Annotated in this window: 51 protein-coding genes and 1 pseudogene (1 of these 52 running past the window's edge); 35 read left to right on the forward strand and 17 right to left on the reverse strand. The window is 73.3% G+C overall.

Translation table 11 applies throughout. The features are described 5' to 3' along the window. Positions 1-96: 96 nt before the first annotated feature. Entirely contained in the window at positions 97-948 is an 852-nt protein-coding gene (locus tag AB0E98_RS32290; protein ID WP_361709694.1) for an SDR family NAD(P)-dependent oxidoreductase, read from the reverse strand. 92 nt (positions 949-1040) lie between these two features. On the opposite strand from AB0E98_RS32290, the gene AB0E98_RS32295 reads away from it, so the two are divergent. The 5 genes from AB0E98_RS32295 (at position 1041) to AB0E98_RS32315 (ending at position 8515) form a co-directional block, all read left to right on the forward strand. Beyond that, positions 1041-1514, forward strand: coding sequence for a MarR family transcriptional regulator (locus AB0E98_RS32295; RefSeq protein ID WP_361709697.1), 474 nt, complete (start codon positions 1041-1043; stop codon positions 1512-1514). Between the two features lie 211 nt (positions 1515-1725). Then, complete coding sequence (locus AB0E98_RS32300) at positions 1726-4518, forward strand: M4 family metallopeptidase (RefSeq protein ID WP_361709816.1); 2793 nt, start codon at positions 1726-1728, stop codon at positions 4516-4518. A gap of 122 nt (positions 4519-4640) precedes the next feature. Then, positions 4641-5402: a DeoR/GlpR family DNA-binding transcription regulator gene (locus tag AB0E98_RS32305; protein ID WP_361709699.1), complete on the forward strand. Its 762-nt coding sequence runs from the start codon at positions 4641-4643 to the stop codon at positions 5400-5402. Then, positions 5399-6343 carry a 1-phosphofructokinase gene (pfkB, locus tag AB0E98_RS32310; protein WP_361709702.1) on the forward strand — a complete coding sequence of 315 codons (945 nt, stop codon included), beginning with the start codon at positions 5399-5401 and terminating at the stop codon, positions 6341-6343. The genes AB0E98_RS32305 and pfkB overlap by 4 nt, the downstream gene beginning before the upstream one ends. 69 nt (positions 6344-6412) lie before the next feature. Next, entirely contained in the window at positions 6413-8515 is a 2103-nt protein-coding gene (locus AB0E98_RS32315) for a fructose-specific PTS transporter subunit EIIC (protein ID WP_361709704.1), read from the forward strand. A 75-nt stretch (positions 8516-8590) separates the two neighbouring features. Here the strand turns inward: AB0E98_RS32315 and AB0E98_RS32320 are convergent, their stop codons facing one another. Together AB0E98_RS32320 and AB0E98_RS32325 are read right to left on the reverse strand one after the other, a co-directional pair. Further along, the gene (locus tag AB0E98_RS32320; RefSeq protein WP_361709706.1) at positions 8591-8941 is read right to left on the reverse strand and encodes a peptidase inhibitor family I36 protein; all 351 of its coding nucleotides are present in this window, start codon (positions 8939-8941) and stop codon (positions 8591-8593) included. A gap of 155 nt (positions 8942-9096) precedes the next feature. Beyond that, positions 9097-9537: a MarR family transcriptional regulator gene (locus AB0E98_RS32325; protein ID WP_361709709.1), complete on the reverse strand. Its 441-nt coding sequence runs from the start codon at positions 9535-9537 to the stop codon at positions 9097-9099. A 107-nt stretch (positions 9538-9644) separates the two neighbouring features. Here AB0E98_RS32325 and AB0E98_RS32330 point away from each other — a divergent pair, with 107 nt between their 5' ends. Both AB0E98_RS32330 and AB0E98_RS32335 read left to right on the forward strand, forming a co-directional pair. Next, entirely contained in the window at positions 9645-10676 is a 1032-nt protein-coding gene (locus AB0E98_RS32330) for a hypothetical protein (RefSeq protein ID WP_361709711.1), read from the forward strand. Between the two features lie 89 nt (positions 10677-10765). Further along, positions 10766-11602 (forward strand): SAM-dependent methyltransferase, encoded by an 837-nt coding sequence (locus AB0E98_RS32335; protein ID WP_361709714.1) that lies wholly within the window; start codon positions 10766-10768, stop codon positions 11600-11602. Between the two features lie 14 nt (positions 11603-11616). On the opposite strand, the gene AB0E98_RS32340 is transcribed toward AB0E98_RS32335, so the two are convergent. Then, positions 11617-13281 (reverse strand): APC family permease, encoded by a 1665-nt coding sequence (locus tag AB0E98_RS32340; RefSeq protein ID WP_361709818.1) that lies wholly within the window; start codon positions 13279-13281, stop codon positions 11617-11619. 685 nt (positions 13282-13966) lie between these two features. On the opposite strand from AB0E98_RS32340, the gene AB0E98_RS32345 reads away from it, so the two are divergent. From AB0E98_RS32345 to AB0E98_RS32395, 11 genes and pseudogenes are all read left to right on the forward strand, one after another. Beyond that, positions 13967-15271: a hydroxymethylcytosylglucuronate/cytosylglucuronate synthase gene (locus AB0E98_RS32345; RefSeq protein WP_361709717.1), complete on the forward strand. Its 1305-nt coding sequence runs from the start codon at positions 13967-13969 to the stop codon at positions 15269-15271. Between the two features lie 53 nt (positions 15272-15324). After that, positions 15325-16314 carry a cytosylglucuronate decarboxylase gene (gene blsE, locus AB0E98_RS32350; protein WP_361709720.1) on the forward strand — a complete coding sequence of 330 codons (990 nt, stop codon included), beginning with the start codon at positions 15325-15327 and terminating at the stop codon, positions 16312-16314. Beyond that, positions 16302-17228: a CGA synthase-related protein gene (blsF, locus tag AB0E98_RS32355; protein ID WP_361709723.1), complete on the forward strand. Its 927-nt coding sequence runs from the start codon at positions 16302-16304 to the stop codon at positions 17226-17228. Before blsE ends, blsF begins: the two co-directional genes overlap by 13 nt. 34 nt (positions 17229-17262) lie before the next feature. Continuing rightward, positions 17263-18408, forward strand: a complete 1146-nt coding sequence (gene blsG, locus AB0E98_RS32360) for an arginine 2,3-aminomutase (protein WP_361709726.1) — start codon at positions 17263-17265, stop codon at positions 18406-18408. Further along, complete coding sequence (locus AB0E98_RS32365; RefSeq protein ID WP_361709728.1) at positions 18405-19583, forward strand: DegT/DnrJ/EryC1/StrS family aminotransferase; 1179 nt, start codon at positions 18405-18407, stop codon at positions 19581-19583. The genes blsG and AB0E98_RS32365 overlap by 4 nt, the downstream gene beginning before the upstream one ends. Positions 19584-19612: 29 nt before the next feature. Continuing rightward, entirely contained in the window at positions 19613-20806 is a 1194-nt protein-coding gene (locus AB0E98_RS32370; protein WP_361709821.1) for an ATP-dependent carboxylate-amine ligase, read from the forward strand. After that, a complete protein-coding gene (locus AB0E98_RS32375; protein WP_361709731.1) occupies positions 20803-22035 on the forward strand; it encodes an MFS transporter in 1233 nt (410 codons plus the stop codon). The genes AB0E98_RS32370 and AB0E98_RS32375 overlap by 4 nt, the downstream gene beginning before the upstream one ends. Positions 22036-22135: 100 nt before the next feature. Next, on the forward strand, positions 22136-24028 hold the full coding sequence (locus tag AB0E98_RS32380; protein WP_361709734.1) for a hypothetical protein: 1893 nt from the start codon (positions 22136-22138) through the stop codon (positions 24026-24028). A 47-nt stretch (positions 24029-24075) separates the two neighbouring features. Next, on the forward strand, positions 24076-24708 hold the full coding sequence (locus AB0E98_RS32385) for a class I SAM-dependent methyltransferase (protein WP_361709737.1): 633 nt from the start codon (positions 24076-24078) through the stop codon (positions 24706-24708). A 95-nt stretch (positions 24709-24803) separates the two neighbouring features. Further along, a pseudogene (locus AB0E98_RS32390) lies at positions 24804-25568 on the forward strand (endonuclease/exonuclease/phosphatase family protein); the annotation flags it as partial. A gap of 102 nt (positions 25569-25670) precedes the next feature. Next, complete coding sequence (locus AB0E98_RS32395) at positions 25671-26948, forward strand: CAP domain-containing protein (protein WP_361709740.1); 1278 nt, start codon at positions 25671-25673, stop codon at positions 26946-26948. A 29-nt stretch (positions 26949-26977) separates the two neighbouring features. On the opposite strand, the gene AB0E98_RS32400 is transcribed toward AB0E98_RS32395, so the two are convergent. After that, the gene (locus AB0E98_RS32400; protein WP_361709743.1) at positions 26978-27616 is read right to left on the reverse strand and encodes a maleylpyruvate isomerase N-terminal domain-containing protein; all 639 of its coding nucleotides are present in this window, start codon (positions 27614-27616) and stop codon (positions 26978-26980) included. A gap of 141 nt (positions 27617-27757) precedes the next feature. Here AB0E98_RS32400 and AB0E98_RS32405 point away from each other — a divergent pair, with 141 nt between their 5' ends. Next, positions 27758-28630: a class II glutamine amidotransferase gene (locus tag AB0E98_RS32405; protein WP_361709745.1), complete on the forward strand. Its 873-nt coding sequence runs from the start codon at positions 27758-27760 to the stop codon at positions 28628-28630. Positions 28631-28650: 20 nt separating this feature from the next. On the opposite strand, the gene AB0E98_RS32410 is transcribed toward AB0E98_RS32405, so the two are convergent. Next, positions 28651-29520 (reverse strand): ATP-grasp domain-containing protein, encoded by an 870-nt coding sequence (locus AB0E98_RS32410; RefSeq protein WP_361709748.1) that lies wholly within the window; start codon positions 29518-29520, stop codon positions 28651-28653. Between the two features lie 121 nt (positions 29521-29641). Between AB0E98_RS32410 and AB0E98_RS32415 the strand changes: the two genes are divergently transcribed. Next, positions 29642-30037 (forward strand): hypothetical protein, encoded by a 396-nt coding sequence (locus AB0E98_RS32415; RefSeq protein ID WP_361709750.1) that lies wholly within the window; start codon positions 29642-29644, stop codon positions 30035-30037. A 145-nt stretch (positions 30038-30182) separates the two neighbouring features. Here the strand turns inward: AB0E98_RS32415 and AB0E98_RS32420 are convergent, their stop codons facing one another. Continuing rightward, positions 30183-31769 (reverse strand): NAD(P)/FAD-dependent oxidoreductase, encoded by a 1587-nt coding sequence (locus AB0E98_RS32420; RefSeq protein WP_361709753.1) that lies wholly within the window; start codon positions 31767-31769, stop codon positions 30183-30185. Positions 31770-31863: 94 nt separating this feature from the next. Beyond that, a complete protein-coding gene (locus tag AB0E98_RS32425) occupies positions 31864-32436 on the reverse strand; it encodes a TetR family transcriptional regulator (protein WP_361709756.1) in 573 nt (190 codons plus the stop codon). 148 nt (positions 32437-32584) lie between these two features. Here AB0E98_RS32425 and AB0E98_RS32430 point away from each other — a divergent pair, with 148 nt between their 5' ends. Continuing rightward, on the forward strand, positions 32585-33775 hold the full coding sequence (locus tag AB0E98_RS32430; RefSeq protein WP_361709758.1) for a cytochrome P450: 1191 nt from the start codon (positions 32585-32587) through the stop codon (positions 33773-33775). Positions 33776-33780: 5 nt separating this feature from the next. Beyond that, on the forward strand, positions 33781-33996 hold the full coding sequence (locus AB0E98_RS32435) for a ferredoxin (protein ID WP_361709761.1): 216 nt from the start codon (positions 33781-33783) through the stop codon (positions 33994-33996). 45 nt (positions 33997-34041) lie between these two features. On the opposite strand, the gene AB0E98_RS32440 is transcribed toward AB0E98_RS32435, so the two are convergent. The 8 genes from AB0E98_RS32440 to AB0E98_RS32475 all read right to left on the reverse strand — a co-directional run bounded on the left by AB0E98_RS32440 (position 34042) and on the right by AB0E98_RS32475 (position 43207). After that, positions 34042-35253 carry a cytochrome P450 gene (locus AB0E98_RS32440; protein WP_361709764.1) on the reverse strand — a complete coding sequence of 404 codons (1212 nt, stop codon included), beginning with the start codon at positions 35251-35253 and terminating at the stop codon, positions 34042-34044. Between the two features lie 9 nt (positions 35254-35262). Continuing rightward, a complete protein-coding gene (locus tag AB0E98_RS32445) occupies positions 35263-35850 on the reverse strand; it encodes a GNAT family protein (RefSeq protein ID WP_361709766.1) in 588 nt (195 codons plus the stop codon). Positions 35851-35896: 46 nt separating this feature from the next. After that, positions 35897-36643 carry a polyprenyl diphosphate synthase gene (uppS, locus tag AB0E98_RS32450; protein WP_311606933.1) on the reverse strand — a complete coding sequence of 249 codons (747 nt, stop codon included), beginning with the start codon at positions 36641-36643 and terminating at the stop codon, positions 35897-35899. A gap of 430 nt (positions 36644-37073) precedes the next feature. Then, positions 37074-38129, reverse strand: a complete 1056-nt coding sequence (locus AB0E98_RS32455) for a chitinase (RefSeq protein ID WP_361709769.1) — start codon at positions 38127-38129, stop codon at positions 37074-37076. Between the two features lie 101 nt (positions 38130-38230). Then, positions 38231-40264 (reverse strand): M6 family metalloprotease domain-containing protein, encoded by a 2034-nt coding sequence (locus AB0E98_RS32460; RefSeq protein ID WP_361709770.1) that lies wholly within the window; start codon positions 40262-40264, stop codon positions 38231-38233. Between the two features lie 134 nt (positions 40265-40398). Next, complete coding sequence (locus AB0E98_RS32465; protein WP_361709773.1) at positions 40399-41130, reverse strand: SDR family NAD(P)-dependent oxidoreductase; 732 nt, start codon at positions 41128-41130, stop codon at positions 40399-40401. A gap of 14 nt (positions 41131-41144) precedes the next feature. After that, a complete protein-coding gene (locus AB0E98_RS32470; protein ID WP_361709776.1) occupies positions 41145-42383 on the reverse strand; it encodes a ferritin-like protein in 1239 nt (412 codons plus the stop codon). Continuing rightward, entirely contained in the window at positions 42380-43207 is an 828-nt protein-coding gene (locus AB0E98_RS32475; RefSeq protein ID WP_361709779.1) for a DJ-1/PfpI family protein, read from the reverse strand. The genes AB0E98_RS32470 and AB0E98_RS32475 overlap by 4 nt, the downstream gene beginning before the upstream one ends. Before the next feature lie 291 nt (positions 43208-43498). Between AB0E98_RS32475 and AB0E98_RS32480 the strand changes: the two genes are divergently transcribed. The 5 genes from AB0E98_RS32480 to AB0E98_RS32500 all read left to right on the forward strand — a co-directional run bounded on the left by AB0E98_RS32480 (position 43499) and on the right by AB0E98_RS32500 (position 47524). Further along, the gene (locus tag AB0E98_RS32480) at positions 43499-44284 is read left to right on the forward strand and encodes a hypothetical protein (RefSeq protein WP_361709782.1); all 786 of its coding nucleotides are present in this window, start codon (positions 43499-43501) and stop codon (positions 44282-44284) included. A gap of 23 nt (positions 44285-44307) precedes the next feature. Further along, complete coding sequence (locus AB0E98_RS32485; RefSeq protein ID WP_361709785.1) at positions 44308-44868, forward strand: DJ-1/PfpI family protein; 561 nt, start codon at positions 44308-44310, stop codon at positions 44866-44868. A gap of 91 nt (positions 44869-44959) precedes the next feature. Then, positions 44960-45688: an HAD family hydrolase gene (locus AB0E98_RS32490; protein ID WP_361709787.1), complete on the forward strand. Its 729-nt coding sequence runs from the start codon at positions 44960-44962 to the stop codon at positions 45686-45688. A 47-nt stretch (positions 45689-45735) separates the two neighbouring features. Beyond that, on the forward strand, positions 45736-46410 hold the full coding sequence (locus AB0E98_RS32495) for a type 1 glutamine amidotransferase domain-containing protein (RefSeq protein ID WP_361709790.1): 675 nt from the start codon (positions 45736-45738) through the stop codon (positions 46408-46410). Positions 46411-46612: 202 nt separating this feature from the next. Beyond that, positions 46613-47524 (forward strand): LysR family transcriptional regulator, encoded by a 912-nt coding sequence (locus tag AB0E98_RS32500; RefSeq protein ID WP_361709792.1) that lies wholly within the window; start codon positions 46613-46615, stop codon positions 47522-47524. 25 nt (positions 47525-47549) lie between these two features. Here AB0E98_RS32500 and AB0E98_RS32505 read toward each other — a convergent pair whose 3' ends face one another. Then, on the reverse strand, positions 47550-48938 hold the full coding sequence (locus AB0E98_RS32505; RefSeq protein WP_361709795.1) for an MFS transporter: 1389 nt from the start codon (positions 48936-48938) through the stop codon (positions 47550-47552). 86 nt (positions 48939-49024) lie between these two features. Between AB0E98_RS32505 and AB0E98_RS32510 the strand changes: the two genes are divergently transcribed. The 8 genes from AB0E98_RS32510 to AB0E98_RS32545 form a co-directional block, all read left to right on the forward strand. Beyond that, positions 49025-49957, forward strand: a complete 933-nt coding sequence (locus tag AB0E98_RS32510; protein WP_361709798.1) for a LysR family transcriptional regulator — start codon at positions 49025-49027, stop codon at positions 49955-49957. 132 nt (positions 49958-50089) lie between these two features. Then, positions 50090-50857, forward strand: coding sequence for an antibiotic biosynthesis monooxygenase (locus AB0E98_RS32515; protein WP_361709799.1), 768 nt, complete (start codon positions 50090-50092; stop codon positions 50855-50857). Positions 50858-50997: 140 nt separating this feature from the next. Then, positions 50998-52377, forward strand: coding sequence for a condensation domain-containing protein (locus AB0E98_RS32520; RefSeq protein WP_361709802.1), 1380 nt, complete (start codon positions 50998-51000; stop codon positions 52375-52377). 115 nt (positions 52378-52492) lie between these two features. Continuing rightward, the gene (locus AB0E98_RS32525; protein ID WP_361709805.1) at positions 52493-53380 is read left to right on the forward strand and encodes a diiron oxygenase; all 888 of its coding nucleotides are present in this window, start codon (positions 52493-52495) and stop codon (positions 53378-53380) included. Continuing rightward, positions 53364-53621, forward strand: coding sequence for a phosphopantetheine-binding protein (locus tag AB0E98_RS32530; protein ID WP_361709807.1), 258 nt, complete (start codon positions 53364-53366; stop codon positions 53619-53621). The genes AB0E98_RS32525 and AB0E98_RS32530 overlap by 17 nt, the downstream gene beginning before the upstream one ends. Then, positions 53611-54477, forward strand: coding sequence for an aminoacyl--tRNA ligase-related protein (locus tag AB0E98_RS32535; RefSeq protein ID WP_361709809.1), 867 nt, complete (start codon positions 53611-53613; stop codon positions 54475-54477). Before AB0E98_RS32530 ends, AB0E98_RS32535 begins: the two co-directional genes overlap by 11 nt. A gap of 76 nt (positions 54478-54553) precedes the next feature. Further along, entirely contained in the window at positions 54554-55573 is a 1020-nt protein-coding gene (locus tag AB0E98_RS32540) for an agmatine deiminase family protein (protein WP_361709811.1), read from the forward strand. After that, positions 55570-56405, forward strand: partial view of an MFS transporter gene (locus AB0E98_RS32545; protein ID WP_361709813.1) — the 5' portion only. Its footprint extends 355 nt past the window's final position; only the first 836 of its 1191 coding nucleotides appear in the window; it begins with the start codon at positions 55570-55572; its stop codon lies beyond the right edge, outside the window. The genes AB0E98_RS32540 and AB0E98_RS32545 overlap by 4 nt, the downstream gene beginning before the upstream one ends.

Genomic DNA, 56405 nt, shown 5'->3' on the forward strand with positions numbered 1-56405 from the left:
GGCTCCATGGACAACGTCAACTCCGCGTACTAAACAAACCGGCAGACACGTCGCAAAGGGCGGCGGCACCCCACACCCCGGGGCGCCGCCGCCCTTTCACGACGAGGAGACCCACGACGCCGTGAGCGCCTGGACGGCGGAGCCGTCGGCGTCGGCGAGCTTGGTGCCGACGAAGTCGCGCGCCCAGGCGGAGGTCTGCACGCGGAAGGGCGGCCGCTCCGCCGTGAGCACGCCGACGACGGAGGCGGCGGCCTCGGCGGCGCTCTGCGCGTTGCCGAAGGACGCCAGGGTGCGGTCGATGTAGGCCTTCAGGGCCGGCGCGTAGGGCCCGGCGGCCTCCAGCAGCGCGGGGATGTCCAGGTTCTGGCTGGCGACGAACTCGCTGGCCACCGCGCCCGGCTCGACGACCGTGACGCCCACGCCCGCGGTCGCCGCGACCGGGGCCAGGGACTCCATGAAACCTTCGGCGGCGAACTTGGCCGCGCAGTACGCCTCATTGAAGGGCTGCCCGACGACGCCGCCGACGCTGGTGACCGTGACGACCTTGCCGCGCGAGGCACGGAGGTACGGCATGGCCGCGTGGGTCGTCTCCACGACGCCGAAGAAGTTCACCTCCATCGCCGAGCGGAACGGCGCGGAGCCGCTCTGCTCGACGGTGCCGACGACGCCGGCGCCGGCGTTGTTGACCAGGGCGTTCAGCCGCCCGTACGTGGCGATCACCCGGTCCAGGCACGCGGTGATGGAGGCGGGGTCGGTCACGTCCAGTCGTTCGACGCGGACGAGGCCGGTGACACCCGCCTGCTCGGCGGCCTCGCGCAGGGCGCCCGCCCTGGCCGGGTCGCGCATGGTGGCGATCACGTTCCAGCCCTCGCGGGCGGCGGCCACGGCGGTCGCCAGACCGATGCCGGAGGAGGTTCCGGTGATCAGGACGGTGTGGGGGGAGGTCACGGGCTCGTCTCTCTTCCGCTCGCGTGGGAGTTTTCGTGTGTGCGCACACACTATAACTGCGTGCGTGCGCACACAACCGGTAGACTGCGGAGATGGCGCGCACCGACCTCACCCTGGGAGACCTGTCCCCCCGCGACCACGCCTTCTACGGCCTGGTATGGGCGGGTACGACCCTCAGCGCCCACGTCGACCAGGCGCTCCAGCGGGCGCATGACCTTCCGCTCTCCTGGTTCGAGGTCATGCTCTGGCTGAACGGGCAGGCCGCGCCCGTCGCAGCGTCCGACCTGGGCGAGAAGACCCTGCTCAGCCGCAGCCAGGCCTCCCGCGTCGTCGACGCCCTCCAGGCGCGCGGCCTGGCGGCCCGCGTCCCGTCACCGACCGACGCTCGGTCCGTGCGGGTGGAGCTCACCGAGGCCGGGCGGCGCGCCTTCGCCGAGGCGGACGCGACCCGTCGCGCGGCCCTGGCGGAGGTCTTCGACGACCTCCTCGACGACACCGACATCCAGGCGCTCGAGACCGTGTGGAGCAAGCTCAAGCAGCGGCGGAAGAACCACCCGGCGTCCTGACGGCGGATCAAGGCCGGATTCCGCCCGCGAAATCACCTCGCCCATTGATGGGCCGACGCACCACCGCTTGCATGACCCTGCCCAGAGGCATCGCTGCCGCGTATGTACCGGAGGGGGAACCTTGCGCGAGCCCGGAGCACGGACGGCAGGACGGAAGGCAAGACGGGGAGCATCCAGAGCCCGGGGCGGCATCACCGGTGCGGCGGCGCTGATCGGCGCCGCCGCACTTGTCGTCCCGGCGGCTCCCGCCGGCGCGGCCGCCGGGCCGCCGGCCCCCGCGCCGGGAGAGGTGATCCCCGGTCGGCACACCGCGACGCCCGCCCTCGTCGAGGGCATCCGGGAGCCGGTGGCGGCCACGGGGAGCGCGGCGGACGCGGCGCTCGGTCATCTCGCCGCCGGGGAGAGCCGCTACCGGATCGCCGATCCCGCCCGCGACCTGGCGCCCCTGCGGACCACCGCCTCCGGCGCCTCGGAGACCGTACGGTTTCAGCAGAAGCACCACGGCGTCGACGTCCTCGGCGGGCAGTACCTCGTCCGCATGGAGAGGAAGAACGGCAAGCGCGTCGTCACCGGAGCCTCCGGCAAGTACTTCACAGCACTGACCACCGGCACCACGCCCGAGGTGAGTGAGGAACTCGCTGTCGAACGGGCCGTCGACGCCACGCTCACGCGGCTCGGCGCCCGCCGGTCCGACGCCCCGAACGGCCCGCGGGGAGACGACGACAGCCCCGCGCCCGAGCCGCTGACCGGCACGGCACGCGGCCTGGTCGTGCTGCCCAGGGGCACGGGTGTGCTCGCCCGGCACATCACCGTGCGCGGCACGGACCCTGCCTCCGGGGCGCCGGTGCTGGAGGAGGTCTACATCGACGCCGTCGACGGCTATCCGGTCCTCCAGTACAGCAGTATCAAGACGTTCGACGTGCCCTCGCGGGGCTTCCTCGACGGCGGCTACGACCCCAACGGCACACCCGACGCACCCGAGCCGCCCCCGCCGGGGCCCGGAGCACTGGGCTCCGGTGTCAGGGCCGACGGGAGCACCGTCGAACTGCGGCTGGACCGGGACGAGGCGCGCAAGGAATACGTCATGCGCGACTACTCGCGGGCGCGGGACGGCGGCAGCGGCAGCGGCAGCGGCAAGAAGCCCATCGCCACCTGGGACGCGCGCCGCAGGGGCCCCAGCGAGGTGGCCGGCATCTGGCCGTCCGGTCTCAGGGAGTTCGGCTCGGCGACGCCGGCCTTCGGCAAGGAGGCCACCGAGACCGGCGCGGTCGACGCCCACTGGGCGGCGGGCAAGGTCCACGACTACTACAAGTCCGTCCTCGGCAGGGACGGCGTCGACGGCCGGGGCATGGCGGTCAATTCCCTGGTGGGCGTCTGGGACTACGGGCACCCGCTCAAGAACGCCTTCTGGGACGGCACCAAGGCGGCGTACGGCGGGGGCGACGCGGAGTACCGCCCGTTCTCCGCGGCCCTGGACGTGGTCGGCCACGTGATGACGCACGGGGTCGTCGAGCGCACCGCCGGGCTCGTCCACGCGGGCCAGTCCGGAGCGCTCGCCGTGGCGGTCGCGGACTACTTCGGGGCCGGCGTCAAGACCGACGCACGGGGTACGTCCATGGACGACCCCGACTCGGGACTGCTGGGCGACGGGCTGTGCCGCACCAAGTCCCCGCGCGCGTGCGCCACCCGGGACATGAACGACGGCAGGACGACCTCCAAGTCCTTCCTCGGCGTGGGTTTCGCCACCGACAGCGGTGGCGTCCACCTCAACTCCACCATCTTCTCCGGCGCCCTGTGGGACATCCGCAAGGACCTGAACCGCACCCTCGCCGACAGAATCGTCCACCGGGCGCTCACCGACTACATGACCCCGCTGGACGGCTTCACCGAGGGCCGCGACGCCGTCATCGCCGCAGCCAAGGACCTCGGCGTCACCGGCAAGGATCTCAGGGCCGTGGAACGGGCCTTCACCGCCCACGGCATCGTCCCCGGCTGGGAGCTCGCCATCGGCGTGGACACCGACCGGCTCCTCGGCAGGGTCACCACCACCAGGACGAACGTGGGCGCGGGCGGCGGCTGGTGGGCCGCGTCCGCGTCGAACGAGAGCGGCACCGAGGCCAACTCGGTCTGGGCCGGGCGTACGGACGGCACCGGTGAGAAGAAGCTGATCAGCCCCAACGACGGCCGGAACCACGTCGAGCCGGCCACCGACGGCAGGACGGTGGTCTGGGTGGCGTACCGGGGCAACCGTGTGGAGGTCCTGGCGCGGCCGATCGCCGGCGGGCCCGTCAAAAAACTGTACGACGACCGGTACGGGATCCATTCGCCGCGCGTCGAGGGAAAGGACGTGGTCTTCGAGATCGGTCTGCGCAAGGGCGGCAACCGCGTGGTGTACCTGCGCATCGGTGAGATCGAGCCGACGGTGGTCTCCCCGGAGTCGGGCAAGCTCTGGGCCGAGACGGCACGGCCGTCCCTGCGCAATGGCCGGATCGCCTACACCGACTCGGGCCGCGTCTACGGCGTCTACCGTCAGGACACCAAAGTGCTGGACATCGCGACCGGCAAGGTGACGGTGCTGCCGCAGATCGGTACACCGCACGACCTGGGGCAGACCGCGATCACGGGCAAACATGTCTTCTGGCTGGTCAAGGACGTCAAGGACAGCGCCCGGACCGCCGTGCGCCGCGTCGGCCTCGACGGCGCGGGCGTCGTCGACATCAGCCCCGGACAGGGCGAGGACGCGCTGTACGGCGTCGGTCTGACGGCCTCCGAGGACGCGGTGACCGTCACGGCGAGGACGCCGGACACCGTCCTCCGCGATGCGACGCTGTCCAAGCTGTGGCAGTTCTCGACCGACGGCTCCCGCAAGGGCCGGGTCTCCTGTGGCCGCGGTGAGCAGCTGGGGGCCGCCGCCGCGGGTGGCGCCCAGGTGGTGTGGATCGACGCCACCACCGGGTACCCCGACCTCGTCACCCGGTCCCGCCCGGCCGGGAAGTGCGACTGACAACCCTCACTCCATGCCCGATCACGTCTGTTTGATTGCCCGATTCTGTTTACTTCTTCTCCATCCAGTCATTAGGGTGGCCGATAACAACAGATTCGGGCATCGAACGGAAGTAGTCCTTCATGTACGCACCGGAGCGTCAGCAGGAGATCCTGCGCCTCGCCCGTGAGCGCGGCCGGGTGGAGGTGCTCTCCCTCGCCGAGGACTTCCGGGTCACCGCCGAGACCGTGCGGCGCGACCTCAAGGCCCTCGACCGGGCCGGGCTCGTCCTGCGGGTCCACGGTGGCGCCATCCCCGCCGGACGACTCGACTTCGAGCCGGACCTCGCCGAGCGGGAGACCACGGCGGCGGACGAGAAGGACGCCATCGCGCGGGCCGCCCTCGCCGAGCTCCCCGCCGACGGCAGCGTCATCATCGACGCGGGCACGACGGCCGCCCGCCTCGCCGGGCTGCTCCCCCTGGACTCCACGCTCACCGTCGTCACCCACGCCCTGCCGGTCGCCGCCCGGCTGGCCGACCACCCGGGCATCGCGCTGCATCTCGTCGGCGGCCGGGTACGGCGCCGTACGCGCGCCGCCGTGGACGAATGGGCGCTGCGCGCCTACGCCGAGATCCACGCGGACGTCGCCTTCCTGGCGACCAACGGCTTCTCCCCCGACGGCGGTCTGACCACGCCCGATCTGGCGGAGGCCGCCGTCAAGCGGGCGGTGGCGGGCGCGGCGCGGCGCGTGGTGCTGCTCGCCGACTCCGCCAAATACGGTCAGCGGCACTTCGCGCGCTTCGGCGACCTCGCCGACGTGGACCTGGTCGTGACGGATACGGGCCTGTCGCCGGAGGACGCGCGGGCCGTCGAGCTGGCCGGGCCGACGGTGGTCCGCGCGTGATCCTCACCGTCACTCCCAATCCCAGCCTGGACCGCACCTTCGAGGTTCCCCGTCTGGAGCGCGGCGCGGTGCTGCGGGCCGGTGCCGACCGGGTCGACCCCGGCGGCAAGGGCGTCAACGTCTCGCGTGCCGTGGCCGCCGCCGGGCGGCGCACGGTCGCGGTGCTGCCGCTCGGCGGCGCGGAGGGCGCGCTGCTGGAGCGGCTGCTGGACGGGCACGGCATCGAGGTGGCGGGGGTGCCCGTCCATGGCTCGACGCGTGTGAACGTCGCCGTCGCCGAACCGGACGGCACCCTCACCAAGATCAACGCCGCGGGTCCCGAGCTGGACCCGGCCGAGGCGGACACCCTGCTCGCCGCCGTGGGGGCGCGGTCGGCCCGCGCGGACTGGGTCGCCTGCTGCGGCAGCCTGCCGCGCGGCCTGGCCCCCGAGTGGTACGGACGGCTGGTGGCCGCCGCGCACGCGGGCGGGTCCCGGATCGCCCTGGACACCTCGGGGCCCGCGCTCACGGCGGCCCTGCGGGAGCGCCCGGACGTCGTCAAGCCCAACGCGCACGAGCTCGCCCAGGCCGTGGGCCGGCCGCTGGCCACGATCGGCGACGTGGCCGACGCGGCCGAGGAACTGCGAGCCCTGGGGGCTCGGGCGGTCCTCGCCAGCCTCGGCGCGGACGGCCAGCTGCTGGTCGACGACAGCGGCACGCACTTCGGGACGGCGCCCGTCGCCGCCGTGCGCAGCGACGTCGGCGCGGGTGACGCGTCCTTGGCCGGTTTCCTCGTCGCCGGGGGGACCGGCCCCGCCGCCCTGGCCTCGGCCCTCGCGCACGGCGCGGCGGCCGTGGGGCTGCCCGGCAGCGTGATGCCGGTCCCGGCCGATCTCGTGCCGGAGGCGGTGACGGTCACGGCGACGGTGCCGTACGACCGCGCGCTGACCGAGCCCGCCTGACGTCTTTATCCTCCCCTTTTTCTGTCCCCCACCGCCCGCCGGGCGTCAGCGCGTGCAAGGGAGCCCGCGATGAGTGAACTGATCACGGCCGGACTGGTCGACCTGGACCTGTCCGCCAGTACCGCCGGTACGAAGGAAGCGGCGACGCGCTCGCTCGCCGAACGGATGCGGGCCCTGGGCCGGGTCACGGACCTGGAGGGCTTCCTGGCCGACGTCGCCGCGCGCGAGGCGCGGATGCCGACGGGGCTCGACGGTGGCATCGGCATCCCCCACTGCCGCAGCGCGCACGTCACCGAGCCCACGCTGGCCTTCGGCCGCGCCTCCGCCGGGATCGACTTCGGGGCGCCGGACGGCCCGGCGGACCTGATCTTCCTGATAGCCGCCCCGGCGGGCGCCGACAGCGACCACCTCACCATTTTGTCGGCGCTGGCGCGACAGCTGATGGACGCGGGGTTCACGGGCGCGCTCCGGGCGGCGGAGAGCGTGGAGGCCGTCGCGGCGCTGCTGCGCGGCGACGCGCCTCCGGCGCGGGAGCGGGTCCGGGCGGACGGGGACGCGGCGGCCGAGGGCGCGACGGCGGCCGGGGCCCCGAACCCGGTCAGGCTTCCGGACGGAGCCGGGACTCCGGCCGCCGTCGGCGCCGGCGAGCGGGCCCGGTCGTCCGCCGTGGCGGAGCCGACACCGTCGGCCGCGGCCGACGCCTCCCGGCGGCAGCCGCTCCGTATCGTCGCGGTCACGTCCTGCCCGACCGGTATCGCGCACACCTATATGGCGGCCGAGGCGCTGCGGCAGGCCGCCCTGGACGCGGGGGTGGAGCTCGTCGTGGAGACGCAGGGTTCCGCCGGGTTCACCCGGCTCGACCCGGCGGTCGTCGCGGCGGCCGACGGCGTGATCTTCGCCCATGACGTGGAGGTGCGCGAGCGGGCCCGTTTCGCGGGCAAGCCCACCGTGGACGTCGGGGTGAAGGCGGGGGTCAACCGGCCCGCCGAGCTGATCGCCGAGGTGTGCGAGCTGGCGGCGGCAGCCGGTGCACCGGTGGCACGACCGGCCGCGCCCATGGACGCGGGGGCCGGGGTGGGCGACGGGTTCGGCACCCGGTTGCGTACGTGGCTGATGACGGGCGTGAGCTACATGGTGCCGTTCGTCGCGGCGGGCGGTCTGCTGATCGCCCTGGCCTTCGCCGTCGGGGGCTACCAGGTGAACAAGGCGCCGTCCGTCGCCGACCACTTCCTGTGGACGGAGTCCGCGAGCTGGGCCGCGTTGTTCTTCCAGACCGGCGGGGCCGCCTTCGCGTTCCTGGTGCCGGTGCTGGCGGGCTATATCGCCTACGGGATGGCCGACCGGCCCGGGCTCGTGCCCGGTTTCGTCGGTGGCTCGATCGCCCTGACCGTGAACGCGGGCTTCCTGGGCGGGCTGATCGCCGGTCTCCTGGCGGGGGCGGCCGTCCTGGGCGTCCGGCGGGTGACCGTCCCGCCCGTGCTGCGCGGCATCATGCCCGTGGTCGTGATTCCGCTGCTCTCGTCGGCGGTGGTCGGATTCCTGATGTTCCTGGTGGTCGGCAAGCCGGTCGCCGCGCTCCAGAAGGCGCTCACCGACTGGCTGGGCGGACTGTCGGGGACGAACGCGGTCGTCCTGGGCGCCGTGCTGGGTCTGATGATGTGCTTCGACCTCGGCGGCCCGCTGAACAAGTGCGCGTACACCTTCGCGGTCGGCGGCCTGGCCGACCCCAACGCGGGCAGTCTGAAGGTGATGGCGGCGGTCATGGCTGCCGGGATGGTGCCGCCGCTGGCGATGGCCCTGGCCACGGCCGTGCGCGGACGGCTGTTCACCCGGGCCGAGCGGGAGAACGGCAAGGCCGCGTGGGTGCTGGGCGCCTCCTTCATCACCGAGGGCGCGATCCCCTTCGCCGCGGCGGACCCCCTGCGCGTGATCCCTTCCGCGATGGCGGGCGGTGCGGTGACGGGCGCCCTGTCCATGGCGTTCGGCTGCACCCTGCGGGCCCCGCACGGCGGTGCCTTCGTCGTCCCGCTGATCGGGCAGCCGCTGCTGTACCTCGTCGCGATCGCGGCGGGCACGGGGGTCGGCGCCGCGCTGGTCGTCCTCCTCAAGGGCCTGCGCCGCCCGGAGCCGGAAACGGAGACGGAGGCGCCGGCGTCGGTGGTCGCCGCCTGACACCGCTGTCGCGACGCCTGCGGGTCCCGGCCTCCCCGCGCCGGGACCCGCAGGCGTCTGCCGCTGGTCATGGGGTCAGCAGTTGCCCCCGTTGACCCCGTCGATCCGGCCGCCGAAGTCGCCCCCGTACGCCCGGCGCCAGTCGCCGTTGTGCACCTGGCGGGTCTCCTTCGGGTCCCAGTTGATGAAGCAGGCGTCGGTGCTCGCGACGAAGGAGCCGACGTTGTCGTGGAGGGCCGGGGGCATGTCGCGGTAGCCGCTGGAGGCCGTCCACTCCCAGCTGGAGCCGTGGTAGTCCGACCCGCTGAAGAAGCAGACCGAGCCGTTGGGACAGGCCGGTGGCCCGGCGGCCGGGGCGGCGAAGGCGCTTGTCGCGGGCATGAGGAGCGCGATCAGGGACATGGTGACGGCGGAGACGATTCTCATGGTTCGTCCTTTTCTACGGCTTCTACGACGGTCACGGAAGGCGGCGGCGATGTCCTGAAGCGGCTGCTTCACCGCCACCGACAGCGACATCATCCGCACCCTTGGTGAGCGCCGTCGAGCGCTTCGATCACCGTCGAAGGGCCGCACCCCGGCGGCTACGCGTCCCCGGAGGACGCGTGCGCCGCGTTGTAGCGCAGGAGGTGCGCGGCGAAGCCGGCGAGGTCGTCCTCGTTCCAGTCGGCGAGGCGTTCCTGGAAGGCCGTGTGGCGTCGGGCGGCGACCTGGGCGAGGGTCTCCCGGCCCGCCGCCGTGAGGTGGAGGACCTGAACGCGCTGGTCGTCGGGGTCGACGCGGCGTTCGACGAGGCCGAGGTGCTCCAGCGTGGCGATCTGCCGGCTGACGGTGGACTTGTCCAGCAGGTAGTGGGCCGCGAGGTCGGTGGCGCGGCAGCCCTGCCGGTCCTCGAGGTGGGACAGCAGGGTGAAGGAGACCAGGGAGAGCTCGGGGTGCATCCGGGCGGCGGAGGCGCGGGCGCGGCGGGCGAAGGCGGTCAGCTCCCGCTGGATGATCTCCACGGACTCGTCACGGTGGGGCACGGGGACTCCTTTCAGGCCATGTGGTTGTAGAGTACAACTTGAAGACAGAGTTGTATTTGCCAACTATCGCCACGGCTCCCGCACCGGGGAGCCCGAGGAAGGCACCGATGAGATCCACCAACGGCGGCGCGCTGCGTCATGTGCTGACCCATCTGCTCACTCCCCTGCTGATGTGCGTCGGCATGGGCCTCGCCTACCTGGGCGCGTTCGCCCACCCCGAGCCGCACCGGCTGCCCGTCGCCGTCGTGGGCTCCGGCACCGGCACCCAGGTGCTCGCGCAGACGATCAGCGACAAGGCGGGCGACCGCCTCGCCGTACGGACGGTCGCCGACCGCGAGGAGGCGGTCCGGCAGCTCAAGGACCGGAAGGTCTTCGGCGCCTACGTCCCCGGCAAGCGCTCCCCCGAGCTGCTGATCGCCTCGGCCGGCTCGGACACCACGGCCGTCGCCGTGCAGAAGGTCTTCCAGCCCGTCGCCGCGCACCAGGGCGCCCCGCTGAAGGTCACCGACGTGGTGCCGCCCGCCGAGGGCGACCCCACGGGCCAGGGCATCTTCTTCCTGCTGGTCGCGCTCAGCATCGGCTCGTACGCCGCCGTCGCCGTGATCGGCGGAGCGGGCGCGGTGCTGCCGATGCGGCTGCGGGTGGCGCTCGCCGGTGCCATGTCGCTCATCGTCAGCGTGATCGGCGCGGTCTTCGCCGGGCCCGTCTTCCACCTGGTCGACCAGGGCCTGCCGGGGCTGTGGGCCATGGCGTGGGTCTACTCGGCGGGCGTCCTGCTCGTCGGCACCGGACTGCACACCTTCCTGGGGCGCTGGACCACGCTGGGCGTGATGGTCCTCTTCGTCATGCTCAACTTCACCAGCGCCGGCGGTGTCTACCGCCCCGAGCTCCAGAACGGCTTCTTCGCCGCGCTGCACTCCTTCTGGAACGGCGCCGGGTTCGTCGAGGGCATCCGCAGCCTCGTCTACTTCGACCACGCCGGCCTGGGCCGGCACGTGTGGACGCTGGCGCTGTGGCTGGTCGCCGGCATCGCGGTCGTCTGCGCGGCCTGGGTCACCGAGGCACGGCGCGCCACGCCTGTAGCGGCCAAGGCCACCGACAACGCGGAGGAGGAGATGGAGGAGGCCGTGGGGGTCTGAGCGGCACCGCCCGAACGCGCCCGCCGGATCAGGCGGGCGCGCGGGCGCTCACCGTGGTCCCCGGCCGCGCCGGTGGGCATCCTGCCCCCATGACCACACCAGAACCCGCCGCCGGGCCCACCGAGGCCGCGTCGTTCAGCCCCGTCAGCAGGACGGCCCTGACCGTCGCCCGGGTCCGGGCACAGGAGAGCCGGCGCCCGGACGCCCTCTTCACGGACCCCCACGCCACGGCGTTCCTCACCGCCGCCGGGTACCCCGCCGAGCCGGCCGTACGGCCCGGGCCGTACGCCGCCGCCATCACCCATCACACGGTGATCCGCACCCGCTTCTACGACGACTTCCTGCTCGCCGCCTGCGCGGCCGGGTGCCGTCAGACGGTCCTGCTGGCCGCCGGGCTGGACACCCGCGCGTACCGGCTGGCCTGGCCGGACGGGGTACGGCTGTACGAGCTGGATCTTCCGCCGGTGCTGGCCTTCAAGGAGCACGTCCTGGCCGGGCGGGCGGCCCGGCCGCGCTGTGACCGGACGGCGGTGGCAGCCGACCTGCTGTCGCCCGAGTGGCCCGCCCTGCTGGCCGAGGCGGGCTTCGACCCGGCCGCGCGGACGGCCTGGCTGGCCGAGGGACTCCTGGTGTATCTCACGGAGGAGCAGGCCACCTGCCTGCTCCTCACTCTCGGCGGGCTGTCCCGCCCGGGCGACCGGTTCGCCATGGAGCGCGGCCGGGACCTCCCGTCGGCCGACGCCGAACCGGCCCTCGCGCACATCGCCCCGCTGTGGCTGGGCGGCCTGGGCCCGGGTCTGGGCGACTGGCTCGGCGCCAACGGCTGGGACGTGGCGACCCACCCCATCGAGGAACTGTCGCGGACATACGGCCGCCCCGGGACCGGTCCGGCCCGGGGCGGCTTCCATACCGCGACGCGACGCTGAGCGGCGCGCGCCCGTCAGACGGCCGTGACCACGGCGGGCTCGGGAGCCTCCTGCTCGTCCTCGGCCGCGCGCGCGGTCCGGGCCCCGGCGCCGAGCACGGGGTCGGGGTCCGGCAGCCCGGCGCGATGGGCCTGGACGCCCGCGCGGACCGCCCAGAAGTAGAAGCCCAGCGCGGACACACCCACCAGCGCGATGTCGAGGCCGCCCGGGATCACCCCGTGACCGCCGAACTCCTTGCTGCCCAGCGCCGACAGCGTCGAGAGCCACAGCAGGAACGCGACCATCCACCAGGCCGGCGCGAACTGGCGGCGCAGATCGCTCTCGCCCCGGCGGCTCAGCACGATCGCGGCGATGGGCACCGAGATCAGGGTGAGGACGGCGACCTTGCCGGTGTTGGGCCACTTCGACCAGTACAGGGCGCAGGCCGCGAAGGCGAAGGTGATGGGGCAGAGGACCTTGGCGGCCGGGAGCCGGAAGGGGCGGGGCAGCTCGGGCTTGGTCTCACGGAAGACACCGACGGCGATGGGGCCCATGAGGTAGGAGACGACCATCGCGGCGGAGACGACGCTGGCCAGGGCCTCCCAGCTGTGGCCGATGGTCAGCAGCAGGAGGACGGAGAAGCCCAGGTTGAGCCACATCGCGGGGCGGGCGGCGCCGTAGCGGGGGTGGACCTCGGCGATCTTCTTGGGGAAGAAGCCGGTCTCGGCGAGGTTCTGCGCCAGGTAGGCGGAGGAGGCGACGTTGCCGATGTTGGCGCCGTTGGGCGAGATGAAGGCGCCGAACTGGAGCATGGTGACGACCCAGTGCAGCATCAGCAGCTTGGCGAGGTCGGCGAAGGGGGAAGCGAAGTTGACGCCGCTCCAGCCACCGGCCTCGGCGAGCTTCTCGGGCGGGACGGCGCCGAGGAAGGCGACCTGGAGGGCCAGGTAGATCACCAGGCCGAGGGAGAGCGCGCCGACGAGCGCGAGCGGGATGGCGCGGCCGGGGTTCTTGGCGTTGCCGCCGAGGTTGACGACGGCCTGGAAGCCGTTGAAGGCGAAGACGACGCCCGAGGCGGTGACGGCGGTGAGGACCGCGGACCAGCCGTTGGGGGCGAAGCCGCCGTGAGAGGTGAGGTTCTCCGTGTGGAAGCCGGAGGCGATGAGCGCGCCGACCGCGAGGACGGGGATGGCGAACTTGACCAGGGTCAGGAGGTTGTTGGCGCGCGCCAGCAGCTCGACCGACCAGTAGCAGGCCAGCCACAGGGCGAAGGTCAGGATCAGGGCCGTCGCGATGCCGGTGGCGGTGAGGCTGCCGCCGGAGACCAGCCCCTTGGCCCAGCCGAAGCTCCAGGAGGACATGTACTGGGTGCCCGCGATGGCCTCGATGGGGATCAGCGAGGCGGTCGCGATCCACACGGCCCAGCCGGTGACGAAGCCCAGCACCGGGCCGTGGGATATGGAGCCGAAGCGGGCCATGGCGCCCGGCAGCGGATAGGCGGCGCCCACCTCGGCGTACGTCATGGCGATCATGCCGATGAAGATCGCGCCGATCACCCAGGCGACCAGGGCGGCGGGCCCGGCCACCTGGGCCGCCTGACCGGCTCCGAAGAGCCAGCCGGAGCCGAAGATCGACCCCAGGCCTATCATGATCAGGGCGAAAAGGCTGAGGCCTTTCCTGTTGGCCGCGCTCATGTCCACGAGCTGTTTTTCCGTTCTGCCGGGAGACAAGGACTGGAAGTCCCTATGCGCCTCTTCGGCGTACGGCTGCCGGGGCCGTCCCACCGGCTCGCGCCGATGGACGGCGACGCCTGTCGAACTGAGCGGGGATCAGTCGCCGACACCGCGTACCGGCCTGTTGGGCTTCGCCGGGATCGGCCCCGGGAACGGACACCGGGTACGACGCGACGAGCCCGGGGACTGCCCCCGAAGCGGTTCGGGAACGGTCCGGGCTCGTTGACGACGAGATGGCCGAGGACGCAATAGCGACGCCGGTCATACTACGCCAACCAGGAGTAACACCTCCAACCGCCCCATCAGCACCGGTGGTCCGGCCGCCCGGATCGTCCGTTCCGCCGCCTTTCGGCCACGCGGTTGTGTCCTGGCCGGGTGCGCGCCCCGGCGTACGACCTCCGCGAGAGTCGCGCCTCACTCGCACCGTCTCCCTCATGGAGCACAGCGAGCCCGCGATCAGCGCATATATTCCGACTCATCCCAGATGCATGCCTCTCGGGGTTCTTCATATGACCTGCCCCTTTCGGGTAAGGGGGTCCGGCCCCTGGCCGGAAGCCGATGCCACCGTCCTTGCGCCGTACCGGTCGCGGCCGCGAACGTGGTCCTCCCCTGCCCGGACGGGCCGGGCCGCCGAGGAAGCCGAGAGGAACCGATGCGCCCTGTTCCCGGTCCACGACCGCGGCACCTCCGCGCCGTCCCCGGTCCCCCGGCTCCGGCCCCGCGCGACGAGCCCGTCGACGAGCCCGTCACCGTGGCGATCGCCGGGGCGGAGTTCGGCTGGGGCAGCTCGGGGAAGCTGAGCGCCGTGCTCGGCGCGCTGCGGGAACGTTCGGGCGGGCGGCCGCCGAGGATCGTCGGACTGGGCACCGGCCTCGGCCGTCCCCTGCTCACCGGGCATCCCGTCGCGTCCTGGTACGACCTGCCGGGCACCGCGGCCGCCGCCCGCGACGCCGTCGCCGGCATCGTCCGGGCCCAGGGGGTGCGGGCGGCGCTCGTCGTCCTGGACGGGCCCGTCGCCATGGCCCTGGAGGCCGCCGGGGTGCCCACCGTGTTCGTCGACAGCCTGCCGTTCCTCTGGACCGACGGCGACCGGGACGCGCTGCCGCTGGAGGCGTCCGCCTACTGCGCCCAGCGCGCCGTCGAGTTGCCCGCCGAGTGCCGGGGCGTCCTGGCCGCCGTCCGTCACCCGCGCTGGGTCGAGGCGGTCGTCGCCGCCGCGCCCGGGGCGCCCACCGGCCCCGGCGCCCGCGCCGACGGGAGCCCGTACCGCACGGCCCTCGTCAGCCTCGGCGGGCTCCGGGCCCCTCGGCTCGCCGATCCGGCGTGCTACCCGCGCGCCGTCGTGCCCGCGGTCCTCGCCGCGCTCGCCGCCCACGGCGTCCAGGAGGCGCACATCGCGGGCAACCTCCCCGACGGCCTGGCCGCCCGGCTCACCGCCGGTCCCGCCGTCCCACCGCGCGTCACGGCGGGGCCGCTCCCCCACGACGTGTTCCTGCGCCGCCTGGGCGATTGCGACGTCCTTCTCGCCTCGCCCGGGCTCACCACCCTGCTGGAGGCCGGCCGGACGGCCGTGCCGACCGTGTGCCTGCCGCCGCAGAACCTCAGCCAGATCTTCAACGGCCGGTTCCACAGCCGGGCCGTCGGCGCGGACGTCCGCGTCACCTGGCCCGGGGACGTCCTCTCCGAGGAAGCCGCCCTCGCGCTCCGCTCGGGCGGCGAGGACAGCGCCCTGGAGCTGATCTACGGCGGGATCGCCCGGGCCGCCGCCGGCGACGTCCCCGCGCCTGGCGGCCGTACGACCCGCGACGCCCTGCGCGAGGGCGTCCTGGCCGCGCTGCGCCGGGCGGCCGGGGGCGCCGACTGGGGCGGGCTCACCGCCGCCGTCGGCACCGGCGGCGCCGCCCAGGTGGCCGACGCGCTGCTGGAGATAGCGCGGCGGGCACCCCTGCCCGCCTGACCCCGGCTGCGCCCCGCCCCCGTACGCACGCGAACGGTCCGGAAGGTCTCCCCATGCGCCAGCGCGACCGCTATCTGTTCATCAGGATCCTGGAAGCCTGCAACGCCGACTGCTTCATGTGCGAGTACGCCCTCTCCCGCGACACCTTCCGCTTCTCCCCCGCCGACTTCGCCGGTCTGCTGCCCGAGGCCCGGGAGGCCGGGGTGCGGTACGTGCGCTTCACCGGCGGCGAGCCCCTGATGCACCCCGACGTCGTCGAGCTGGTGCGCGCGGGCACGGCCGAGGGCATGCGGATGTCCCTCATCACCAACGGCGCGCTGCTGCCCAGGATGGCCGGTCGGCTCGCCGGGGCGGGACTGGCCCAGGTCGTCGTCAGCGTCGACGGCGCCTCCGCCGTCACCCACGACGTGTACCGCCGCTCCCCCGGCATGTTCGACAGCGCCCTGCGCGGTCTGGTGGCCGCCGCCGGGCTCGGCGTCCTGCCCCGGGTCAACACGGTCGTCGGGCCGCACAACTACACCGAGACGCCCCGGCTCCAGCGGGTCCTCACCGACGCCGGGGTGCGCCAGTGGGAGCTGTCCGCGCTCAAGCTCGACCGCCCCATCGCCTACCCCGACCCCGGCCACGTCCGCGCCGTCTGCGACCCGGTCTACGACGCCGACCCGGAAGCGCTGCTCGTCCCCCTGGGCAAACGGTTCTACGGCGACACGCCCGAGGAACAGGAGGACTACTTCCTCCGCTCCCGGACCCCGCGCGCCTCCGCGCCACTGTGCCACGTCGTGGACGACGTCATCTACGTCGACGGCAAGTACGGGCGGGCGTACGCGTGCAGCTGCCTCCCGCACCGCGACGACGGTCACGGGCCCGGCGGCGCGGCCCTGCGCGAGGGCGGCGCGCTCCGCCTCGACACCCCGGACTTCGCCGCCCACGCGGGCTTCTTCCGCGAGCGCGGCCCCGAGCTCTGCGGCGGCTGCTCCACGACGGCCGCCGGCTACAGCGACGACGTCGCCCGGCTGGGAACGGCGGCGCCGTGGAGCTACTGACCCCCGGCCGCCGGCCCGGCCCCCCGGGCCCCGCCGCGCCGTACCGCCGGGTGCTGCTGGTGTCCCGGGACGACGAGCTGGACTCGGTCCTGGCCCGCCGCCGCGTCGCCGCCCACCTCGGCGGCCTGCGCCCCGTGTCCCTCGCCCCCGGCGGCCCGCTCCCGGACGCCGCGCTGGTCTGCGACGACGAGCGGGCCACCGCCCGGCTGCTCGGCCTCGGCGTCCCCGTGGTGCACCTGCGGTCGGGGCACGACCCCGGCCCGGGCCCCGCCACCGGCGACGACGGCCGGGCGTTGCGCCGGCTGCACCGGCCCGGCTGGCTGCCCGGCCCCCGGCCGGCCGGGGCGCGGACCACGGGGGTGCTCGCGCCCGCCCGGCTCACCCGCGACCGTGCCCGCGCGGGCACCCTGCTCCTGCTGTCCCTGTGGGGCGTGCCGGACGAGGAGGCCGGCGCGTTCGCCGCCGGGCCGTTGCGCGCGCTGGTCCACGAGGCCGAGCGCCGTACCGGGCGGTGCGAGGTCGTCTGCGACGACCGGCTCGCGGCCGTCCGCGCGGGCCTCGGCGGGGCACGGCCGGTGCGCGCCGCCGCCGAGGTCGACGTGGACGCGCTGCACGCCGCCGCCGAGGTGTTCCTCGCCTCGCCGACGACGGGCGCGCTGGCCCTCGCCCACGCCCGGGGCGCGCCCCTGTACTTCCTGCCGCCGCTGGGCGCCGCCCAGCGGGACCTGGCCGAGCGCGTGGGCAGCGTCGTCCCGGTACCCCGGGTCTCCGATCCGGCGGACCCGTCCGTGTGGACACCGCCCGGGGCGGGCCCGCACGGGCTGTGGGACGCCGTCGATCCCGGCCTCGACGACCTGCGGGGCGCGCAGCGCGTCGCCCGGACCCTCCGTCAGCTCGCGCTCGCCCCGCTGTGAGCCCTGCTGCCGATCCCCTCACTTCGGAGGCGCCATGCCCGGCACGACCACAGACCCGCCGTTCCGCCCTCAAGTCCCCACCGAGCTGTGGGACGACTGGCGCTGGCACATGCGCAAACGCATCACCACCGTCGCCAGGGCCCGCCAGTGGCTCCGTCTCAGCGCCGACGAGGAGAAGGCGATCGCCGGGTCCGCCGGCCGGTACCGGTGGAGCATCACCCCGTACTACGCGTCCCTGATGGACCCCGATGACCCCTCCTGCCCCGTCCGTATGCAGGCCGTGCCCGCGCCGGCCGAGCTGGAGGAGTTCCCCGGCGCCGAGGTCGACCCGGTCGGGGACATGACCTACCGGAGGACCAACCGCGTGGTGCACAAGTACCCGGACCGGGTGATCCTGCTGGTCACCGAGGCCTGCCCGGTCTACTGCCGGCACTGCACCCGCAAGTTCCACACCACCGACGTCGACGGCACGTACTTCCGCGACGACGAGGGCGGCTCGTTCGACGAGGACCTGCGCTACATCGCCGCCCACCCGGAGATCCGGGACGTCCTGCTGACCGGCGGCGACCCGCTGTCCTACCCGGACGGCAGGCTGGAGGAGATCGTCGCCGGGCTCCGGGCGATCCCCAGCGTGGAGATCATCCGCATCGGCACCCGCTTCCCGGTGCTGCTGCCGCAGCGGATCACCGAGGACCTGTGCTCGATGCTGGCCCGCCACCACCCGGTGTGGCTGAACACCCACTTCAACCACCCCAAGGAGATCACCGCCGACGCGGCCCGCGCCGTGGACCGCCTGCTGCGCCACGGCATCCCCGTCGGCAACCAGACCGTGCTGCTGCGCGGCGTCAACGACGACGTCGCCACCATGCGCACCCTCATGACGGAGCTGCTGCGCGTCCGCGTCCGGCCCTACTACCTCTACCACTGCGACAACGTCACCGGCGTCTCGCACTTCATGACCTCCGTGGAGAAGGGCTGGGAGATCATGGAAGGCCTCCAGGGACACATCACCGGCTTCGGGGTCCCCCAGTACGTCCTCACCACGGAGATCGGCAAGATCCCCGTCGCTCGCCCGTACTTCACCCGCACCCCCGACGGCCTGCTGCTCCGCAACCACCACGGCCAGGAGCTGGCCGTCGGCGGCCCGGGGCACCCGATCACGGAGTCCGACGCGCGATGACCCTCGACAAGCGGCTCGGGCAGCGCTTCCTGCCCTACGGCGCCAACTACCTCGACTGGTCCGACATGACGGAGCTGCGGGAGGTGATCGACCAGCGGGTGCTGTTCCGCTACCAGACGGAGGGCGAGAGCATGGCCTCCCGGCTGGAGCGGCACGTGGCGCGGCGCCTGGGCGCGCGGCACGCGCTGGCCGTGCACAACGGCACCGAGGCGCTGCGCCTGGCCCTGGTCTCCACCCGTCCCCGCGTCGGCGACCTGGTGTTCGTCCCGGCCGTCACCTTCGTGGCGGTGGCCGGGGCGGTCCTGGCGAGCGGGCTGATCCCCGTCCTCGTCGACACCGACGAATCGCTCTCCCTCGACCCCGCCCTGCTGCCTCCGGACGCCCGGCGGGTCGTGGTGGCGCACATGGAGGGCACGGTGGGGCCCGTGCCCGAGGGCGTGCCGTTCGTGATCGAGGACTGCGCGCAGTCCCTGGGCGCCCGGCTGCCCGACGGCCGGCACGCCGGGACCGCGGGCTACGCCGGGACGTTCAGCTTCCACCACAACAAGGTGCTCACCTCGGGCGAGGGCGGTCTGGTCGTCACCGGCGACGACGAGGCCTGGGCGAGGATGCGCGGCTATCACGACCACGGCTCGGCGCGGGTCCCCGGGCGGTATCCGACATGGGACCAGGACGCGCACTTCGGGGAGAACTTCGTCACCAGCGAGGGCGTGGCCGCCATCCAGAGCCAGCAGTTCCGTCATCTCGACGCGCTCCTGGCCGGGCTGGAGCGCATGTACGCCATCGCCGTGGAGGCGCTGCCGGACCGTCCCGGTCTGGAGGCGCTGCCGCGGGCGGCGGGGGATGTGAAGGTCAGTCTGCGGTTCCGGTGGGAGAGCCGTGAGCTGCGCGACGCGGCCGTGGCCGGGCTCACCGACCGGGGGATCGCCAACTGGACCCTCGGCAAGTACTTCCTGCCCGAGCACCCGGTGCTCACCGGGCGGCGCTCCCTCTACGCCGACGGCTTCCCCTGGAGCCTCGCCCCGGACACGGCCCTCGTCCTCAGCCGCGACGGCTTCGCCCGCACCCGCGACCTGCTCGACCGGACCCTGTGCGTCCCGCTGTCGCCGGAGCTTTCCGAGCCGGATCAGGTCCTCGCCGTCAAGGCGATCCGGCAGGCCCTGGAAGCGGTGTGAGCGCGCCCGGAGGAGGGCCGGTGCTGCTGATGGTGGACGACCGCCCCTCCTCCTTCACCCGGTACGCGGTCCGTGCCCTCCCCGGCGGGCTGGTGCTGCTGCGTTTCGAAGGGCTCCGCCACGACCTCCCGGAGGGGTATCTGCGGCGGACCGCGCACCTCCCGGCGTTCTGGGTGCGCGAAGGGGTGCCGCTGGACGTGGAGGTGCGGCGGTACGAGCGGTGGGCCGGGCGGCTGCCGGCACGGCCGGCCCGCTTCTGCAATCCGTCCGAGCCCCGCCAGGGCGTCGCCCAGCGGTTCGCCGCGCTGGCCGGGCTGCCGCACCTGACGGAGCGACAGGTGGCGTGGGTGCGGGACAAGACTGCCATGAAGGACCGCTTCCGGCAGCTGGGGCTGCGTACGGCCCGGTACGCGCGGGTGCGGTCGGCCCGGGACGTGGAGCGGTTCGCCGGGCGGTACGGCTGGCCGGCCGTCCTCAAGCCGGTGGACTCCTTCGCCTGTGTGGACACCCACCGGCTGACCGGGCCCGCCGCCCCGGCCGGCCTCGACTTCGGGGCGCGGCGGTGGATGGTGGAGGAGCACCTCGGGGGCACCGAGTGGGAGGTGTGCGGGCTGATCCACGCCGGGGAGGTGCTGGACGCCTGGCCGAGCGCGATGCCCTGCCGTCCGCTGGACATCGTCGACGGCGCGATGAACGCCAACATCAGCGTGGGCAGCGGCGAGGGCCCGCCCGTGGACCTGCGGGCCCTGCTCCAGCGCGTCGTCACCGGGATGGGCATCGACCACGGGTACGCGCACATGGAGTTCTTCGTGGTCGGCGGGGAGGTGTACGCGGGCGAGATCGGGGTGCGGCTGGCCGGCTGCGAGATCCCCGCCAACCACGGGCACGCCTACGGCTTCGACGTCTTCGGCGCCACCCTGGACGTCTATCTGGGCCGCCGTCCCGTCCTCGACTACCGCGAGCGGCGCTGCGCGGGCGACCTGCTGCTGCCCCTGCCGGGCTCGGGCACCGTGCGCCGCATCACCCCGCGGGAGGAGCTGCTGCGCATCCCCGGGGTCATCGACGCCGTTCTCAAGGCGGGCGTCGGCGAGCCGGTGGCGGCCCGCCGGGCGTCGCACAACGCGTCCGGGTACGTGCATGTCGCGGGAACGTCGATCGGTGAGGTGGAGAGGCGTATGCGGAAGGTCCTGGACGTCTTCACGATCGAGGTGGCCCCCGCGTGACCGGCACCCTGCCCCGCCGTTTCCTCGCCCTGCTCACCCGGCGTCATGTCGCGGGCCCGGCCTGGTGGAGCGTCGTCGCCCGGATGCCGGTCTATCTGCTGTCCCTGGCCATGGTGCTCGTCGTCCGGGAGCAGGGCGGCGGCTACGCGCGGGCCGGTATGACTGCCGCGCTGTGCACCACGGGCATGGCCCTGGGCGGGCCGCTGATCGCCCGGCGGATGGACCGCGCCGGGCGCCGCGTGGTGCTGCTCGTCACCGGTGTGTGCCATCCGTCGGCGCTCTGCGCGCTGGTGTGGGCCACCCGTCCGGGCGGCTGGGCGCAGCCCGTCATGGCGTTCGCCGCCGGGCTGACGCTGCCGCCCGCCAACGCCTGCATGCGCTCGCTGTGGGCACGGCTGCCGCTGGAGGACGACGAACGGGAGCTCGCCTATCTGTGGGAGGCGCTGCTCACCGAGGTCCTGGTGATCGGGGCGCCGTTGATGCTGGCCGCGCTGATGCTCGTGGGGTCCGCGGGGCTCGCGCTCACCACGGTGGCCGTGATCGGCGGCGCCGGGGCTCTGGGGCTCGCCCTCACCCCGCTGCCCGCCGGTACGGACCGGCCCGATCCCCGGGCGCGGGAGGCCGGGCCGCGGCATCCGCTGGGGCCATTGCGGTCACCGGCGATGCTGGCCCTGACCGGCATCATGGCCGTGTGCGCCGTGCCCATCGGCCTGATGACGCTGGCCATTCCGGCATCGGTCGCCGCCCATGGCGGTACGGGCGGTACGGGCGTGGTGTACGCCTGCTGGGGCGTCGGCAGCGCGGTGGGGGCACTGTGGCTGGGGCGCGCCCAGTCGGAGGTCGCCGCGTACCGGCGCTTCCCGCGCCTGGTGTTCGCCTACGCCGTCGGCACGGGGCTGACCCTGCTCGCCACGTCCCAGCTCACCCTGGGCCTGGCCCTCGCGGTCGGTGGCGCGCCCATCGCCCTGGTGTCGGCGAGCGAGATGACGCTGGTCGGCACGGTCGCGGACCGGGATGCGCTGGCGGAGGCGTTCACGTGGGCGTCGCTGGCGACGGTCGTGGGGGACGCCGTGGGGCAGCAGGCCGGGGGGCTGCTGATGGATCCGCTGGGGCCGCGCGGGGTGTTCAGCGTCGCCTTCGCCACGGCCGTGGCGGGGGCGGGGCTGGCCTTCGGCTGCCAGGGGCTGCTGGGCCGGGGCTCCCGGCGGCGCGCGGAGTGCGCGGCGTGAGCCGCGCCCGTACGGCGAGGCCCCCGCCGGTCTCGCTCTTTCCCCCTCCGGCCCCAGGTCCCGCTTCCCAGGTCAGCGCGAGAACACGAGGTAACCCGTCATGAACACCGTCGCCACCGGTCCCGCGCACGACCGGGAACTCCCCCGGCCGGGCGCCGCCCTCTTCCGTACGGTCTCCTCCGGTCAGTTGCCCGACGCGGTACGGGAGTTCCTGGCCGCACCGGGCGGCACGCCCGTGCCCGTCCCGGTCGAGGGCCGCGCGGACCTGGAGCGGAGTGTGGAGCTGGCGGCCGGGCTGTACGCCGGGCCGTGTTCCCCCCACCCCCTGGACGTCGGCGTCGTGCTCGGGGAGAAGGAGCTGCCCGAGGGGATTGTGGAGCTGGCCCGGCCGCTCGCCCGTACCTGGGTGGCCGAGGAGGAGCTGTCCGGCGGCGACGGCCCGTTCGCGGCGCGGCATCCCGGGACCCTGCTGGTCGTGGGCTGTTACGACCGGCTCACCCTGGACCCGGTGCGGGAGTTGCTGCTGGCCACCTATCGTGGCGCGGAGCACGGGCTGACCGTGCTGAGCGGCCGCGACGGCGCCTCCGTCGCCTGGAACGTCGCCAAGCAGTACGCCGCGCCGGACCCGGGAGTCGAGGCGCTCGGCCTGTTCACCGACACGGACCGGCCGCCGCCTCCGGCGGGCGTGCGGGTCTTCGACGACCGCGACTTCGAACGCGTCGACATCCAGGCCGAGATCCTCGGCACCCGCTGGCGCCGGGTCGTCTTCCAGGGACACGGCAAGGACGACAGCGTGAACCTCGGCGAGTTCACCATCTGCGGCTTGAACCCGGACGTGCCCGCGCGGCCGGGGCTGCTCGGCCCCCGCTGCGCCTACGGCCTGCCCTGCTACAAGCCCGAGGACAAGCTCGTGCCCCTCCACCGGGTGGCGGCCGTGGAGCTCGTCCTCAGCGCCTGCAACAGCGGCCCGCTCGCCGACCTCGCGCTCTACGACCCCAAGTACCAGCTGCTGCTCAACGCCCTGGACGGGCCGGCCCGCACGGTCGTCTCCGCCGTGTCCGTCCACGACTCCGACCGGCCGGAGAACGTGGCGTGGATGCGGGCCGCCGCCCGTGGCGCGGACTCGGTGGACGCCCTCAACGCCAGCCTGGCGGGCTCGCACCCCTATCCGGCGTTCATGCGCTTCGGCCTGCCCGAGGCGCCCGGGCGGGCGCCCGGCGCGCCGGCTCCGGCCGGCCACCGGCCCGGCCCGCTCGTCCTCACCACCGCGCGCAGGCTCACCGCGCTGCTCGCCTCGGACCTGCTGCCGCACCACCACCCCCTGCGCCCCCGCCTCACCAAGCTCGCCCGGAAGGTGGACCTGTGGGCGGCCCGGCCCACCCATCTCGCCGACCGGTCGGGGGAGGAGATCCGCCGCTCGCTCTCGGCGGACCTCCAGTCCCTCGATCACGCCATCGCCGAACTGGTCGCGGCCAACCCCGAGAACGAGATCATGAACTACCCCGCGCACTTCGGGGACCGCAGCTCCCTCGACCCGGACGTCCGCGAGGTCACCTGCCACTGCGGACGCCCCGCCCAGGAGTTCACCCGGCGCGGGCTCCTCCCGTACGTCCTGGACACCACGTGCGTGGTCTGCATGCGCTGCGGCGACGTCACCTTCCGGGTGCCCGACGCGCCCTCGCTGCTGGCCCACGCCGCCGACGAGGCCGAGCGGGGCGGAGTGCTGGAGGTGCGGGCCGCGCTGACGGCCGCGCGCCCCGGGCCCGTCCGCCTGGGCCTGTTCGTCCCCACCTATCTGCGCGAGGACACCACGGTGGAACCGGCCACGACCAAGGTCCGGGCCACCCCCGGCCGGGTCGAGGACGTCGTCTTCCGGGTGCGCTTCGCGCCCTCGACGGCGCCCCAGGCCTACTACTTCACGGTCTTCGCCGTGCAGGACCTCGCCGTCTCCACCGCCCGGCGGCACTTCGGAGTGGTACCGCCCCGGGCCTGAGTGTCCACCGATCACCTCCCGTCACCTCCCGCGAAGGACGGTTGTTCATGGAACGGAACGCGAACGGGCCCTCGATCGAACTCGTCGAGCACGACGGCGAGGTGACCCTGAGCATCGGCGGCGAACAGGCCATGCAGGCCTGGGAGCGCGACCTGATGTGGGCGAGCGCCGACATGCTCTGCGCGTACGGCCAGGACTTCTACGAGGTCGGTCTGGGCCTCGGGCTGTCGGCCCTGCGCATCGCGGGCAACCCCGCCACCCGCCGCCACACCGTCCTGGAGCTCTACGGCGAGGTCGAGGACCTCTTCCGCGCCCGCCACCCCGCACTGCCGGACAACCTCACCGTCGAGCGCGGCGACTTCTTCGAGCGGATCTTCGAGCTGCCCTCGGAGAGCGTCGACGGGATGTTCTTCGACCCGGCCCTGGAGATGGAGGTGTGGAAGGACGAGGCGCTGTGGCGCCGGACCATGCCGGAGGTGGTGCGGGTGCTGCGGCCCGGCGGGGCGTTCATCCCGTTCTTCAGCACCCGTCCCGAGCTGCGGTGGCAGTACACCCCGCACTTCCGCGCGATCCGGGTGGAGCGCCACCCGTATGTGGCGTACGACTCCACCGAGTACACCTACGGCACCAGCGGCGACGCCTACATCCAGTGCTTCGTGAAGGAGCCGGCTGCTTCGTGAAGGAGCCGGCCCGGTGAGCGCCCGGCCGGGCCGCGTGGTTACGGGCGGCCCGGCCGGGGAACACCCGAACCGTGACCGCACACGCGCCCCACGTGCTTCGGGTGATGTCCTTCAATCTCCGCTACGCCTCCGAGAGCGATCCACACCCCTGGTCGGAGCGCAGGCCGGTGATGCGCCGGCTGCTGCGCCAGGAGCGCCCCCATCTGCTGGGCACGCAGGAGGGGCTGCACGGGCAGTTGCGCGACATCGCCGAGGACCTCGGCCACGCCTGGGTCGGCCTGGGCCGCCTCGGGGGCAGCCACGACGAGTTCGCGGCGGTCTTCTACGACGCCGAACGGCTCGTGCCCGTCGAGTACGACCACTTCTGGCTGTCGGACACCCCCGCTCTCATCGGCTCGGCCACCTGGGGCAACACCGTGGTGCGGATGGCGACCTGGGTGCGCTTCGCCGATCTGCGCACGGGCACGGAGTTCCTCGCCCTCAACACCCACCTCGACCACGCCCACCAGTATTCGCGCGAGCGCGGCGCGGAACTGATCACCCACCGGCTCCGGGAGCCGGACCCGGCCCTCCCCCGCCTGGTGACCGGCGACTTCAACGTCGCCGCCCATCGCAACCCCGTCTACGACGCGATGCTGGCCGGCGGCGCGCTGGCCGACAGCTGGGACACGGCCGACGAACGCGGCCCCCAGTACGCCACCTTCCACGGCTACAAACCGCTGGTGCCCGACGGCGACCGTATCGACTGGATCCTCACCTCGCCCGCCGTGCACACCCTCAGCGCCGCCATCAACACGTTCTCCGACGACGGCCGCTTCCCCAGCGACCACCTGCCGGTGCAGGCGCTCGTCGAGCTCTGACCGTCCGGCCGGGAACCCTCGCCGTCCGCCGGGCGTTCCTCCAAGCACATACCTCGATCCGGGGCGGGTGGGAGCCCGTCTCCTTCACGACGGGCGGACCCGGTGCGCGATCTGACTTCCGGAGGGAACCTTCCGCTGCCGGACGGCCCGGTGTCGGTCCAGGTGCCCGGCCCGTTCGACATATCGGCGCTGATCACCGGGGACGGCGGCAAGGTCTCCGGCGACGGCGACTTCGTCTTCTACAACCAGCCCACCGCACCCGGCGCCCGCCTGGCGCCCGGCGGGCTCACCCTCGACCCTCGACGGCTGAGGACCGGCGCGACCCGGGTCACCGTGGTCGTCACCCCCGCCGAGCCCGGTGCCGCGCTCGGCGGGCTGCCCGCGCCCGTCCTGTGCGTCGCCGCCGACGGGCGGGGCGCGCTCGCCCGGTTCGCGCCCGCGCGGCCGGTCCACGAGACGGTGCTGCTGCTCGCCGAGATCTACCGGCGCGGCCCGCAGTGGAAGCTGCGCGCGCTCGGCCAGGGGTACGCCGACGGGCTGGCGGGCCTGGCCCGCGACTTCGGCGTCGCGGTGGAGGGGGACGACGCCGCGCCGGACGCCGATCCCGCCACGACGGCGCTGGTCAACGCCGTACGCTCGCGCGCCGGCGCGCCCCCGCTGACCTCCGACGCCCGCCTCGTGGCGGCGGCCCGGGCGCACGCGACGGCCATGGCGACCCAGCGGCGTCTGGACGCCGCGGGTCCTGACGGGGCGTCGGTCTTCCAGCGGGTCACCGCCGGCGGCTACGCGTACGTGCGGCTGGCGGAGCACCTGGTGTCCGGGCCGCGTACCGTCGACGCGTTCCTGGACTACTGCCTCGCCGAGGGCCGGGCGCGGACCGGCCATCCGGCGCACGACCCGGCCTTCACCCACGTGGGCATCGCCCACGCCGTCGCGGCGTCGGGTGACACGTACTGGACGGCGCTCTGGGCCGCGCCGCTCACCGACGGGAGCCTGGCGGGCACGGTGGCGGAGGTCCTGGCGCTCACCAACGCCGAACGGGCCACCGCCGGTCTCCCGCCGCTGGCCGCCGACACCCGCCTGGCCGCGGCGGCCCAGGCGTACAGCACGGACATGGCCACGCGCGGCTTCTACTCCCACACCTCCCCCGAGGGCACCGAGCCCTGGGACCGGGCGGCGGCCGCCGGGGCGCGCCACCGGGGCATCGGAGAGAACATCGCGTGCGGTCAGCGCTCCCCCGCCGAGGTCGTCCAGGGCTGGATGGACAGCCCCGGCCACCGCGCGAACATCCTCAAGCCCGGCTTCACCCACCTCGGTGTGGGCTACGCGGGCGGCGGCCCGGCCGGTACGTACTGGACGCAGCTCTTCGGCATGGCCTGAGCGTCGGGCCGCCGCGTTCCGAGCGGCCCTCAGAACGCGGCGATGCCGTCCGGGGCGCGCTCGGCGCGGCTGAAGGCGCGCAGGACGGCGCTCTGGCCGTGCCGGCGCACGGCCGGAGCGGACAGCAGGCCGAGGACCCGTGCCAGGGCCCCGTCCGGAAAGCGGGGCGTGGGAACGCCGACGCCGACGGCCAGGTCGTCGCAGTGCACCGCGAGCTCCATCATGCGGGTGACGAGCAGGTCGTCGAGCGTCAGCGACCAGGGCCCCCAGAAGGGGATGCGCACCGCCCGGTCCGGCTCCGCCGGCAGCCGGGCCGTCAGTTCCCCGACGGCGGCGTCGGCACGGGCAGCCAGCGCCTCGGGCCCCTCGGCGGCCTCCCGCTCGCCGGACCGCCGGATCCGGACGTTGATGTCGGCGTCGAGGGCGGCGCCGGCCCACTCCACGCGCGCGTAGTGCTCCAGGAGCGATACGACCGGCTCCCGGGGCGCCGGCGTGCCCAGGATCCCGGGGACGGCGAGGACCTGGTAGGCCAGATGCCCGGCCAGGCCGCCCACCGCGAACTCCGGCAGGGAGCTCGGCCGGTCCCAGGCCGTGGCGACCGCCGACTCGCGCAACAGACCCGCGGCGACACGGGCCATGGACAGGAAGTCGTCCCTGATGTCGGTCATCCCCCCATCCTTCCCCCGGCGGCCCGGATCCGGGCGGAACGCAGCCGGATACCGACTGTCCGCGTACTCGCGGCGCGCCGATGCTGGACACGGCGACGCGGTGTCAGCCGACGGGACCGATGGTGAAAGGGGGACCGGGCCATGTGCCGTCTGTTCGGCATGAGCAGCACTCCGCTCCGTACCCGGGCCACGTTCTGGCTGCTGGACGCGCCCGACAGCCTCAGCGCCCAGAGCCGTCGCGATCCCGACGGGACGGGCCTGGGGTTCTTCGACGCGGCGGGGGTGCCACAAGTGCACAAGGCCCCCGTGGCCGCCTACGCGGACCGGGCCTTCGCCGAGGAGGCGCGACAATTGGAGTCGGCGACGTTCCTCGCCCACATCCGCTTCGCCTCGACCGGGCGGCTGGAGACGCGCAACACCCATCCGTTCGAGCAGGACGGGCGGCTGTTCGCCCACAACGGCGTCATCGAGGGCCTCGACGCGCTCGACGCCCACCTGGGCCCGGCGGCCCGGGCCACGGTGCGCGGGGACACCGACTCCGAGCGGTTCTTCGCCCTGATCACCCGTGAGATCGTCGCGCACGGCGGCGACGTCACGGCGGGCATCGTGGGGGCCGCCCGGTGGATCGCCGACGAACTGCCCGTCTTCTCCCTCAACCTCGTCCTCACCACACGGGACGAGCTGTGGGCGCTGCGCTATCCCGACACCCACGAGCTGTACGTGCTGGAGCGCGCGGCGGGCGGCCACCACGGCAGCCGGCACCTGGACCACAGCGGCACCGGCGGCCGGCTGCGCGTCCACTCGCACGACCTGAGCGAGGCCCCGGCCGTGGTCGTCGCCAGCGAGGCCATGGACGACAACCCCGGCTGGCGGCCGCTGGAGAGCGGTGAGCTCCTCCACGTCGGGCCGGACCTGGCCGCCACCGGCCGGATCGTCCTTCCCGCCCCGCCCCGCCACCGGCTGGCCCTCGGCGACCTGCGCCCCGAGGCGGCGCGATCGCAGAAGGCGCGCTGAGGTTAACCCCGCGTCGAGGTTCACCCCGCGTTCAGCAGCGGCCCCAGCAGCGCCGAGGGGTCGGTCCCGGCGGGCAGGTCGCTGACCTGGCCGTCGCCGACCTCGATCACCCGCCAGGCGCCGTCGGCACGCCGGGCGAGGTCGGTGGTGACGAACCGGCACCCGAGCGCGGCCACCAGCGGCTCCACAGCGCCCAGGCCGGGCATCGGCGTCAGGCCGGGGGTGTCCGGGTGGGCGGTGGTCAGCAGCGGACGCCCGTCGAGCCACCACACCCGTGCCTCGCCCTCCTCGCGGCGCAGCTCCTCGAAGGCGCGCAGGACGACGCCTCCGGCCAGGGAGTCCTCCTGGAGCTCCACGAACCGGGACACCACCGCGTGGAGCGCCGTCGTGTCGGCGAGGTCGGGCACGTGGCAGGCCCGCTCCCAGTCGTGCTTGCGGGACTTCACGAAGTCCTTGACGATGCAGGGACCTTGGGGGAGGCGAGCGGCGGCCTCCGCCAGCGCCGCCGGGCCCGGTGCCCGGAAGGGGGCGCAGGGCAGCCAGGTGCTCGCCGGTGTCACCGCCGTGAACGTGCCGTACCAGCCGGGCAGCTCGTGGGCGGTGCGGTAGCGCTCGGCGCCGGTGCGCAGGAGGGCGCCGCGCGCGGCGAGCGCGGTCTCCAGCCCGTCGTAGGCGGTGGCGGGGATCATCCAACCCCGGTACCACAGCGGTCCGATGTCCCTGGGTACGCGCCGTACGGCCTCGTCGGCGCGGCCCGCGAGCAGCGCGTCGTGGTCGAGCAGCGCCACCGTCGCGCCGGCCTCGCGGGCGGCGGCGGCCTGCGCGGCGAAGTGCGGGTCGCCGCCGGCGGGGCGGAGCGGGTCGGCGCAGAGCAGCAGGGAGTCGGTCATCGCCCCACCGTAGAGGGTCTCCGTTCGGGTGATATCGGCGGTCGGCGCGAGCGTGCGGGAGGCCGGGGCCGGGTGTGCTGGCAGGCTCGTCGCACACCGACGAACGAAAGGCGGAGCTGTGATGAAGTGGTTGGCGGCGAGGACGCGTTGGGCGCTGCGGGCGGCCGTGAGCGCGGTGGGCGTCCTGACCTTGCTCCTCGCCACCGGGCCGACGGCCTTCGCGGCGACGTCGTGCGGGGGGCAGTCGTGCCTCACGGTGGACGCGAAGGGCCGGTACGTGTTGCGGGCGTCGGCCACGCCCGCGCCGGACGGTGACTTCCTCGGCCTGTTCCACATGTACGGCGGCGGCCTGGACGGCAAGAGCGCGCTGCGGCACTGGCGGCCCGGCCAGCTGTACGGGCTCGCGCTGGGCCGGACGGTGCCGGACCGTACGTGGATCTGCGTCGACGGGTGGCGGAAGCTCGACGAGGGCGGCCTCGCGCCGCACGGGCACGCGTGCGTGCGGATCCACGGGTAGGCGCTCGCCATAGGGGACCTGGCGACACCCCCGGGAGGGGTGCGGGCCGGTTGGGACGGAGGCTGCCCCCCACCGACGTGGCCGCGCAGAGACTCGTCGGCACCGTCCTGTGCGGCTGACGGCTACGGCTGACGCGCTGGCGCCTTCACGGCCGCGCGGGGCCGGTCAGCTCCTTGGCGACGATGTAGCCGGAGCCGCCGTTGACGCCGTGTCCGGGCCAGGTCGCGGCCCCGACCATGAAGAGGTTGGGGACGACGGTCCGGTGCGAAGGCCGGCCCGGGAGGGGGCGCATGAGGTAGCTCTGGGCGAGTTCGTGGCTGCCGCCGTAGGGGTCGCCGGGGCCACAGTTGGGGTTGAAGCGGGCCAGGTCGGGCGGTGCGATGACATGGCGGCCGAGGACGGCGCCGGGCAGGTTGGGGGCGTGGCGGCCGGCGAGTTCGAGGACGCGGTCGGCGAAGGTGTTCTTGACGTCGTCGGTCCAGCCGCCGGCCGTGTCGATCTCGCCGGCCGCGTCGCCCCGCAGGCGCAGCGGGACGTCGAGCAGTTGCAGCCGGGCCACGGCCGCGCCCGGTGGGCAGCGGGTGGGGTCCGCCGCGGCGGGGGTGTCGATGGAGATGGTGGGTTCCGCGGGGAGGAGGCCGCGGGTGGCCTCGTTGACCGAGCGGGAGAGGGCGTCGAGGCCGCCGGTGAGGTGGGACTGGCCGGTCCTGGTGAGGCGTTCGTCGGCGAAGCGGGGCGGTTCGGAGAGGGCCAGGTGGATCTGTACGCAGCCGCGCCCGTAGCGGTAGTCGCCCGCCTGCCGCCGGATGAGGGGCGGGACGACGCCGTCCTCGTGGCCGAGCAGCCGGAGGTAGAGCTGGTCGGGGTTGACGGAGGCGACGATGGCCTCGGCGGCGCGCACGACCTCGCCGTCGGCCGTGCGGACGCCCACGGCGCGGCCGTCCTCGACCAGGATCCGTTCCACCCGGCGGCCGGTCTCGATCCGGCCGCCGTGTCGTTCGGTCAGGGCGGCGAGGGCCTGGGCGAGGCGTTCGCTGCCGCCCTCGGGGGTGGGCATGCCGGCGGAGGTGACGGCGAGGAGGACCATGACGGTCCAGAAGGAGCTGTTGACCTCGTCGGGGCCGCGGCCCAGGTGGAGGGCCCAGGGCGCGAGCAGGCCGTGCGCGACCGGTGAGGCGAAGGTGTGCTCCAGCAGGTCCCGGCCGGTGCGCAGGAACTGCTGGGCGAAGGTGGAGTAGTGCCCGTCGTCGTGCATCAGTTCGTGGATGACGCGGGCGGAGCCGGGGCTGTCGAGCTCGGCGGCGAACAGCCCGAACACCGGCCCGGCATGCGGCTGGAAGTCCTTGAGCAGGGCGGTCAGGGCGGCGCCGTCGCCGGGGGCGAGGCGCTCGGCCTCGGCCGCGTTCTCCTCGGGGTCCGTCGACAGCACGGCCGTCCGCTCGCCGGGCATCGACACGCCCACGCAGTAACGGGAGTTGCGGTAGGTGAGGCCGAGGGCGGTGAGCTCGGGACCCAGTTCGGCGTAGGCGGGGCCGGTGGTGAACAGGGGGTGGGCGGAGGAGTAGGTGTCGTGGAGGAAGCCGGGGACGGTGAGCTCTTCGGTGCGTACCAGCCCGCCGGGCCGGTCGTTTCCTTCGAGGACGACGACGCCCCGGCCCGCCCGGGCCAGATATGCCGCCGTGACCAGGGCGTTGTGGCCGCTGCCGACCACCACCACGTCGTAACGCCGCATGATGGATGGTGGCACGCGGGTTTCGCCCGGGTGAAGTACGCAAAGGGCTGAGACGGGCCGGGCTCCGTGTCTACGCTCCGCCGCCGGGGCCCGCTCAGGCCAGTCCCTCCAGCAGGGTCCGGGAGGCGTCGAGCATCAGCCGGCTCACCCGTTCCGGGTCGGCGCCGGCCAGTGGCTCCTGGCGTACGACCAGCCGGGTGAGCCCGATGCCGAGCAGCCAGGCGAGGACGAGGGCCGCGCGCAGCTCGGCGTCCTCCTCGCCGGTGAGCCGGGCCAGGGCCCGGGTGTACTCCTCGCCCAGGCTCCGGCTGGCGTCCGCCACCTCGTCGTCGCCCCCGGCGGAGCGCAGGAAGACCTCCAGGGAGCGGTCCCCGCGGAGGGCGTCGCCGGGGACGAGCAGCCCGCGCAGGGCCGACTCCAGCAGCAGTTCGGGCGGGGTCTCCCGCAGCCGTCTGCGTCCGTCGTTGGCCATGACCTCGCCGAAGAGGACGGTCTTGGAGCCGAAGTATCTGAAGAGCAGGGCCTGGTTGACGCCGGCGCGGTCGGCGATCGCGCGGACGGTGGTCCGTTCGTACCCCCGCTCGGCGAACAGCCCGGCCGCGGCGTCGATCAGCGCCTGCCGGGTGGTGTCGGCGTGACGTCGTCGTACGGGCTTGTCCTCGGTCATCCCCCGGTTCTCCTCCCCACGAGTCCCCATGAGACCGCACGGTGATCCCCGGCGGGTCCGACAACCCTGGCCGAAGGCACCGTTGACGCGCTACCCACCCCGCCCTACGTTTTTGTAAGCAGATGCTTACATCGCGAAGAGGGGTCTCATGTCCACCTCCCACGACGAACCTGTCGTCTATCCCTTCAACAACGCCGAGGACCTCGCCCTGTCCACGGCGTACGAGCGGGCACGGCACGGCGAGGGGCTGCTGCGGGTGCGGTTGCCCTACGGTGAACCGGCCTGGCTCGCGACCCGGTACGCGGACGCCCGGCTCGTCCTGGGCGACCGCCGGTTCAGCCGGGCCGCGGCCCAGGAGCACGACGCGCCCCGCCAGTCGGCGGGCCGGAGCGACGCCGGCCTCCTGTCCATGGACCCGCCCGACCACACCCGGCTGCGCACCCTGGTGACCAAGGCGTTCACCGTGCAGCGGGTGGAACGGCTGCGGCCTGCCATCCGGTCGCTGGCCGAGAGTCTGCTGGACGACATGGTCGCGGCGGGCCCGCCCGCCGACCTGGTGGAGTGCTTCGCGCTGCCGCTCCCGGTCGCCGTGATCTGCCGGATGCTCGGCGTGCCCGAGGAGGACCGGCCGCTCTTCCGCAAGTGGAGCGACGACGCGCTCTCCACCAGTTCGCTCACCGCCGAGGAGTGGGAGGCGAGCCGGGACGAGCTGCGGGCCTATATGGCCGGGCTGGTCGCCGGGCACCGCGCCCGGCCCGCCGACGACCTGATGACGGCGCTCATCGAGGCGCGGGACGGCACCGGCCGGCTCTCCGAACTGGAGCTGGTCGACCTGTGCGTGGGCATCCTCGTCGCCGGCCACGAGACCACCGCCACCCAGATCCCCAACTTCCTGCTGACGCTCCTGGAGCACCCCGGTGAGCTGGCGCGGCTGGGCGAGGACCCGGAGCGGGTCCCCGCCGCGGTGGAGGAGCTGATGCGCTTCGTCCCCCTGGGCATGGCCGCGGGCTTCGCCCGGTACGCCACCGAGGACGTCGAGGTGGGCGGCACGCTGGTGCGGGCGGGCGAGCCGGTCCTGGTGGCCGTGGGCTCCGCCAACCGCGACGCGCGGCGGTTCGACTCCCCCGACAGCCTCGACCTGGGCCGGGAGGGCAATCAGCACCTGGGCTTCGGCCATGGCGTCCACCACTGCCTGGGCGCGCCCCTGGCCCGTCTGGAGCTCCAGGAGGCGCTGCGGGCCCTGGCCCTGCGGCTGCCCGGCGTCCATGTCGCCGGGGAGATCGGCTGGAAGACGGAGATGCTGGTCCGGGGGCCGCGTTCGATGCCGGTGGGGTGGTGAGGGCGATGGCCTGGCGGGTGACGGTGAACCGCGTCCGGTGCATGGGCTCGGGGATCTGCACGGCCCTGGCGCCGGAGCGGTTCACGATGGACGGCGAGCGGTCGCACGGGCCGGACGGGGAGTGCGGGCCGGACGAGGAGCTCCTCGACGCGGCCGACTCCTGCCCGGCGAGGGCCATCACCGTCGTCGAGGACGGACGGGTGATCGGCCCCCGCGACTGAGCCCGGCGCCGGACCCGCGCCGGGCCCCTCCGCCGGCCGGGGGCGTCAGCACTCGACGAGCAGCTCCCGGATCCCCCGGATGACGAAGCCCGGTCTCCACTCGGGCTCCGCCACGAGCCGCAGGTCCGGTGCTCGCCGCAGCAGCTCGCCGAAGGACGCCGCGAGTTCGAGCCGGGCGAGCGGCGCGCCCAGGCAGTAGTGGATGCCCGCGCCGAAGGTGAGGTGGGGGTTGTCGGCGCGGGTGAGGTCCAGCCGGTCCGGCTCGGGGAACCGGGCCGGGTCGTGGTTGGCGGAGCCCAGGAGCAGGGCGACCTCGCTGCCGCGCGGGACGACCGTGCCGCCGATCTCGATGTCGTCGAGCACCCAGCGCTCGAAGAGCTGGAGCGGTGTGTCGTAGCGCATCAGCTCCTCGATCGCCCCCGGCAGCAGCCCGTGGTCGGCGCGCAGGGCCGCGAGTTGCTCCGGGTGGCGGAAGAGGGTCCACCAGCCGTTGCCGGTGGTGTTGACGGTGGCCTCGTGACCGGCGTTGAGGAGCAGGACACAGGTGGAGACCATCTCCTGCTCCGTCAGCCGGTCCCCCTCGTCATGGGCGACGATCAGCGCGCTGATCAGGTCGTCGCCTGGGTCGGCGCGGCGGGCGGCGATCAGTTCCCGCAAGTACGCGGAGAACTCGGCCGAGGCCCTTACCGCGCGCCGCGCCGTCTCCTCGCCGGGGTTCAGCTCGTACATCCCGCAGATGTCCGCCGACCAGGGGCGCAGCAGCCCCCGGTCGGCGGCGGGGATCCCCAGCATCTCGGCGATGACGGCCACCGGCAGGGGCTCGGCCAGCGTCGCCATCAGATCGCCGCCGCCCTCGGCGAGGAGGCCGTCGACCAGTTCGCGGGCCAGCCGCCGGACGACCGGCGCGAGCCGTTCGACCGTGCGCGGGGTGAAGGCCTGCGACACCAGGCGCCGGATCCTGGTGTGGTCGGGTGGTTCCAGGTCCAGCAGGCCCTGGTCGTTGAGGGTGTGGAAGGGCTCGTGCTCGGGGGGCGGCGGCGTCCGCCCGAACTCCTCGTGGGTGAACCGGTGGAGATAGGTGCGTCCCAGCCGCCGGTCGCGGAGCAGCGCCGAGACGTCGGCGTGATGGGGCACCAGCCACTGCCGGCTGGGCTCGAACCAGTGCGCGCGCCCCGCCGCGCGCAGTCTTTCGAATCCGGGGTAGGGGTCGGCGACGAACCGGGGGGACCAGGGGTCGAAATCGGCGCTCGCATCCATGTGCGGATGCTACTCGGGGCGGTCGGTCGCCAGCCGGGCGTGCAGATGGGCGTCGTGGCGCCGCCCGGAGGGTTCCTTGAAGGCATCCCGCATCACCCCCTCCGGGCGGAAGCCGGCGGCGACCGCCACCCGGCACGAGGCGACGTTGGACCGCACGTGGTCGAGCGAGATCCGGTGGACGCCGAGCCCGCCGTCCTCAGGGGCGGCCAGCGCCCAGCCGGCCGCCGTGTCGAGGGCGGTCCGGGCCGCGCCCCGGCCCCGGGAGCGCGGCGTGACCCAGTAGCCGACGACCGCCTGGTCCGGAAGCCGGTTGATCTCACGGACACCCAGCGCCCCGTGGAACTCTCCCGTCGCCTCGTCGGTGATGGCGAAGTAGGCGTCCCCGGCCGCCCACCCGGCCATGCGCAGCCGCAGCCACACGGCCGCGCGCTCGTGGACGGGCGCCCGGACGGTGGCGGAGCCGGCCGCCCAGCGGAGGATGTCCGCGTCGCGCAGCGCTTCGGCGACGGCGGGCTCGTCGCTCTCCCGGAAGGGCCGCAGGAGCAGGCCCTTCGCGGAGAGGGTCGTCGGGGCGAGGGACGGTGTCGCAAAGGTCATCCCTGTGTTGTAGTCGATCTCCCTTCGCCGGTGCCGGGCGGGGTGTTCACAAGCCGTAGCGCCGGTGCCGCGACGCGTACGAGTCCAGGGCCAGGTCGAATTCGTCACGGGTGAAGGAAGGCCAAGGGACGTCGCAGAAGTAGAACTCGGAGGCGGCTGTCTGCCAGAGCAGGAAGCCGGAGAGCCGCTGCTCCCCCGAGGTCCGGATGATCAGGTCGGGGTCGGGCTGGTTGCGGGTGTAGAGGTGTTCTGCGATCAGGTGCTGCCAGTTGCCCGCCGGGTCGTCGGCGTCGGCCGGCGGTATCGTGCCGGCGCACAGGATCTGGCGTACGGCGTGGGCGATCTCCCGGCGGCCGTCGTAGGCGACCGCGACGTTCACGGTCATGCCGGGTGCCCGGTGGCTGGCGTCGCGGGCCCGTTCCATGGCGGCGCGCAGATGGCCCGGCAGGGCCATGAGGTCGCCGATGGGGTTGACGGGCCAGCGCCGGAGGGCGGCCAGTTCCTCGATGGTCTCGCCGATCAGCGGGAGCAGGCCGGACAGTTCCTGGTCGGACCGCTTCAGGTTGTCGGTCGACAGCCCCCATAAGGTCAGCGCGGTGAGCCCGGCCTGCTCGGCCCATTCGCACACCTCGCCGAGCCGGCGCGCGCCCTCCCGGTAGCCCTCGACGGGGTCGAGCCCCCGGGCCCGCGCCCAGCGCCGGTTGCCGTCCATGATGATGCCCACGTGCTGGGGTATCGGCCGGGCCGTGGCCGGCCGGGCCACGGCGGGGGTCGTACTGACCACTCCTGACATGCGGTGCCTCCTTGCCGCTCACCCGGGCTCCGCCGGCGGATGCCGCCCGGGTGCCGGGAACGTACGCAGGGCCTGTCTCGGTGGTGGACCGGGGACCGTCACACCTCACACCTCTGAGCCCCGGAGAGCAATCACCCTCACGGGGGGCTCACGCGCCTCAGCGGCGCACAGCTACAACCGGCGACGGGGAACCCCGGGCTTCTCGCTCCGCGCGCCCGCGCTCCGCGCCTCGTACGCCGGAATCGGCCGGCCGCCGCGATGGTGATGAACGTGAGCCACGGTCACACACTTTCCGTGAGGCGGCTGACTCAACCTCGGCAACTTTGTTCGCCCGGGCTACGGAGCTACGACACCTTCGGCCACAAGGCGGGCGGCATATTCCGTAGGCGGCTCGCCGGAGGCAGGTGCCGGCCCGTTCCCGGGTCGCGTATCAACGCCCCTGGAGGGCCTTGACGTTGTCGCCGAAGGTCCAGTTCCGTGCCCCGTCCCAGTTGACCGACCAGGTCATCAGGCCCTTCAGGGCGCCGCCGTAGGTGTTCCACGCGCGGGCCACGAGGCCGGGGGACATATGGCCGCCGCCCGCGCCCGGCTGGGCCGGGAGCCCCGGGACCTGCTTGTCGTACGGGACCCTGACCGTGGTGCCCTGGACGACGAGTCCGCTGTTCAGGCAGTCGGTCTGGGTGGTGAACCCCTCGACCGTCCCGGCGGAGTAGGAGTCGCCGGAACAGCCGTACATACTGCCGTTGTAGTACTGCATGTTCAGCCACCAGAGACGGCCGTCGTCCGCGTACTTCTTCACGATCGGCAGGTACGCGCCCCAGATCGAGCCGTAGGTGACGCTACCTCCGGTGACGTAGGCCGTCTCCGGCGCCATGGTGAGGCCGAAGCCCTGGGGCATCCGGGCGAGCACGCCGTCGATGATGCGGATCAGATTGGTCTGGGAGGGTGAGAGCCGGCTGATGTCCCCGCTGCCGACGAGACCGGTCTCGATGTCTATGTCGATGCCGTCGAAGTTGTACGCCTTGAGAAGGGGGACGATCGTCTCGACGAACCGGTCGGCGACGGCGGCGGAGCTCAGGTCGATGCCCGCCGCCGCGCCGCCGATGGACAGCAGGACCGTCTGCCCGGCCGCCTTGGCCCGGCACATCCCGTCCGGGGTGGGGACCTTGACGGTCGCGTCCATCCCGTCCTCCCAGAGGGCGGTGCCGTCCGGGCGGATGACGGGGAACGCCGCGTTGAGCACGTTGTAGCCGTGGGCGGGGATACGGGGGTCGTCGACGGGGGTCCAGCCGAAGGGCGGATGGACGCCGTTGGCGGCGCCGTCCCAGTTCTCCCAGTATCCCTGGAGCACCTTCCCCGCGGGTCTCGGCTTGACCGCGCAGGTGTCTTCGCGCGTGACGCCGGCCGCGACCGGCGTGTGCGGCACGAAGGCCAGGGCCGTGCAGGCGACCAGCGGCAGGGCTCTCCGGAACAGTGCGCGCGGCATGTCCACCTCCGGGGCTGTGGGGGCCTGGAGACTGGTGCGGTGGGGTCGACCGCACGGTAGGAGAGCCCACGACCGACGTCAATAGGTCTGGACCAAGTCTCCTACTTCTTGAGCGAGCATGTGGCCGTGGCCGTTCTGTTCGGGTCGCTCTCCGAGCGCGCGGTCAGGGTGACCTTGCCGTTCCGGTCGGCGCCCGCCGCCGCGCTCACGGCGACGTCGACGGGGACCCGGGCGCCGGGTGCCGCGGTGGCCAGACGGTTGGGGAGCCAGGCGGACCAGCCGCGCCCGGAGGCCGTGGCGGAGAGCCGGTAGATGTCGGAGGCGCGGTACGGGTCGTCCTGGGGCGCGGCCCGGCCGGTGTTGGCCAGGGTGAACGTGCACAGCGCCCGGCCGCCGGCCGGCCTGCCCTTCGGCGCGCCCCGGCCGAGGGCCACGCCGCGCGTCCGGGCCGTCCCGGCGCCGTCCAGGGACCTGACGCCCACGGTGTAGGACAGCACGCCGGTGGCGCCGCGCCGGACGTCGACGATGTAGAAGTGCAGCCGGTTGGCCCGGTCGACGTACTCGTAGGAGCTGCCCGAGTCGGCGCCCGCGTGGAAGAGGGCGTCGCTGAGCTGGCGGTAGTCCCCCATGGTGATCTTCTGCTGGGTGCCGTCGGGGCGGGTGAAGTCCACCAGGCCGATGTCCTCGGGGTGGGCGTCGACCACCCAGGCGAAGGGCGCGCGGTCGGCGTTCTTGGTCTTGCTCAGGAGCACGCCGCTGTCGGGGGTGAAGGAGTCCATGCCCATGCGGTCGACGACCTCGACGGTGTAGTTGTCGTAACCGCCGCCGTCGCACAGCGGGTCGGTGGCGCGGTCGCAGGACGGGGACAGATCGCGGCGCATGGTGATGTTGACGCCTGTGAGCCCCTTGTCGCCGGGCGGCGCGGAGCGCGCGGTGACGCGGGCGACGACGGGGCCGGAGTCCTTGAGGGCGTCGCGGTCGAGGCGCAGCACGTTCTTCTCGTCGACGATGCCGAGCTTGAGCTTGTCGCGCAGGACGTGCTGGGCGCCCATCGAGCCGCCGCCGGTCGCGGGTATCCTCCAGCGGGTGTGCGGTCCGCCGGGGCCGTTGAAGGTGCCCCGGGAGAGCATGCCCCAGATGCCGGTGTAGGCGCGGCTCAGCGGGGTGCCGTAGGGGTTGTTGTAGTTGTCGCCGATGCCCAGGATGTGGCTGAGTTCATGGGCGTAGGTGGCCATGCCGGAGCTCTCGGCCTGGGTGGAGGAGCCGTTCTCGGCGTTGGGCCACATGCGGGCGGCCGCCTGCCAGGACGTCCAGGGCACATAGCGGGTCCGGGCGGCGTTGCCCCCGCCGGGGACGGGCGACGGCGGTCCCCAGGCGGGCGGGACGTCGCCGGGCCCGGTGAATTTCATCTGGCCGAACTCCTGCCAGGTGGCGGACTCGTCCTCGCCGGCGCCGAGGTAGAAGACGAAGTCGAACCCGTCCGCCTTGTCGGCGCCGACGTCGGTGATCCAGGCGTTCCTGCCGTCGGCGCGGATGTCCTTGCCGCAGGTGTCGCTTCTGGGGCAGGCACCGGGGTTCATGCCGGGGTCGATGCCGTACTCGTGGGACTTGCCGGGCATGCGGTAGACGCCGAAGGCCGTGAGGTCGACGCCGAGGCGGCCGCCGGAGTCCTCCATCCAGTACTCGTTGATGGTGTGGCCGTGGTTGAGCGCCCCGGGTTTGTTCAGGAAGTCCTGGTAGAAGCGGGGGACCCGGTCGCGCGGGATGCCGGTGGCGGTGGGCTGGGGGTTGCCGAAGACGTTCGACCCGGCGGGCCGGGTGACGGCGAACTCCTCGTCGGGGTAGTCGAGGAGGACGAGGGCGCCCTTGAAGGTGCGCCGGGTGGGTCTGACGTCGGGGTCCGCCCAGTCGGTGCCGGGGACGGGGCGGTATTCGGCCCAGGTCATGTCGTCGGGGTTGCGCCAGTGCTGCGGGTCGACCGGCTGGACGAGGGGCGTTCTCGCCCGGGCGGTGGCGTCGGGGGTCGCCCGGGCGGCTCCGGGGGCCACGACGGCCAGGGCACCGAGGAGCGCGGCGACGATGCCCAGGCGCCGTAAGCGCCGGGTGCGGCGGTTGTGGCTACGGCGAGGGAACACGGGACTTACCTCTTGTCTGACGTCCTCGGACGAGGAGATGGCAAGCCGTTCGATGGGATGTGCCCATCGCCGTCAAAGTAGGGCGGAGGGAGGAGTGACGCCAGAGCGCCTACGTGGCTCCCGGCGTGCCCGGGTCAGTTGGGCTGGCCCAGTGGCCGCACCAGGACCTGGTTGACGTCCGTCCCCTCGGGCTGGGACAGCACCCAGGCGACGCATTCGGCGACCGACTCGGCGGAGAGGGCCGGGCCGGGCGGACGGGTGCCGTCGGGGCGGCTGTCCCAGAAGGGCGTCTCGACCCTGCCGGGGGCGATCAGGCTGACGCCGACGCCGTCCGCGGTGACCTGCATCCGGGTGTTCTCCGCGAGGGCGTGCACGGCCCATTTGGTGACGGAGTACATATTGCCCGGGGTGTTCTTCACCCCGGCGACGCTGCCGATGAGGACGATCCGCCCTCGGGTCTCGCGCAGGGCCGGCAGGGCGGCGTTCACCAGCAGCGCCGGGCCCAGGACGTTGGCGAGCACCATGTCGCGCCAGCCTGCCGGGTCGCCGTCGGCGACGGTGTCGTGGGTGGAGAACCCGGCGTTGGCGACGGCGTGGTCGAGTCTGCCGAACCGCTCGGCCGTCGCCGCGACCGCCGAGGCGACGGCCTCGTGGTCGCCGGCGTCGCCGGGCAGGGTGAGCAGGCGGTCCCCGGCGGCCGCCCGCCCGGTGAGCGCGGCGAGCCTGTCGGCGTCCCGGCCGGTGGCCGCGACCCGGTGGCCGGCCTTGAGCAGCCGGAGCACGGTGGCGGCGCCGATGCCGGTCGAGCCTCCGGTGATCAGCGTGACGGGGCCCTCGGGCCCGTTCGGTACGGTGGTGTCCGTCATGGCCGTATTCTCACTCAACTCATGTGCAAAATGGCAGAGTTGTTACGGGCGGCGTTGTTCTGAAACCTGGGCCCGTAGAACACCGGCCGGGTGAGATCGGTGCGGTCCGCCAGCAGCTTGTACTCCCGTGGGTAGAGGATCTCCAGCCGCTCCACCACCGCTTCCGGGACCGGCTGTCGCATGACGTTGAAGCAGGACAGCACCCGCATGTCGTTCATCCGCTCCACCGCCGCGCCCAGGGCGGGCCACCAGGTCTCGGCGGGGCCGTTCCAGGTGCGGTCCAGGGCCGTCATCATCGCGGTGTACGCGGCGTCGAAGGCGTCCAGTTCCTTGGCCGCGGCCGGGCCGTCCGGGTCCTCGGCGAGCACGGCCGCGTAGCCGTCGGCCGGGACGGCGAGGGTGTTGATGACGACCGGCCAGGGGATCTCCTCGCCTCGGAAGAAGTCCGCCTCGGTGTCCCGGGTGAGCGGCCGCGCCGGGTCGGGGGCGCGGTAGCGGCGCCGGTGGCGGAGCTCGGCGAACCGGGCGTAGTGCGAGCCCTCGTGCTGATAGACGCCGCCCGCCTCGATGGTGTGCTCGTGCTCGCCCTCTCCCTGGTGGGTGATGATGTCGATGCCGTGGAGGAACCGCTCGACCGGGTCGGCGGGGTCGTCCGGGTCGAAGGTGGGGTAGCCGAGGTTGCCGCCGACCTGGTTGGCCGGTGCGCCGGCCCGTACGGCCCGGCGCACCCGGTCGGCGTTGGCGGTGACGGCCTGGCGCAGGACGTCGTAGAAGTGGCCGATGGTGGGGTAGGCGGAGCGCCGTTCGCGTTCGGAGAGGAGACGGGCGGGGGCCTCGATCCGCAGGAAGTCGTCCAGCTGGCGGGTGGAGAGCCGGGCGAGGACCGGGGTGAGGTCCGGCATCACACCGCCGGGCAGGCCACCGCCCGGCGCCGGGTAGCGGGGCCCAAGGCCCTTGATGTCCGGTGAACCGCCCAGCGCGGCGAGCATGTTGGCGGCGATGGCCATGTGGACCATCTCCTCCATCAGGACGCTGCGGATGGTGTTGTAGGAGGGGTAGTTCTGCACCTCCAGCGAGTACATGGCGGCCGAGTACAGCGGCATGGTGGCGTGTTCGAGGGCCACCGCGGTCTGGAGGGCTCCCCGGAGCCAGTCCAGGTCGCGCAGGGCCGGGGGCGTGGTGCGGATGCCGGGCCCGGTACGTACGGCGGCCGCGGGCGGTCCGGCGGCGGTGACGACCGAGCGCGGGCTCACCGGCGTCCCTCGCGGCCGGCCGTCGCGCCGGCGGACGGCTCCTCGGCGACGCGGGGCAGCAGCATGTCCTGGAAGTAGTCCTGGAAGGACTGTTCGAGGTCGGGGTGCTGGTAGAACTCCGGGCCGACCTCCTCGAAGATGACGTCGCCCAGCCCGCTGAGGGTGTCGAACATCATCGACACGATCGTCCCGGTCTCCCGGCCCAGGTAGTGCGCCACCATGGCGACGGCGCCGCCGTGCACCCCGTAGGAGCCGGTGGACGTCCAGATACCGGTGCCGGGGTTGCCGATCCACATCCGGCGGCCGGCCGGCACGTTGAAGCCCTCGGCCCGCAGTCCGCGGGCCACGGCGGCGACGCAGGTGACGGGCGAGTCGTCCAGGACGCCGGCGCGGGCGAGCACGCCCACGCCGGAGCAGTTGGCGGCCACGACCCGGCCCGCCTCGTGGTGACGGCGGATCAGTTTCAGCACCCGCTCGTCGGAGGTGAGCTCCCCGGATCCGACGCCGCCGGGCACGTACAGGATGTCGAAGAGCTCGTCCGGGTCGAGGACCGAGTCCGCGACCACCTGGGTGCCCATCTGCATGGTCACCACTCCCGGCGTCAGCCCCACCAGGCGGACGTCCAGCTCCCGGGGCGCGGCCTCGCGCTGCCAGGGCGCGATGCCGCCGGAGGTCACCATCGCGGCGCCCTTGAAGATCTCCAGCGGGGTGATGGTGTCCTGCTCGCTGCACTTCTCGTAACCGAGCACCGCGATGGAGCGGACGACACCGCCGCCCGTGCCCGGACGTACTTCCTCCGCCGTCTCCCGTGTCCCCGTCGTCATGACGATTTCCCCCTCGGATTCGTTCGCGCGGCACTGAGCGTGGTGAACGCAGGAGAGTGAATCAGCGCCCCGGGCGCCCCGGCAAATAACGGAACCGGGGCCGTCCATAAGAGGAAATGACGCAATCCGCATCGAGGATTCCGGACGAAAGGATTCCTTATCGGGGGTGCATGGAGAGCTATTTGGCCCGCCTTCCCGGACGGTATAGCGTCAGTGCGTCGGCCCGCCGGACGAGGGGGTTCGGGGACGGTTTCCCGGCGGCCGCGGGGATTGCACGCAAGAGGGGGGACAATGCCCGTACCGAGTAATGACGTCATACCCGTCGACGTCGCGGAAAACCTTGTGGTGCGGATCGATCCGGGCCCGCGCGACTTCGCGGTGCTCCGTGAAGTGGTCCGCAAGGGAAGCCGTGTGGGAAACGAGCGGCTGGACGCGGACGAGCATCTGAACGAGATCATTCCCAAGCCTTGGGGCCTGGAATACCGGGTGTTCGTCGACGACTTCCTCGACGTATGGAATCTGCGGATCGAGGAGGGGCACGCCACCTCGCTGCACGTCCATCCGCGCAAGCTGACCTATCTGCTCTGCCTGGGCGGGCAGGGCGTCGCCAGGACCCTCTCCGCGGAGTATCCGGTCGGCGTCGGCACCCTGCTGAGGATCGGCGGCGGGGCGTTCCACTCCACGCGCTCGCTCGGGCCCGGCCCGCTCTTCCTCGTCGAGGTCGAGGCGCCCCGCAACAAGTTCGACCTGATCCGGCTGCGCGACGGATACAGCCGGGAGAACAGCGGTTACGAGTCCGAGCACCGGGAGCTGGCGGAGCTGCCCGTCCGCCCGGTGCCGTATCTGCCCGAGGCCCGGATGCGCGACCGCTCGCCCTGCGGCGGCTTCCGGTTCGAGATCCGGGCGGGCATGGACATCTTCTACCGGCCCCGCCCGGAGGACCTCTTCCACATCCCGCTGGGGCTGACCGGGGTGGTCACCGGGGAGCTGGGCATCCTCGCGCCGGCCCGCGGCGACACCCGGCGGCCGGCCGTCGACGAGTACTACCTGAGCCTCGCGCTCGCCACCACGGCATGAACGAACAGGAGAAAGGATCCGTCATGAATCGTCGCGCGGTGATCGTCACCGGTCCGGGATTCCAGGACCACGACGTCGTCTACACCTACTACCGCCTTCTTGAGGAGGGCTGGCACGCGGACGTCGCCACCCGGGACGGCGGCGAGGTCACCGGCAAGTACGGGGTGCCGCTGCCCATGGACAAGACCGCCAAGCCGCTCGTCTCCTTCGACCAGCTGGACGTGGCCGGGTACGACGCGGTCATCCTCACCGGCGGCCACGAGGCCCCGGACCGGGTGCGCCAGGACGCGCGGGTGCTGGACTTCGTCCGGGGCATGGACGCCGCGGGGAAGGTCGTCGCGGGGCTCTGCCACGGCCCGTGGATCATGGTCAGCGCCGGGGTGCTCAGGGGCCGCAAGGCGTGCGCCTACATCGGGCTACGGGACGATGTCGTCAACGCGGGCGCCCATGTCGTGGACGGCGACGTGGTGGTGGACGGCCACATCGTCACCTGCTCCTACTACGGCTACGTCGGCCGCTTTATGCAGGCCGTCTTCCAGACCGTACGGAACCGTACGGCGACCCCCGAGCCGGTGGCGCCCTGAGCGTGCGGGCCCACCGCAGGCGCGGGGACGGGCGAGCCGTTCCGTCCCAGAACCCCCGCCCGTCCCCGCGCGCCCACGAAGGAGCACAGCCATGCTGATACTCGACTTCGACGGCGTCGTCTGCGACGCCTTCGAGGAGTGCGCGGTCGTCACCCGCCACGCCGGGGACAGCGCCGCGGCCACCGCCGCGAAGTCCCCGGCCGAGCTGGCCGCCGGGCTCGCCCCGGCGTTCCTCGACCGCTTCCGGGCCGTGCGCCGGCACTCCCGGCTACTGGACCACTTCATGGTGGCCCTCGACCCGCGCAGCGAACACCTCGGGGGTCAGGAGGAGTTCACCGCCCTGTTCGACGACATCCCGGCCGACCGGCGGGAGCGGCTGGTCGCGGGGGCCACCGCGCTCCGGGCGGAGCTGCGCCGCCGGCACCGTGACGAGTGGCTGGGGATGCACCGGCTGTACCCCGGGATCCGCGGCCTGCTGGAGCGGCACGCGGGGCGCACCGGCATCGTCACCGCGAAGGACGAGGCGTCAGTGTGGGAGATCCTCGCCCACCACGGCCTCGACCGCGCCGTGGTGTCGGTGGTGGGCGAGTGCTCCGACAAGCGCGCCGCGGTGCTGGAGCTGGTCGCCGAGGACGGACTGCGGCCCGAGCACGCCACGTTCGTCGACGACAACCTGCGCAACGCCCTCCAGGTGCGGGACACCGGTGCCCGCGCCCTGTGGGCCTACTGGGGCTACCACACCGCCGACGACGTACGGAAGTCGCTGCGGCGGCGGGTGCCCCGCGTCTATCTGCCGGAACTGGCCGGGCTCTCGGCATGACGCCCGCCGCCACCATCTCGAACGCGAGCGAGAGGAAACGCACTGTCATGACCGTCAAGGTTCTGTTCGCCCTCACCAGCCATGGGAGGCTGGGCGACACGGGTCGCGCCACGGGCTTCTACGTACCGGAAGTCGCCCATCCGGCCCGGGTGTTCGCGGAGGCGGGCTGCGAGATCGGCTTCGTCTCGGTGCTGGGCGGCGCCCCGCCCCGGGACGGGGTGAAGCCGGACGACACCGTCGTCGCCGGTTTCCTCGCCGACCCCGCGACGCGGCGCGCGCTGGGCGAGACCCCCACCGCGGACCGGGTGGACGCCGGATCGGTGGACATCCTCTACTACGCCGGCGGGCACGGCGCCATGTGGGACTTCCCCCACGACACCGCCCTGGCCGCGCTCGGCGCCCGGGTGTACGAGCGCGGCGGCGTGGTGGCCGCGGTGTGCCACGGGCCGGCCGGGCTGGTCGACCTGCGGCTCTCCAACGGGACCCACCTCGTCGAGGGCAAAGAGGTCTCGTCGTTCACCGACGACGAGGAGGCGGCCGTCGGGCTGACCGACGTGGTGCCGTTCCCGCTGGAGACCACGCTGACGCGGCGGGGCGCGAAGTTCTCCAAGGCCCCGGACTTCACCGAGCACGCCGTCGCCGACGGCCGTCTGGTGACCGGGCAGAACCCCGCCTCCGCCGTCAAGGTGGCCCGGCTCGCACTGGCCGCCCTGCGGCCCTGAGCGACGGCGCGGAACCGCCCGGGCCGGACCGCGCGCGAACGCGAAGCACCAGCTCCCCTGGGAGCTGGTGCTTCCGTATGCCGTACCCACAAGCTCGGCGTCCGCCGCAACGCCTCACCGCCGCCGAGCATCTTTATGTGCGAACAGCGAGATGTGCGAACAGCGAACGTACTGTCGGCGTCATCACGGGGGAGACAGGCCGATGCAGTCCATGCAGCTGGGGTGGCTCCGTACTTTCGTCTACGTATACCGGCGTGGTTCGTTCACCCGGGCCGCGCGGGAGCTCGGGCTGTCCCAGCCGGCGGTCACCCAGCAGATCCGGGCCCTGGAGACGAAGCTCGGCAGACAGCTCTTCGAGAGGATGCCGGAAGGGGCGCGTCCCACTCCGGCGGCCGAGACCCTCATCCGTGAGGTGGAGTCGCCCATCGACACCCTGGGGCTGGTCACCGACCGGATCACCAGCTGCTCCAGGGCGGTGCCGGACCGGCCCGTCCTCCTCGGCGGGCCCAACGAGCTGCTCACCACCCGAGTCCTGCCGGCCGTCGGCGAGCTCGTACGCAGCGGGGTGCGGCTGTGGTGCGGGTTCGGGCTGGCCGACGCGCTGCTCCAGGACCTGTCGGACGGCCGTTTCGACCTGGTGCTGTCCACCAAGCGGCCGCGGTCGCGGGCGTTCTCGGCGATCGCCCTCTTCGACGAGGAGTTCGTCCTGCTCGCCTCGCCCGGGCTGCGCGACGAGATCCCGCTGGACCGGCTGGGCGAGGAGGGCCCCGCCGTACTGGAGAAGTACCCGGTCATCGCCTACGCGGAATCGCTGCCCATCGTGCGCCGCTACTGGCGCAGCGTCTTCGACGCCACGCCCGGGACAGCGCCCGCCGTGGTGGTGCCCGATCTGAGGGGCGCCCTGGCGGCCGTCCGCGCCTCCGCCGGAATCTCCGTCCTGCCCACGTATCTGTGCGGGGACGAGCTGGCGCGCGGTGAGGTGGTGCCGCTGCTGGAGCCGGAGGTCCCGCCGATCAACACCATCTATCTCACCACCCGCGCGGGCGGCCGGCACCAGCCTCATGTCCAGCTGGTGCACGGCCAGTTGCTGCTGAAGGCGCCGCTGTGGGGCTGAGCCCGGCCCTTGCCGCGCCCGGCGGTCACGCGGGCGCCGGGCGCGCCGCGGCCACCAGGGCCAGCGCGAGGACGGCACCCACGGCCAGGGTGATGCCCGAGGCGTGGAGGGTGGCCTGGGTGCCCAGCACCGCGACGCCCAGCGCGGCGCCCGCCTGCCGGCAGGCGTTCAGCGCCCCCTGGCCGGTGGCGGCGTACCGGGCGGGGGCGGCGGCCGCCATGTCGGCCGTGGCCCCCGGGATGGCCAGGGTCGAGCCGAAGGCCAGCAGCACCTGCGCGACGGTGATCAGGGCGAACGGGGAGTCCTGCGAGCAGAAGGCGAGGGCCGCGCCCGCGGCGGCGTCCAGCCCCAGCCCCGCGTACAGCACGGGCCGGGCGCCCCAGCGCGCGACGATCCGGCCGGTGAAGTACGGCATGAAGCACATGGGCAGGGTCATCGGCAGGAACGCCAGCCCGGTCCTCAGGGGCGAGAGCCCGCGTTCGTCGACGAGCCACTGGGTGAGGGCGAACAGCAGCCCGTAGAAGAGGAAGGACGCCATGCCTCCGGCCACCAGGTCGGCGCGGACCCGGGGCAGGCCGGTCAGCGCGGGCGGCAGGGCGGGGGCCTCGGCGCGCCGTTCCGCGAGCGCCAGCAGGACCAGGGCGACCGCCGCCACACCCAGCGCCGCCAGCGGCAGCGGCCGTCCCCAGCCGTCCGTGTTCGCCGCGATCAGGCCGTAGGCGAGCGAGCCCAGGGCGAGCACCGACAGCAGCATCCCGGCGCGGTCGGGGCGGGCGGCGGACTCGGGCCGCTCCCCGCTGAGCCGGCGGGCGGCCAGCAGGGCGAGGAAGGCGATCGGCGGGTTGACGAGGAACACCAGCCGCCAGCCGCCCAGGTCCACGAGCAGGCCGCCCAGGACCGGCCCGGCGATCAGCCCGATGCTGCTGAGCGCCGCCCAGGAACCCACCGCCCGCATCCGTTCCTTGGGGTCGGGGTGGAGCCGGGCCAGCAGCGCCAGCGAGGCGGGCACCAGCCCGGCGGCGGCCACGCCCAGCAGCGCCCGTCCGGCGATCAGCGTGCCCACGTTCGGGGCCAGGGCGCTGAGCAGCGAGATCGCCCCGAAGGCGACGAGCGCCGCGCGGTAGACGCGCCGGGGCCCGAAGCGGTCGGAGACGACGCCGGCGACGAGCAGCAGCCCGGCGAAGACGACGGTGTAGGCGTCGACCGCCCACGGCAGGGCCGCCGCCGGGGCGCCGAGGTCATCCCGTACGTCCGGCAGCGCCACATTGAGGATCGAAGTGTCCAGGAGGACGAGGAAGTTGCCGGCGACGACCCCGGCGAAGAGCAGGCGCGGGCCCGCCGGGCGCGCCGCACCGTTCTTCGCCCCGGGTGCCGCCCGGGGGATCTGCTCGGCTCTGTCATTCGTTGTCGACATGGCCCCAAGGCTCGCGGCCCCGGGGACATCCGACCAGGCCGGTTCTTCGATGGCCCCATCGGACTTCCCGATGGCATGCTGGGGCCATGGACTCTCGCCATCTCAGGGCTTTTGTGACGGTCGTGGACACGGGCGGGATCTCGGCCGCGGCCGCCGCGCTCGGCTACGCGCAGTCCACGCTCAGCGTCCAGCTGCGGCGGCTGGAGCGGGAGCTGGACGCGGAGGTGCTGCGCCGCTCGCCGACCGGCACCACCCTCACCGAGGCGGGGCGGCTGCTGCTGCCGTACGCCCGGGAGGCGCTGGAGCTGGAGGATCGGATGCGGCGCGCCGTCGGCGACCGGGCGCCCCTGCTGCGGCTGGGGGCGTTGGAGTCCCTCGCGGTGGAGTGGCTGCCGGACATCCTCGCGGCGTTCGGGCGCGGGGCGGCCGGGCCGGGCACCGGGGCGACGGAGGTGCGGCTGAAGGTCGCGGGGCGGGCCGTGCTCCAGGAGGAGCTGGCCGCCGGACGGCTGGACCTCGTCTTCCTGTTCGACAACGGGGCTCCGGGCGGCGGCCCGTCCTGTGTGGTCGGCCACGACCGGACCGTCGCGGTCGCCGGGCCCGGGCACCGGCTGGCCCGGACCCGGGGGCTCGCCCCGGAGGAGCTGCTGGAGGAGGAGTTCCTGGTGGCCGAGGCGGGCTGCACCTCGCAGATGCTCGTCGACCGCTTCGGCCGCGACCTGTCCCCGCGCGCCCGTCTGGGCATGGTCACCGGCTCCCTCGCCGCCCTCCGCCGCCTCGCCGCCCACGGCCGGGGCATCGCGCTCCTCCCCCACCTCGCCGCCCGGCAGGACCTGGAGACGGGCGAGCTGGTCGAGCTGGACGTCCGGCACGGCCTGGAGCCGGTCAGCATCGAGGCCCGCTGGCGCACGGGGCTCGACCCCGCCGAGCGCCCCCTCCAGGCCCTGGTCGCCCTGGCCCGCCGCAACGCGCCCTGGGCCGCGGGGTCGTCGCTCACCGGTGTGGCGCGCTCCGCCTGACCCGCCGGCGGCGGGTGACCGCGGATATGCGGATATTCAGCGGGCGGCACCCCCCGCGGCCTCTCCTTATTTGCCGCGCTTCCGGGCCGCTGCTTCACTCGGTTTCCCACCGGAGTTCAAGGGGGAAACCACGTGATCACCGTGATAGCTGAACAGCGAGTCGTCCCGGGCCGTGAAGAGGAACTCGACGCCCTGATGACCGGATTGCGCGACGCCATTCTCGAGAGCGAGCCGGGCTGTCTGCGTTTCGACTACGTCCACACCGAGGAATCACCGCTGCGCCGCCTTGTCATCGAGGAGTACCGTGACGCGGCGGCGCTGGAGACCCACCAGGGGTCGCGTCATCTCCGGGAATTCCTGCCCCGGTTGCTGGCCTGCCTGACGGAATTCCCGAAGGTCACCACGTACCGGAACGTGGTGCCCGTGCCGGACTCCGTACCGGATTCCCTGTTCCACGTGGGCATGGTGGTGCCCGACCTGGAGAAGGCGGTGGCGCTCCACTCCGACGTGCTCGGCGTCGAGTTCACCGAACCGCACGTCTTCCGGATCCCCCACCTGGAGGACCCGGAGCCGCACCCGGCGGAGCTGACCGCCGTGTTCTCCCGTACGGGGGCGCCCTACTACGAGCTCATCCAAGCCGCCGGGGACGGCATCATCTCGGCCGCCCACTGCGGAAGGATCCTCTACTACGGCGTCTGGGAGCCCGACATGGACGCCCGGCTGGAGCGGCTGCGGCAACAGGGCGTCGGCGTGGACGCCTACTTCCGCTCCGGGCCGGGCGCCACCCCGTTCGCCGTGATCACCGCCCCCGATCTGCTGGGCGCGCGCGTCGAGTACGTCGGCCTGAGCGACCGGCCGCCGATCGAGGAGTGGGTGCGCACCGGGCGCTATCCGGAGTGAACCGGACGTTCTGCTCCCAACGATCAAGTGCGCGGGAAGTCTTGTGCCGTCGGTACCGCTCCCCAATAATGATCACCCTCTGAACCGACAGAGATGCTCATGACAAGCGGTGGTCGACACGGGGGCGGAACGACGGCGTGATGAGTCCCGAACGAAAACAGGCGGCCTTCACGGGCACACGGAGCGTGGAGGCCGGGCTCACCTGGAGCCAGCAGGAGATCTGGTCCCTCATCGAGGGCGCGGCACCCGAGGACCACGTCTACAACGTGGTGGGCGTCATCGACGTCCCGGACGGCACGCGCGTCGACGAACTCCGCTGTCTTCGCGCGGTGTCCTTCTTCGTCTCGCGCCACGAGGCACTGCGCACGCTCTTCCCCCGGGACCGGCATGGACGGGTCTCCCAGCGGGTGCTGCGCGAAGGTGATGTCCCCGTCGCGGTGGCACGCACGGGTGAGCCGGACACCGCCGGGACCGGCGTCGCCGAGCTGACCGCCGCGTTCCGCGAGGACTTCGGCTCCCGGCCCTTCTCGTACGCGGACGAACTCCCCGTACGGATCGGGCTGGTCGTCTCCGGCGGCGACGTCCGCGCGGCCGTCTACGCCTTCTCACACATGGCCGTCGACTGGTTCGGGCTCGACGCCCTGCTCCAGGAGGTCCGCGCCTACTTCCGCGACGGCGGGACATTACCTCCACTCGCCGACGACGCGACGCGCCCGGCCGACCTGGCGGACCGGCAGGCGTCACCCGAGGGCGTCGCCAAGGGCACCCGCGCCCTGCGCCACATCGAGGCGACCTTCGGCGGCCGGCCGCTGCTGTCCCTGCCGCCGGCACTCGGCACGCCCGCGACCGGCCCCCGGCACCACCGGGCCGCCCTGCGCTCGCCCGCCGCGAACCTCGCGACCGGCGTGATCGCCCGGCACATGGGCATGAGCACGACGTCGGTCGTCCTCGGCTGCGCGGCCGCGCTGCTCGGCGAGACGACCGGCAGCGGCACCGTGGACCTCCTCCTCACCAGCTCCCAGCGGTTCGACCGGGACCTGCGGCACATGGTCGCGACCCTGATGCAGGAGGCGTACTTCTCCGTCGACGTCACCGGCGCGGACGTCTTCGAGACCATCAAGCGCTCGTGGCGGGCGTCGATCAGCGCCTACCGCAACGCGGGCTGCGCCACCGACGCGCTGACCGCCCTGCTCGGCCGCCTCGGGGACGGGCCCGGCGCCCCGCTGGAGCTCCTCCACTGCTTCAACGACAAGCGCGGCCGGACCGAACCGGTCCCCCTCGCTCCGGGAACGGACCCCCGGGACCTCCTGGACCTCCTGAAGGACTCCACGCTCACCCGGCTCCCGGTCACCGAGCGAGAACCCTTCTATCTGGTCGTCGACGGCGACCAGGAGGCCATGGAGTTCTCCCTGACCTGCGACGCCGCGCACTTCACCCCGGCGGACACCGAGGGCTTCCTCCGGGCGCTGGAGAGCTCCCTGGTCACCGCGGCCGCCCGCGTGCGCGCCGCCGGCGGCTGAACCGCGGCCGTACCGGCTTTCCGAATCCCCCACGCGATCCCGCACGCAATCCCCACGCACGACAACCCATCGCGAACCCTCCGCCGCCCTCCGGGCGGCCAGTCAGAGGTGCACCATGAACGACGCCGGTACCGGCGCCATGCTCGCGCGGCTCTCCGAGAAGTCGCGGCACGACCACTACAACCCGTACACCCGGTTCTCCTGGCCGGATCAGGTACCCGAGGACTCCTGGTGGATGACGCCCGAGTACCTCACCACGCACGGCACGGGCCTCGTCGAGGACGAGAGGATCCTCAAGGCGCTGGCCCGCCGTGAGACCGTCAACTTCTTCAGCCTGCACGTCCACGGCATCCGCGAGCTGATGATCGGGGTGTCCCGGCGCATCCACACCCCGGACTTCGCCGACTACAACGAATACCTCCACCACTTCATCGGCGAAGAGAACGCACACATGTGGTTCTTCGCCGAGTTCTGCTACCGCTACGCGGGCGGGATCTACCCGGAGGCGTACTCCCCGGTGCGCGGCGAGGGCTTCGGCCCCGCCTGGGAGGACGTCGTGGTCTTCGCCAGGATCCTGATCTTCGAAGAGATCTTCGACTACTTCAACAGCCGGCTGGGCAAGTCCGGCGAGATCCCCGGGATCCTGCGGGAGATCCACGCCGTGCACCACCACGACGAGAGCCGGCACGTGGCGTTCGGCAAGCAGCTGCTCAAGCACCTCTACGCGCGGGCCTGCGAGCAGGACCAGGCGGGTCCCGAGCGACGCCTGGAGATAGAGAACTACATCAAGTCCTATATGACGTACTCGGTGCGCAGCCTCTACAGCCCGCACGCCTATCGCGACTCCGGGATGCCGAACGCGCTCGAGACGCGCCGGAAGGCGATGGCGCACCCGGTGCGGGAGGCGTTCCACAGCAAGGTGATGGCCCGCGTCGACAGGTTCTTCGTGGCAGCCGGGATTTTCCGGACCGCTTGGGGGGTCGGCAATGACGTCAGCAAGTGACGAGGCCATGGAGAAGGTCGTCGACTTCCTCCGGAGGGCCAACGACGCCACCGACGCCTTCGACTGGGACCAGGACCTCATCGAGCTGCGGATCCTCGATTCGCTGGCGTTCGTCGAGTTCCTCGTCCTGCTGGAGGAGGTCACGGGTGCGCCCGTCGATCCCGGCACGATCGACGTGGAGAACTTCCGGACCCTCAACCGCATCCACGCGCTGATCGGCGGTGCCGGACATGCCCAGTGACCATCTGTTCCCGCCGGTCGACGTCGCCGACGGCTTCGTCACCCTCGGCCCCACCGCCGTCCGGCTCCGCTCGGCCCTCGACGCGGTCTTCACCGGCTGGGCCGCCGCGGCCGGGGCCGCCGAGGTCCTCTATCCCCCGCTGACCCGGGTCTCCGACCTGGCGCGCTTCGACTACTTCGTCAACTTCCCGCACCTGGCGCTCGCCGCGGCGCCCGTGGACACCTCGGACACCGGCGGGCTGCCCCGGCACCCGGTCGGCCGCGACGAGCGGCTGAGCGCCGACCGGTTGGGCGACGCCGGGCTGATGCTCCCGTCGGCGGCCTGCTACAACGCCTACGTGGCCCTCGCGGGCGCCCGGCTGGACCGGCCGGTGAAGCTGACGACGATCGCGCAGTGCTTCCGCCGTGAGAACGAGTACACCGGGCTGCGCCGGCTGCACGGCTTCACCATGCGGGAGATCATCGCGATCGGCGACCCGGAGACCGTCAAGGAACACCTGGACACCCACAAGTCGCTCATCCTGCGGTTCGCCGACCACCTCGGGCTGAAGCTGGCGACCGAGACGGCCACCGACCCGTTCTTCGACGCCAACGGCTCCCGTGCCGTGATGCAGAAGCTCTTCCCCACCAAGGAGGAGTTCGTCAGCGGCGGCGGGCTCGCCATCGCGTCGGTGAACTACCACCGCAACTTCTTCGGTGAACGGGCCGACATCCTGGTGTCCGGCGTGCAGGCCAGCACCTCGTGCGTGGCCTTCGGCGTCGAACGGTGGCTGCACGTGCTCGCCGGCCGCTTCGACGGCGACTGGGACGCGGCGTACGAGGCGGTGACGTCCTTCGCTCCCGTGACGGCCGGCTGACGAGGCGGACGTACCCGGCCGGTGAGCCCCTCCATGGCGGGCTCACCGGCCGTCCTTTTGACTGAGGAGATGTGTTGTGACGCAACTGCGGATGCCCGCGGAGTGGCATCGGCACGCGGCCTGCCTGATCGCGTGGCCGACCCGGGAGTCGCTGTGGGGTGAGGGTTTCGAGGGCACCGAGCGCGAATACGCGGCGACGGTCCGGGCCGTCGCGGAGTTCGAGCCCGTCACCGTCGTGGTGCCGCCCGGCCGGGCCGGCCGGGTGCGGGAGCTGTGCGGCGTGGAGATCGACACCGTCGAGATCCCGCTGGACGACTCCTGGCTCAGGGCCTCCGGCCCGGTCTTCGTCCACGGCCCGGCGGGCGAACCGGTCGGCGTGGACTTCCGGTTCAACTCCTTCGGCGAGCGGTTCTTCCCCTACGACCAGGACGAGAAGGCCGGCGAACGGCTCCTCGGCGCACTCGGTGTGCCGCGCCGGGGCAGCATGACGGTGCTGGAGGGCGGGGCGATCACCGTCGACGGCGAGGGCACCCTCGTCACCACCGAGCAGTGCTTGCTCAACGCCAACCGCAACCCCCGGCTGGGCCGGCGCGACATGGAGGCCGAGCTCGGGCATCTGCTCGGGGTCACCAAGGTGATCTGGTTGCCGTACGGCCACTTGGAGGGGGACACCGACGGGCACGTCGACCACGTGTGCCAGTTCGTGGGGCCGGGCCGGGTCGTCGTCGAGGCCCCCGGCGACCCCGCCGGGCCGGACCACGCGCGGCTCAAGGCCAACCGCGCCGTCCTGGAGGCTGCCACCGACGCGCACGGGCGCCCCCTGGACATCGTCGAGCTGCCGCCCCGGCAGACCGTGCGCGCGTACGGCGAGGACGTGGGCGTCAGCTACACGAACTTCTACATCGCCAACGGCGGAGTGGTGGTGCCCCTGGCCGGCACCGACGCGGACGCGGACGCCCTCGCCACCCTCGCGGCCGTCTTCCCGGAGCACAAGGTCGTCGGGGTGGCGGCCCGGGCCCTCGCCCTGGGCGACGGCGGAATCCACTGCATAACGCTGCAACTGCCCGCGCAGCGCCGGGAAGCGGGGGCGCCGTGAGCACCCCTGCCGGCGATATACGCGTACCACCGGACACCCTGCGCCGGGCCCACGTCGGGGTCTTCGCCACCTTCGCGCTGATCGGCGTGGTCAACGGCATCCTGGTGGCACGCCTCCCGGGGCTCGCCGGCAAACTGGGGCTGGACGCCGGAAAGGTCGGCGTGCTCATCCTCACCTGGGGCATCGCGGCCACGGTGACGATGCAGTGCGTGCGCTGGCTCGTCGCCGCCCTGGGCAACCGGGCGCTGCTGCGCGTCGGCGCCCCGGCGGTCACTGTCGCGGTGGGCCTCTTCGGCCTCAGCCCCGGCTATCCGCTGCTGCTCGCGGCGGCCGCCTGCTTCGGGATGACCTCCGGTGTCGCCGAGACCATGATGAACGCCCAGGGCAGTCTGGTCGAAAGGCTCTCCGGCCGGCCGCTGATGAACGGTCTGCACGCCGGGTGGAGCACCGGGGCGGTGACGGGAGGGCTGCTGGCGGCGCTGCTGGCCGCCCTCCACGTCTCGTACACCGTGTCGGTGGTGTCCGTCGCGGTGTGCGCGCTGCCGGTCGCGCTGGCGGTGGGCAGGACGTATCTGGACGAGCCGGCCGAGGAGGAGACGTCCGAGGCGCGGCGGAGCCTGCCCGCGAGCGTCTATGTGATCGGCGCGATCTCCTTCCTGGGCCTGCTGCTGGAGGGGCTGGTCGCCGACTGGAGCGGGCTGCTCCTCCACGGCGACCTCCACACCTCCGAGGCGCTCGCCGCGCTCGCCTACCCGGCGTTCGAGCTCGCGACGCTCACGGGCAGGCTGTTCGGCGACCGGCTGCGCGTCCGGGTCGGCGGCCGGTCGCTGCT

Origin of the sequence: Streptomyces sp. NPDC037389, from assembly GCF_040636475.1 — a bacterium.
GTDB lineage: Bacteria > Actinomycetota > Actinomycetes > Streptomycetales > Streptomycetaceae > Streptomyces > Streptomyces hesseae.

What these genes read in the sequence shown, in the direction of transcription:
- AB0E98_RS32295 (WP_361709697.1), top strand. Translation starts at nt 1,041, where the DNA reads ATGGCGCGCACCGACCTCACCCTGGGAGACCTGTCCCCCCGCGACCAC.
- AB0E98_RS32305 (WP_361709699.1), top strand. Translation starts at nt 4,641, where the DNA reads ATGTACGCACCGGAGCGTCAGCAGGAGATCCTGCGCCTCGCCCGTGAG.
- AB0E98_RS32315 (WP_361709704.1), top strand. Translation starts at nt 6,413, where the DNA reads ATGAGTGAACTGATCACGGCCGGACTGGTCGACCTGGACCTGTCCGCC.
- AB0E98_RS32320 (WP_361709706.1), bottom strand. Translation starts at nt 8,941, where the DNA reads ATGAGAATCGTCTCCGCCGTCACCATGTCCCTGATCGCGCTCCTCATG.
- AB0E98_RS32330 (WP_361709711.1), top strand. Translation starts at nt 9,645, where the DNA reads ATGAGATCCACCAACGGCGGCGCGCTGCGTCATGTGCTGACCCATCTG.
- AB0E98_RS32335 (WP_361709714.1), top strand. Translation starts at nt 10,766, where the DNA reads ATGACCACACCAGAACCCGCCGCCGGGCCCACCGAGGCCGCGTCGTTC.
- AB0E98_RS32345 (WP_361709717.1), top strand. Translation starts at nt 13,967, where the DNA reads ATGCGCCCTGTTCCCGGTCCACGACCGCGGCACCTCCGCGCCGTCCCC.
- blsE (WP_361709720.1), top strand. Translation starts at nt 15,325, where the DNA reads ATGCGCCAGCGCGACCGCTATCTGTTCATCAGGATCCTGGAAGCCTGC.
- blsG (WP_361709726.1), top strand. Translation starts at nt 17,263, where the DNA reads ATGCCCGGCACGACCACAGACCCGCCGTTCCGCCCTCAAGTCCCCACC.
- AB0E98_RS32365 (WP_361709728.1), top strand. Translation starts at nt 18,405, where the DNA reads ATGACCCTCGACAAGCGGCTCGGGCAGCGCTTCCTGCCCTACGGCGCC.
- AB0E98_RS32370 (WP_361709821.1), top strand. Translation starts at nt 19,613, where the DNA reads ATGGTGGACGACCGCCCCTCCTCCTTCACCCGGTACGCGGTCCGTGCC.
- AB0E98_RS32380 (WP_361709734.1), top strand. Translation starts at nt 22,136, where the DNA reads ATGAACACCGTCGCCACCGGTCCCGCGCACGACCGGGAACTCCCCCGG.
- AB0E98_RS32385 (WP_361709737.1), top strand. Translation starts at nt 24,076, where the DNA reads ATGGAACGGAACGCGAACGGGCCCTCGATCGAACTCGTCGAGCACGAC.
- AB0E98_RS32400 (WP_361709743.1), bottom strand. Translation starts at nt 27,616, where the DNA reads ATGACCGACATCAGGGACGACTTCCTGTCCATGGCCCGTGTCGCCGCG.
- AB0E98_RS32405 (WP_361709745.1), top strand. Translation starts at nt 27,758, where the DNA reads ATGTGCCGTCTGTTCGGCATGAGCAGCACTCCGCTCCGTACCCGGGCC.
- AB0E98_RS32410 (WP_361709748.1), bottom strand. Translation starts at nt 29,520, where the DNA reads ATGACCGACTCCCTGCTGCTCTGCGCCGACCCGCTCCGCCCCGCCGGC.
- AB0E98_RS32415 (WP_361709750.1), top strand. Translation starts at nt 29,642, where the DNA reads ATGAAGTGGTTGGCGGCGAGGACGCGTTGGGCGCTGCGGGCGGCCGTG.
- AB0E98_RS32420 (WP_361709753.1), bottom strand. Translation starts at nt 31,769, where the DNA reads ATGCGGCGTTACGACGTGGTGGTGGTCGGCAGCGGCCACAACGCCCTG.
- AB0E98_RS32425 (WP_361709756.1), bottom strand. Translation starts at nt 32,436, where the DNA reads ATGACCGAGGACAAGCCCGTACGACGACGTCACGCCGACACCACCCGG.
- AB0E98_RS32430 (WP_361709758.1), top strand. Translation starts at nt 32,585, where the DNA reads ATGTCCACCTCCCACGACGAACCTGTCGTCTATCCCTTCAACAACGCC.
- AB0E98_RS32435 (WP_361709761.1), top strand. Translation starts at nt 33,781, where the DNA reads ATGGCCTGGCGGGTGACGGTGAACCGCGTCCGGTGCATGGGCTCGGGG.
- AB0E98_RS32440 (WP_361709764.1), bottom strand. Translation starts at nt 35,253, where the DNA reads ATGGATGCGAGCGCCGATTTCGACCCCTGGTCCCCCCGGTTCGTCGCC.
- AB0E98_RS32445 (WP_361709766.1), bottom strand. Translation starts at nt 35,850, where the DNA reads ATGACCTTTGCGACACCGTCCCTCGCCCCGACGACCCTCTCCGCGAAG.
- uppS (WP_311606933.1), bottom strand. Translation starts at nt 36,643, where the DNA reads ATGTCAGGAGTGGTCAGTACGACCCCCGCCGTGGCCCGGCCGGCCACG.
- AB0E98_RS32455 (WP_361709769.1), bottom strand. Translation starts at nt 38,129, where the DNA reads ATGCCGCGCGCACTGTTCCGGAGAGCCCTGCCGCTGGTCGCCTGCACG.
- AB0E98_RS32465 (WP_361709773.1), bottom strand. Translation starts at nt 41,130, where the DNA reads ATGACGGACACCACCGTACCGAACGGGCCCGAGGGCCCCGTCACGCTG.
- AB0E98_RS32475 (WP_361709779.1), bottom strand. Translation starts at nt 43,207, where the DNA reads ATGACGACGGGGACACGGGAGACGGCGGAGGAAGTACGTCCGGGCACG.
- AB0E98_RS32480 (WP_361709782.1), top strand. Translation starts at nt 43,499, where the DNA reads ATGCCCGTACCGAGTAATGACGTCATACCCGTCGACGTCGCGGAAAAC.
- AB0E98_RS32485 (WP_361709785.1), top strand. Translation starts at nt 44,308, where the DNA reads ATGAATCGTCGCGCGGTGATCGTCACCGGTCCGGGATTCCAGGACCAC.
- AB0E98_RS32490 (WP_361709787.1), top strand. Translation starts at nt 44,960, where the DNA reads ATGCTGATACTCGACTTCGACGGCGTCGTCTGCGACGCCTTCGAGGAG.
- AB0E98_RS32495 (WP_361709790.1), top strand. Translation starts at nt 45,736, where the DNA reads ATGACCGTCAAGGTTCTGTTCGCCCTCACCAGCCATGGGAGGCTGGGC.
- AB0E98_RS32500 (WP_361709792.1), top strand. Translation starts at nt 46,613, where the DNA reads ATGCAGTCCATGCAGCTGGGGTGGCTCCGTACTTTCGTCTACGTATAC.
- AB0E98_RS32505 (WP_361709795.1), bottom strand. Translation starts at nt 48,938, where the DNA reads ATGTCGACAACGAATGACAGAGCCGAGCAGATCCCCCGGGCGGCACCC.
- AB0E98_RS32510 (WP_361709798.1), top strand. Translation starts at nt 49,025, where the DNA reads ATGGACTCTCGCCATCTCAGGGCTTTTGTGACGGTCGTGGACACGGGC.
- AB0E98_RS32520 (WP_361709802.1), top strand. Translation starts at nt 50,998, where the DNA reads ATGAGTCCCGAACGAAAACAGGCGGCCTTCACGGGCACACGGAGCGTG.
- AB0E98_RS32525 (WP_361709805.1), top strand. Translation starts at nt 52,493, where the DNA reads ATGAACGACGCCGGTACCGGCGCCATGCTCGCGCGGCTCTCCGAGAAG.
- AB0E98_RS32530 (WP_361709807.1), top strand. Translation starts at nt 53,364, where the DNA reads ATGACGTCAGCAAGTGACGAGGCCATGGAGAAGGTCGTCGACTTCCTC.
- AB0E98_RS32535 (WP_361709809.1), top strand. Translation starts at nt 53,611, where the DNA reads ATGCCCAGTGACCATCTGTTCCCGCCGGTCGACGTCGCCGACGGCTTC.